General features: G+C 73.0%; 55 protein-coding genes, 1 other RNA gene and 1 riboswitch (2 of these 57 only partly in view). Of the genes, 26 read left to right on the top strand and 30 right to left on the bottom strand.

Annotated features, from left to right (window positions below):
* Positions 1–680, top strand: the 3' portion of a protein-coding gene (gene map / locus OG373_RS27165; protein ID WP_405440899.1) for a type I methionyl aminopeptidase. 178 nt of this gene lie to the left of the window's left edge; the window shows 680 of its 858 coding nt (coding positions 179–858); its start codon lies off the left edge, out of view; the stop codon is at positions 678–680.
* 121 nt (positions 681–801) lie between these two features.
* Here the strand turns inward: map and OG373_RS27160 are convergent, their stop codons facing one another.
* From OG373_RS27160 to OG373_RS27145, 4 genes are all read right to left on the bottom strand, one after another.
* Positions 802–1449, bottom strand: coding sequence for a heme oxygenase (biliverdin-producing) (locus OG373_RS27160; protein ID WP_405440897.1), 648 nt, complete (start codon positions 1447–1449; stop codon positions 802–804).
* 205 nt (positions 1450–1654) lie between these two features.
* On the bottom strand, positions 1655–2314 hold the full coding sequence (locus tag OG373_RS27155) for a PhzF family phenazine biosynthesis protein (RefSeq protein ID WP_405440895.1): 660 nt from the start codon (positions 2312–2314) through the stop codon (positions 1655–1657).
* A 19-nt stretch (positions 2315–2333) separates the two neighbouring features.
* Positions 2334–3782: an HtaA domain-containing protein gene (locus tag OG373_RS27150; RefSeq protein ID WP_405440893.1), complete on the bottom strand. Its 1449-nt coding sequence runs from the start codon at positions 3780–3782 to the stop codon at positions 2334–2336.
* 51 nt (positions 3783–3833) lie between these two features.
* A complete protein-coding gene (locus tag OG373_RS27145; protein ID WP_405440891.1) occupies positions 3834–5291 on the bottom strand; it encodes an HtaA domain-containing protein in 1458 nt (485 codons plus the stop codon).
* 61 nt (positions 5292–5352) lie between these two features.
* Here OG373_RS27145 and OG373_RS27140 point away from each other — a divergent pair, with 61 nt between their 5' ends.
* The 6 genes from OG373_RS27140 (at position 5353) to efeU (ending at position 12219) form a co-directional block, all read left to right on the top strand.
* Positions 5353–6423 carry a hemin ABC transporter substrate-binding protein gene (locus tag OG373_RS27140; RefSeq protein WP_405440889.1) on the top strand — a complete coding sequence of 357 codons (1071 nt, stop codon included), beginning with the start codon at positions 5353–5355 and terminating at the stop codon, positions 6421–6423.
* Between the two features lie 409 nt (positions 6424–6832).
* A complete protein-coding gene (locus OG373_RS27135) occupies positions 6833–7843 on the top strand; it encodes a FecCD family ABC transporter permease (protein WP_405444220.1) in 1011 nt (336 codons plus the stop codon).
* A gap of 17 nt (positions 7844–7860) precedes the next feature.
* On the top strand, positions 7861–8679 hold the full coding sequence (locus OG373_RS27130; protein ID WP_405444218.1) for a heme ABC transporter ATP-binding protein: 819 nt from the start codon (positions 7861–7863) through the stop codon (positions 8677–8679).
* A 188-nt stretch (positions 8680–8867) separates the two neighbouring features.
* Positions 8868–10019, top strand: coding sequence for an iron uptake system protein EfeO (gene efeO / locus OG373_RS27125; RefSeq protein WP_405440887.1), 1152 nt, complete (start codon positions 8868–8870; stop codon positions 10017–10019).
* Positions 10020–10055: 36 nt separating this feature from the next.
* Complete coding sequence (gene efeB / locus OG373_RS27120; RefSeq protein WP_405440885.1) at positions 10056–11327, top strand: iron uptake transporter deferrochelatase/peroxidase subunit; 1272 nt, start codon at positions 10056–10058, stop codon at positions 11325–11327.
* A gap of 25 nt (positions 11328–11352) precedes the next feature.
* Complete coding sequence (efeU, locus tag OG373_RS27115; RefSeq protein ID WP_405440883.1) at positions 11353–12219, top strand: iron uptake transporter permease EfeU; 867 nt, start codon at positions 11353–11355, stop codon at positions 12217–12219.
* A 54-nt stretch (positions 12220–12273) separates the two neighbouring features.
* Here efeU and OG373_RS27110 read toward each other — a convergent pair whose 3' ends face one another.
* From OG373_RS27110 to OG373_RS27100, 3 genes are all read right to left on the bottom strand, one after another.
* On the bottom strand, positions 12274–12837 hold the full coding sequence (locus tag OG373_RS27110) for a GNAT family N-acetyltransferase (protein ID WP_405440881.1): 564 nt from the start codon (positions 12835–12837) through the stop codon (positions 12274–12276).
* 101 nt (positions 12838–12938) lie between these two features.
* Positions 12939–13805, bottom strand: coding sequence for a PhzF family phenazine biosynthesis protein (locus OG373_RS27105; RefSeq protein ID WP_405440879.1), 867 nt, complete (start codon positions 13803–13805; stop codon positions 12939–12941).
* An 89-nt stretch (positions 13806–13894) separates the two neighbouring features.
* On the bottom strand, positions 13895–14656 hold the full coding sequence (locus OG373_RS27100) for an SDR family oxidoreductase (protein ID WP_405440877.1): 762 nt from the start codon (positions 14654–14656) through the stop codon (positions 13895–13897).
* Between the two features lie 108 nt (positions 14657–14764).
* Here OG373_RS27100 and OG373_RS27095 point away from each other — a divergent pair, with 108 nt between their 5' ends.
* Complete coding sequence (locus tag OG373_RS27095) at positions 14765–16087, top strand: Bcr/CflA family multidrug efflux MFS transporter (protein WP_405440875.1); 1323 nt, start codon at positions 14765–14767, stop codon at positions 16085–16087.
* Positions 16088–16170: 83 nt separating this feature from the next.
* Positions 16171–17169, top strand: a complete 999-nt coding sequence (locus OG373_RS27090; RefSeq protein WP_405440874.1) for a small ribosomal subunit Rsm22 family protein — start codon at positions 16171–16173, stop codon at positions 17167–17169.
* A gap of 6 nt (positions 17170–17175) precedes the next feature.
* Here the strand turns inward: OG373_RS27090 and ddaH are convergent, their stop codons facing one another.
* A complete protein-coding gene (gene ddaH, locus OG373_RS27085; RefSeq protein WP_405440873.1) occupies positions 17176–18048 on the bottom strand; it encodes a dimethylargininase in 873 nt (290 codons plus the stop codon).
* Positions 18049–18129: 81 nt separating this feature from the next.
* Between ddaH and OG373_RS27080 the strand changes: the two genes are divergently transcribed.
* Positions 18130–18741, top strand: a complete 612-nt coding sequence (locus tag OG373_RS27080) for a TetR/AcrR family transcriptional regulator (RefSeq protein ID WP_405440871.1) — start codon at positions 18130–18132, stop codon at positions 18739–18741.
* A gap of 170 nt (positions 18742–18911) precedes the next feature.
* Positions 18912–19661: a bifunctional DNA primase/polymerase gene (locus tag OG373_RS27075; protein ID WP_397728485.1), complete on the top strand. Its 750-nt coding sequence runs from the start codon at positions 18912–18914 to the stop codon at positions 19659–19661.
* A gap of 110 nt (positions 19662–19771) precedes the next feature.
* On the opposite strand, the gene yaaA is transcribed toward OG373_RS27075, so the two are convergent.
* Positions 19772–20575, bottom strand: a complete 804-nt coding sequence (yaaA, locus tag OG373_RS27070) for a peroxide stress protein YaaA (protein WP_405440869.1) — start codon at positions 20573–20575, stop codon at positions 19772–19774.
* Between the two features lie 144 nt (positions 20576–20719).
* Between yaaA and OG373_RS27065 the strand changes: the two genes are divergently transcribed.
* Entirely contained in the window at positions 20720–22162 is a 1443-nt protein-coding gene (locus OG373_RS27065; protein ID WP_405440867.1) for an RNB domain-containing ribonuclease, read from the top strand.
* A gap of 6 nt (positions 22163–22168) precedes the next feature.
* Here OG373_RS27065 and OG373_RS27060 read toward each other — a convergent pair whose 3' ends face one another.
* Both OG373_RS27060 and OG373_RS27055 read right to left on the bottom strand, forming a co-directional pair.
* Positions 22169–23005 (bottom strand): hypothetical protein, encoded by an 837-nt coding sequence (locus OG373_RS27060; protein ID WP_405440866.1) that lies wholly within the window; start codon positions 23003–23005, stop codon positions 22169–22171.
* On the bottom strand, positions 23002–23736 hold the full coding sequence (locus OG373_RS27055) for a MerR family transcriptional regulator (protein WP_405440864.1): 735 nt from the start codon (positions 23734–23736) through the stop codon (positions 23002–23004). Before OG373_RS27055 ends, OG373_RS27060 begins: the two co-directional genes overlap by 4 nt.
* Before the next feature lie 77 nt (positions 23737–23813).
* Here OG373_RS27055 and rnpB point away from each other — a divergent pair.
* Together rnpB and OG373_RS27045 are read left to right on the top strand one after the other, a co-directional pair.
* An RNA gene (gene rnpB, locus OG373_RS27050) (RNase P RNA component class A) lies at positions 23814–24215 on the top strand.
* Between the two features lie 166 nt (positions 24216–24381).
* The gene (locus OG373_RS27045) at positions 24382–24729 is read left to right on the top strand and encodes a hypothetical protein (RefSeq protein ID WP_397728494.1); all 348 of its coding nucleotides are present in this window, start codon (positions 24382–24384) and stop codon (positions 24727–24729) included.
* Positions 24730–24823: 94 nt separating this feature from the next.
* On the opposite strand, the gene OG373_RS27040 is transcribed toward OG373_RS27045, so the two are convergent.
* From OG373_RS27040 to OG373_RS27030, 3 genes are read right to left on the bottom strand one after another with little or no spacing between them, the layout of a single operon-like run.
* The gene (locus OG373_RS27040; RefSeq protein WP_405440863.1) at positions 24824–26149 is read right to left on the bottom strand and encodes a bifunctional RNase H/acid phosphatase; all 1326 of its coding nucleotides are present in this window, start codon (positions 26147–26149) and stop codon (positions 24824–24826) included.
* On the bottom strand, positions 26149–26892 hold the full coding sequence (locus OG373_RS27035) for a zinc ribbon domain-containing protein (RefSeq protein WP_405444217.1): 744 nt from the start codon (positions 26890–26892) through the stop codon (positions 26149–26151). The genes OG373_RS27040 and OG373_RS27035 overlap by 1 nt, the downstream gene beginning before the upstream one ends.
* Positions 26889–27749 (bottom strand): Nif3-like dinuclear metal center hexameric protein, encoded by an 861-nt coding sequence (locus tag OG373_RS27030; RefSeq protein WP_397728498.1) that lies wholly within the window; start codon positions 27747–27749, stop codon positions 26889–26891. The genes OG373_RS27035 and OG373_RS27030 overlap by 4 nt, the downstream gene beginning before the upstream one ends.
* Positions 27750–28105: 356 nt before the next feature.
* Here OG373_RS27030 and OG373_RS27025 point away from each other — a divergent pair, with 356 nt between their 5' ends.
* The gene (locus tag OG373_RS27025; RefSeq protein ID WP_405440861.1) at positions 28106–29182 is read left to right on the top strand and encodes a hypothetical protein; all 1077 of its coding nucleotides are present in this window, start codon (positions 28106–28108) and stop codon (positions 29180–29182) included.
* Between the two features lie 24 nt (positions 29183–29206).
* Here the strand turns inward: OG373_RS27025 and OG373_RS27020 are convergent, their stop codons facing one another.
* The 3 genes from OG373_RS27020 to OG373_RS27010 form a co-directional block, all read right to left on the bottom strand.
* Positions 29207–30148 (bottom strand): 3-oxoacyl-ACP reductase, encoded by a 942-nt coding sequence (locus OG373_RS27020; protein WP_405440860.1) that lies wholly within the window; start codon positions 30146–30148, stop codon positions 29207–29209.
* 54 nt (positions 30149–30202) lie between these two features.
* A complete protein-coding gene (locus tag OG373_RS27015; protein ID WP_405440858.1) occupies positions 30203–31279 on the bottom strand; it encodes a Zn-dependent alcohol dehydrogenase in 1077 nt (358 codons plus the stop codon).
* A gap of 72 nt (positions 31280–31351) precedes the next feature.
* Positions 31352–32206: a MaoC/PaaZ C-terminal domain-containing protein gene (locus tag OG373_RS27010; RefSeq protein ID WP_397728507.1), complete on the bottom strand. Its 855-nt coding sequence runs from the start codon at positions 32204–32206 to the stop codon at positions 31352–31354.
* A 285-nt stretch (positions 32207–32491) separates the two neighbouring features.
* On the opposite strand from OG373_RS27010, the gene OG373_RS27005 reads away from it, so the two are divergent.
* From OG373_RS27005 to OG373_RS26995, 3 genes are all read left to right on the top strand, one after another.
* A complete protein-coding gene (locus tag OG373_RS27005) occupies positions 32492–32845 on the top strand; it encodes a DNA-binding response regulator (RefSeq protein ID WP_397729018.1) in 354 nt (117 codons plus the stop codon).
* A 176-nt stretch (positions 32846–33021) separates the two neighbouring features.
* On the top strand, positions 33022–33576 hold the full coding sequence (locus tag OG373_RS27000; protein WP_405440856.1) for an RNA polymerase sigma factor: 555 nt from the start codon (positions 33022–33024) through the stop codon (positions 33574–33576).
* Entirely contained in the window at positions 33563–33850 is a 288-nt protein-coding gene (locus OG373_RS26995) for a hypothetical protein (protein ID WP_405440855.1), read from the top strand. Before OG373_RS27000 ends, OG373_RS26995 begins: the two co-directional genes overlap by 14 nt.
* 53 nt (positions 33851–33903) lie before the next feature.
* On the opposite strand, the gene OG373_RS26990 is transcribed toward OG373_RS26995, so the two are convergent.
* From OG373_RS26990 to OG373_RS26965, 6 genes are all read right to left on the bottom strand, one after another.
* Positions 33904–34419, bottom strand: coding sequence for a hypothetical protein (locus OG373_RS26990; RefSeq protein WP_405440854.1), 516 nt, complete (start codon positions 34417–34419; stop codon positions 33904–33906).
* Between the two features lie 45 nt (positions 34420–34464).
* Positions 34465–35679 carry a lipid-transfer protein gene (locus OG373_RS26985; RefSeq protein WP_405440852.1) on the bottom strand — a complete coding sequence of 405 codons (1215 nt, stop codon included), beginning with the start codon at positions 35677–35679 and terminating at the stop codon, positions 34465–34467.
* Between the two features lie 15 nt (positions 35680–35694).
* Positions 35695–37827: an acyl-CoA dehydrogenase gene (locus OG373_RS26980; protein ID WP_405440850.1), complete on the bottom strand. Its 2133-nt coding sequence runs from the start codon at positions 37825–37827 to the stop codon at positions 35695–35697.
* Positions 37828–37929: 102 nt separating this feature from the next.
* Positions 37930–39621, bottom strand: coding sequence for a serine/threonine-protein kinase (locus OG373_RS26975; RefSeq protein ID WP_405440848.1), 1692 nt, complete (start codon positions 39619–39621; stop codon positions 37930–37932).
* A gap of 36 nt (positions 39622–39657) precedes the next feature.
* Entirely contained in the window at positions 39658–39924 is a 267-nt protein-coding gene (locus OG373_RS26970) for a DUF397 domain-containing protein (RefSeq protein WP_405440846.1), read from the bottom strand.
* Positions 39884–40732, bottom strand: a complete 849-nt coding sequence (locus OG373_RS26965; protein WP_405440845.1) for a helix-turn-helix transcriptional regulator — start codon at positions 40730–40732, stop codon at positions 39884–39886. Before OG373_RS26965 ends, OG373_RS26970 begins: the two co-directional genes overlap by 41 nt.
* A gap of 206 nt (positions 40733–40938) precedes the next feature.
* Here OG373_RS26965 and OG373_RS26960 point away from each other — a divergent pair, with 206 nt between their 5' ends.
* The 4 genes from OG373_RS26960 (at position 40939) to OG373_RS26945 (ending at position 44747) form a co-directional block, all read left to right on the top strand.
* Entirely contained in the window at positions 40939–41580 is a 642-nt protein-coding gene (locus OG373_RS26960) for a class I SAM-dependent methyltransferase (protein ID WP_405440843.1), read from the top strand.
* An 89-nt stretch (positions 41581–41669) separates the two neighbouring features.
* Positions 41670–42668, top strand: a complete 999-nt coding sequence (locus OG373_RS26955; protein WP_405440841.1) for an N-acetylmuramoyl-L-alanine amidase — start codon at positions 41670–41672, stop codon at positions 42666–42668.
* Between the two features lie 151 nt (positions 42669–42819).
* Entirely contained in the window at positions 42820–43638 is an 819-nt protein-coding gene (locus OG373_RS26950; protein ID WP_405440840.1) for a hypothetical protein, read from the top strand.
* Between the two features lie 98 nt (positions 43639–43736).
* Entirely contained in the window at positions 43737–44747 is a 1011-nt protein-coding gene (locus tag OG373_RS26945) for an LLM class F420-dependent oxidoreductase (RefSeq protein WP_405440838.1), read from the top strand.
* A gap of 11 nt (positions 44748–44758) precedes the next feature.
* Here OG373_RS26945 and OG373_RS26940 read toward each other — a convergent pair whose 3' ends face one another.
* Positions 44759–45160 carry a hypothetical protein gene (locus OG373_RS26940; RefSeq protein ID WP_397728535.1) on the bottom strand — a complete coding sequence of 134 codons (402 nt, stop codon included), beginning with the start codon at positions 45158–45160 and terminating at the stop codon, positions 44759–44761.
* 445 nt (positions 45161–45605) lie between these two features.
* Positions 45606–46175, bottom strand: coding sequence for a hypothetical protein (locus OG373_RS26935; RefSeq protein ID WP_405444215.1), 570 nt, complete (start codon positions 46173–46175; stop codon positions 45606–45608).
* 242 nt (positions 46176–46417) lie between these two features.
* On the opposite strand from OG373_RS26935, the gene OG373_RS26930 reads away from it, so the two are divergent.
* A complete protein-coding gene (locus tag OG373_RS26930) occupies positions 46418–46657 on the top strand; it encodes a hypothetical protein (RefSeq protein WP_365484720.1) in 240 nt (79 codons plus the stop codon).
* A 4-nt stretch (positions 46658–46661) separates the two neighbouring features.
* On the opposite strand, the gene OG373_RS26925 is transcribed toward OG373_RS26930, so the two are convergent.
* From OG373_RS26925 to OG373_RS26915, 3 genes are all read right to left on the bottom strand, one after another.
* Positions 46662–47744 (bottom strand): prenyltransferase, encoded by a 1083-nt coding sequence (locus OG373_RS26925; RefSeq protein ID WP_397728538.1) that lies wholly within the window; start codon positions 47742–47744, stop codon positions 46662–46664.
* On the bottom strand, positions 47741–48475 hold the full coding sequence (locus tag OG373_RS26920) for a class I SAM-dependent methyltransferase (protein WP_189963912.1): 735 nt from the start codon (positions 48473–48475) through the stop codon (positions 47741–47743). The genes OG373_RS26925 and OG373_RS26920 overlap by 4 nt, the downstream gene beginning before the upstream one ends.
* Before the next feature lie 65 nt (positions 48476–48540).
* Positions 48541–49860, bottom strand: coding sequence for a glycosyltransferase family 4 protein (locus tag OG373_RS26915; RefSeq protein ID WP_405440836.1), 1320 nt, complete (start codon positions 49858–49860; stop codon positions 48541–48543).
* Between the two features lie 217 nt (positions 49861–50077).
* Between OG373_RS26915 and OG373_RS26910 the strand changes: the two genes are divergently transcribed.
* Positions 50078–50701, top strand: coding sequence for a TetR family transcriptional regulator (locus tag OG373_RS26910; RefSeq protein ID WP_397728544.1), 624 nt, complete (start codon positions 50078–50080; stop codon positions 50699–50701).
* Between the two features lie 249 nt (positions 50702–50950).
* Here the strand turns inward: OG373_RS26910 and OG373_RS26905 are convergent, their stop codons facing one another.
* On the bottom strand, positions 50951–51184 hold the full coding sequence (locus OG373_RS26905; protein WP_397728546.1) for a ferredoxin: 234 nt from the start codon (positions 51182–51184) through the stop codon (positions 50951–50953).
* Positions 51184–52647, bottom strand: a complete 1464-nt coding sequence (locus OG373_RS26900; protein ID WP_405440835.1) for an aldehyde dehydrogenase — start codon at positions 52645–52647, stop codon at positions 51184–51186. Before OG373_RS26900 ends, OG373_RS26905 begins: the two co-directional genes overlap by 1 nt.
* Before the next feature lie 192 nt (positions 52648–52839).
* Between OG373_RS26900 and OG373_RS26895 the strand changes: the two genes are divergently transcribed.
* Both OG373_RS26895 and OG373_RS26890 read left to right on the top strand, forming a co-directional pair.
* Positions 52840–53943, top strand: coding sequence for an MBL fold metallo-hydrolase (locus tag OG373_RS26895; protein WP_405440834.1), 1104 nt, complete (start codon positions 52840–52842; stop codon positions 53941–53943).
* 79 nt (positions 53944–54022) lie between these two features.
* A riboswitch (cobalamin riboswitch) is annotated at positions 54023–54103 on the top strand.
* Positions 54104–54233: 130 nt separating this feature from the next.
* Positions 54234–54972, top strand: the 5' portion of a protein-coding gene (locus OG373_RS26890) for a prenyltransferase/squalene oxidase repeat-containing protein (protein WP_405440833.1). It continues 515 nt past the right edge of the window; 739 of the gene's 1254 nt are visible here — the first part of the coding sequence; its start codon is at positions 54234–54236; the stop codon falls past the right edge of the window.

Raw genomic sequence — 54972 nt, 5'->3', positions numbered from 1 at the left:
CGATGGAGGAGGCCGCCAAGCACATCGCTCCGGGGGTGACCACCGACGAGCTGGACCGGGTCGCGCACGAGTACATGTGCGACCACGGCGCCTACCCGTCGACGCTGGGGTACCGGGGCTTCCCGAAGTCCCTGTGCTCCTCGCTGAACGAGGTCATCTGCCACGGGATCCCCGACTCGACCGTCCTGAAGGACGGCGACATCGTGAACCTCGACGTGACCGCGTACATCGGCGGCGTGCACGGCGACAACAACGCGACCTACCTGTGCGGGGAGGTGGACGAGGAGTCGCGGCTGCTGGTGGAGCGCACCCGCGAGGCGCTGAACCGGGCCGTCAAGGCCGTCCGGCCGGGCCGCCAGATCAACGTCATCGGCCGGGTCATCGAGTCGTACGCGAAGCGCTTCGGCTACGGCGTGGTCCGGGACTTCACCGGCCACGGCATCAACTCGTCCTTCCACTCCGGCCTGATCGTCCCGCACTACGACAGCCCGCACGCCACCACCGTCATCGAGCCCGGGATGACCTTCACCATCGAGCCGATGCTGACGCTGGGCACCCACGAGTACGACATGTGGGAGGACGGCTGGACGGTCGTCACGAAGGACCGCAAGCGCACGGCGCAGTTCGAGCACACGCTGGTCGTGACGGACTCCGGCGCGGAGATCCTGACCCTTCCGTAGCCGTCACCACACCTGCGTCCGGGCCCGGTGCACCTGTGCACCGGGCCCGGACCTGTTCCCGCAGACTCCCCGCGGACTCCCCGCGGACTTCCCGAGGACTCCCCGCGGACTTCCCGAGGGGCTACGCGCTGAGCGGGAACTGCTCGCCCAGCTCGCGGAAGACCGCGCCGTTGAAGTCGAAGGCGCGCTTGCACTCGTCGATGATGCGCTGCTTCTCCAGGTCGTCCGCGGCGATGGCGTCGAGCAGCTCGCGGTAGGTCCGCTTGAAAGCCGCCGGGTTGGAGATGTCCGCGAAGACGTAGAACCGGACGCCGTCGCCCTTGCGCTCGAAGCCCCAGGTGCGTTCGGCCTTGTCGCGGATGATCTGACCGCCGGAGAGGTCGCCCAGGTAGCGGGTGTAGTGGTGGGCGACGTACCCGCCCGGCCACTCTGCCGCGCACTGAGTCACCCGGTCCGCGTACGCACGCGTCGCGGGCAGGGCCACCACGTTCTCGCGCCAGTCCGGGCCCACCAGGTGGGCGAGGTCGCGCTCGATCTCGGCGACGCGCATGAGCTCGGGCCGGATGAAGGGGCCGGCCACCGGGTCGTCCGCCAGGGACCCGGCCGCATCCTCCAGGGCCCGGTACACGAACCACAGCTGCTCGGTGTAGCGCGTGTACGCGTCCACGCCGAGCCGTCCACCCAGCAGATCGCTCATGAAGGTCGACGTCTCGGCCTCGGTGTGCTGCTCGTGCGAGGCGACGCGGATGACCGTAGAGAAGGCGTCCAAGGCGGACCTCCAGGAAGAGGAAACAGGCGCGACGGCATCGCCGTCACGCTCGATCCTCCTACTTAGGCTTGCCTAAGTCAATGAGTTCCCGACGTCCTGTCGGTAAAAAATCCGGGCCCTGCGTCCGCTGCGGCGCGCAGGATTTCGCAGCGGATTTCGCGGGAGGGGGGCGTGGGAGGGGGCGTGGGGGTGGCGGAAGGCCCGGTCAGGCCGGATTCGGGGCGAAGCGGACGCGGCCGCCGATCTCCACCGTGCCGTCCGGGCCGGGGGCGGTGAGGATCTGGGAGCCGGCGCCCTGGGTGATGTTCAGAGCGCGGTTGAGCTGGGCCGTCAGCAGGATCGCCGCCGAGCCGGTCGCCTCGTCCTCCGTGATGATCCCGTCGGGGCGGCGCGGGAAACCCCGGGCGCGCACGCGGCCCGCGGCCTCGTCCTCCCAGGCCCAGGCGTACAGCCAGCCCTCGCCGGGCGGCGGGGCCGGCAGCGCCTCGACCTCGGCGACGGATCCGTACTGCTCGGTGCGCTTGCCCTCGACCCACTCGGGGCGGGCCGTGATCCAGGTGAACTCCCCGTCGTCACGGGCCCATACGGATCCGGCGGGCGGCTGGAGCTCCTCGATGTCCAGCAACCACGCGACCCCGACCAGCGGGTGTCCCGCGAAGGACATCTGCGTGCCGGGGGTGCGGATGTCGACGACCCCGCGCTCGGGGTCGTCGACGAACACCGTCTCGCTGTAGCCCAGTTCGGCGGCCAGGGCCTGCCGCGACTCGTCGTCGGGGCAGGTCCGGCCGTCGCGTACGACACCGAGCAGGTTGCCGAACCGGCCGTCACCCGCGCAGAAGACCTTCAACACGTCGAGATCGTTCACGCGGGAATTGAAGCACGGCTCAGACCTGGGCCGTACGGCGCCTGCGCGCGAAGTACACCGCGCCCGCACCGGCCGCGATCACCACGCCGGAGGTGGTGAGCAGGGCTCCGGCGGGGATCTCGGCGCCGGTGTTCGCGAGGTTGCCGCCGACGGTGGAGGAGCCGCCGCCCACGGTGGAGGAGCCGCCGCCCACGGCGGCGCCCGTACCGCCGGTGGTGCCGCCGGTCGTACCGCCCGTGGTCCCGCCGTTCGAGCCGCCGGTGGTGCCGCCGTTCGAGCCGCCCGTCGTGCCGCCGGTGCTGGGCAGGGTGGCGTCCTTGTCCACCGCCACGGCGAAGGTGAGCGGGTCGATCGGGTCGCCCGCCTTGTACATGGAACCGGTGGTGTCGTTGGCGAAGGCCCCCGCGCCCTCGGCGGTGAAGAACGCCGGGACCGCGTTCAGCGCCAGGACGCCGTTCCTGGTCTTGTAGTCGGTCTTCGACAGGTCGAGCGTGGCGAAGCGAAGGCCCGTCCTGGTACCGGAGCCGTTCTTGACGTCCACGTAGAGGGTGCCGGTCTTGCCGGTGGCCTCGACGCGGGGGTTGCCGAAGGTCATGTCGATGCCGTGGGCGGCGTACTGGAAGCGGAGGTTGCCCTCGAAGGAGGCGTTCAGCTTCTGCTTCTTGACGTCGAGATCGCCCTTGCCGAAGGCGAAGTCGAAGGTGTCGCCGTTCTTGGCGGCGCCGCCGGCCGGGGTGATCGAGCCCGCGCTCAGCACGTACTTGCGGAAGGACTCCTTCACGCCCCAGGTCAGCTTGCCGCTGAGCACCTTCTGCGTGTCGTCGGCCGGAGGCGTCGGGTTCTTGGTGGTGGTGGACGGAGTCGGCTCGGGCGCCGGCTTCTCGAACTCCAGCTTCGCGTTGAGCGGGTCGCCCGGCTTGTCCTTGTAACCCGGCGAACCGAGCGCGTCCGCGGCCTCCTGGGTGAGCGTGGTCGCCAGGTTGGTCATCGACTGGCCGGCGAAGGCCACCGTGGCCATGGGCACGTCCTGGGTGGTCGTACCGCCCTTGGTGACGTCCGCGGTGAGCTTCTTGGTGCCCGTGTCGATACGGATGTCCGAAAGCTTGACCTCGAAGCCGTGGCCGGTCGGCGGGGCGGGCGAGGAGAAGGTGACGCTGCCCTTGAAGGCCGCCTTCACCACGTGCCCGTTGGCCGGCTCGTACGCACCGGTCGGCCGGACGAAGCGCAGGGTGCCGTCCGCGTTCTGCTCGGCGCCGTCCGCGACGGTGATGGTGCCCTTGGCCATGCCGGTCACGTAGGCGCGGTAGCTCGCGAGCACGCCCCAGTCGAGCGTGCCACCGGTGATCTTCATCGGGTCGGTGGGCGGGCCGCCCGCGGCGGTGGCCGGCACGGCGTAGACGGTGGCGCCGAGCGCGGCGGCGGTCAGGACGGCGGCCGCGAGGGAGATCGGGCGTCGGATGGACGACATGGCTGGGTACTCCTGAAGGAACAGAGAAGGGGGAACGGCAGGGGGAGGGGCCTACCGGGGCGCGTCGGTGGGCGCGTCCGCGGGGCTTGCCGCATCCGGGCCGGAGCCTGAGCCTGCGGCCGAGGCCCGGGCCGTACGCCGCTTGCGCACGACCAGGAAGGCGCCGCCGCCGGCGAGGACCAGGACGGCCACGGCGAGGGCGATGAACAGTCCGGTGTCGGAGGACTCCGTGTCCTTCGCGACCGGGGCGGGCTCGGCGGACGGCGATGCGGACGCGGGGGCGGGCGGGGCCGTCGAGCCCAGGTCGGGCAGGGCGGGCAGCTGGGCGGTGGAGTCCAGGGCGACGGCGAGGGAGACGGGGTCCATCTCGGTGCCGGCCTTGTACATGGCGTTGAAGGCCTGGGAGCCGCCCTCGGTGAGGGTGGCCGGAGCTTCTGTCAGCGTCGCCAGTTTGCCCTCGGTCTTCAGACCCTTGGCGTCGAACTCGACGAGCGGGACGGCGTTCTTCGTCTGGCCGCCGCTGGTGACGTCGGCGGCCAGGACGCCCTTGCCGTTCTCCACCTTCACGTTCACCTTGCCGAGCGTGAGGTCCAGGTGGGCGCCGGTGAACTGGACCGTACCGGCGAAGGCCGCGTCAAGAGTGCCCTTCGCGCCGTCGAACGAGCCGTTGCCCCGGGGGAAGCGGAACAGCGCGCCGCCGTCCTGGGCGCCCTCGGCGAGGACCCACTTGCCCTGGCCGATCGAGCCGGTGACGTACTCGCGGAAGGTGCGGCGCACTCCCCAGTCGACGGCGGCGTCGGCGAAGGCCCCCGGCGCCTGCGTGGCTTCGGCACCGGTACCGGCACCGGCACCGGGCTGCGCGGTCGCCGACGGCGAGGGCGCGGCGGCCGGGGCGGCCAGGACGTCGGCGGAGAGCGAGACGGGGTCGAGCCGGGTACCGGCGCCGTAGTAGCCGGCGAAGGCCTTGGCGCCTTCCGCGGTCAGGGTGGCCGGGAGGTTGGTGAGGGTCAGCGGGCCGGCGCCGCCCTTCATGTTGATGCCGCCCACGCCGAGGGAGGCGAAGGCGACCTGCGACTGGCTGGTGACCGCGCCGCTGTCCTTGGCCTTGCTGGAGACGTCCACGTACAGCGTGCCGCTGCCGCCGGAGATCTTGACGGTCGGGCGGCCGATGGTCATGTCCAACTCGTGGACGCCGTCGGGCTTCTGGTGGCCCTGGAAGGTCACCCCGCCCGAGTAGGAGGCCTCGAAGGCGCCGGAGTCCGGGTCGTAGGAGCCGTTCGCGGAGTGGAAGCGAAACAGGCTGCCGCCGACCGTGGCGGCTCCGCTCTTCAGCTTGAAACTGCCTTTTGCCACCGGACCCGTGACATAACTCTGGAAGGACGATTTGATGCCCCAGTCGAGTCGACCCCCCTGTACGGTGCCGGCCTGAGCGGCGGTCGCCGGGAGCAGGGCCCCCAGCAGGGCCGCCAACAGGGCGACGGCGAACGCACGGACGGGTCTCGTGGGCATGAATGCCCCCTCCTGAGGTCTAGCGAGCAAGGTTAGGCTAACCTAAGCTAACCACGGCCGGATGAACACCCCCCGGTCTCCAGAACCTCAGTCGGACGACCAGGACGGTGCCTTCGTGCCTACGCCCGCCGCGTCACACCGCTTTCCCCGTCTCGCCGTTGCCGTGACAGCACTGGCACTCGCGCTGACGGCCTGCGGAGGTACGGCCACCACCCCGGACCGGGCGACCCCCGGCGCGGCCGCCGTCCCGGACCGGGTGGAACCACTCGCTCAGGCGCCACAGCCCGCGCTCCCGGTCACCGTGCCCTCGGTCGACGGCGCCCAGGTCACCGTCACGTCCGCGGACCGGGTCGTTCCGCTGAGCGGCAGCCTCAACGAGATCGTCCACACCCTGGGCCTCGGCAAGCAGGTCGTCGCCCGGGACATCACGGCCACCTTCGAACAGGCAGCCCAGCTACCGGTGGTGACACGTGGCCACGACGTCTCCGCCGAGAGCGTGCTCTCGCTGCGCCCGACGCTGGTGCTCGCGGAGACCACCAGCGGTCCCGGAGAAGCGATTCAGCAGATCCGCGACGCCGGCATCCCGGTGCTCGTCATCGCCCCCGCCAAGGGGCTGGACGACGTCCCGAAGCGGATCGACGCGGTGGCCGCCGCGCTCGGCGTCAAGGAGGCGGGCACGCAGCTGAACCAGCGCACCGCCGACCGGATCGCCACCGTCCGCAAGGACATCCCGGACGCCTCCGGCAAGAAGCCCCGGGTGGCCTTCCTCTACCTCCGCGGCACCGCCTCCGTCTACCTGCTGGGCGGTTCGGACTCCGGCGCCGCCTCCCTGCTGGAGGCCGCCGGCGCGGTCGACACCGGCAAGGACTCCGGACTCGGCAAGGACTTCACGCCGATCACCAGCGAGGCCCTGGCGGCCGCCGCACCCGACGCGATCCTCGTCATGTCCAAGGGCCTCGAGTCGGTCGGCGGCGTCGACGGCCTGGTGAAGATCCCGGGCGTCGCCCAGACCCCGGCCGGCATGGACCGCCGGGTCCTCGCGGTCGACGACGGCGTCCTCCTCAACTACGGCCCGCGCACCGACCAGGTCCTCTCCTCCCTGGTCACCCAGCTCTACAACAAGGGCGCCTGACATGACCCTGCACGACCGCTCCGACGGGGCCGGAAGCCTGCCGGGGCACCCCCCACAGACCGAACGCACCGCCACCACCACCGCACCCGCCGACCGGCCGACCGGTTCCGACGGGGCCAGGAGTGTGTCGGGGCGATCCGAACCCACCGCCACCACCACTGAGCCCGCCGACCGGCCGACCGGTTCCGACGGGGCCGGGAGTGTGTCGGGGCGATCCCCGCAGGGCGCCGAATGCACCGCCGCCGCACCCTCCGACGTCTCGTCACATTCGGCGTCCGAGGAGACGCCCCGGCGCGCGCCCGGCCCCGTCGGAACCCCCGCCACCGCCCCCGCCCCCGCCCCCGCCGAAACCACCCCGCCCAAACCCAAACCCCGCAGCGGCAGCGGCCGCGGCGGCGGCAGACCCGCCCTGCTCACCGTCGCCCTCGTCGCGGCCCTGGCCGTCCTCGCCCTCGTCTCCGCCGGAACCGGCGCCTACGACATCCCCCTCGGGGACGTCCTCACCTCCGTCCAGCACCACCTCGGCCTCGGCGGCGCCCCCCTCGACCGCGTCGGCGAGAGCGTGCTGTGGAACGTCCGCCTCCCCCGCGTCGTGCTCGCCCTGCTCGTCGGCGCCAGCCTCGGCTGCGCGGGCGCGCTCATGCAGGGCGTCTTCGGCAACCCCCTCGCCGAGCCCGGCGTCATCGGCATCTCGGCCGGCGCCGCCGTCGGCGCGGTCGCGGCCATCGGCCTCGGCCTGACCTTCTTCGGCAACTGGACCATCACCGTCTGCGCGTTCATCGCGGGCCTGATCACCGTCGGCTCGGTCTACCTCCTCTCCCGCAACGGCGGGAAGACGGAGGTCGTCACCCTGATCCTCACCGGTATCGCCGTCAACGCCTTCGCCGGCGCCCTCATCGGCCTGTTCGTCTTCTTCGCCGACAGCGGCCAGGTCAACCAGATCACCTTCTGGCAGCTCGGCTCCCTCGCCCAGGCCACCTGGCCCAAGGTCCTCGCCGTCCTCCCCTGCGCCCTCGCCGGTCTGCTCGTCGCACCCCTCTACTCCCGCCGGCTCGACCTGCTCTCACTCGGCGAACGGCCCGCCCGCCACCTGGGCATCGACGTGGAACGGCTGCGCCGCGCCCTCATCCTGGTCGTCGCGCTGCTCACCGCCGCCGCCGTCGCCGTGGCCGGGGTCATCACCTTCATCGGCCTGCTCGTCCCGCACCTGCTGCGCATGGCCAACGGCCCCGGCCACCGGTTCCTGGTCCCCGGCAGCGCCCTCGCCGGCGCCCTGGTCCTGGTCGCGGGCGACCTGGCGGCCCGGACCCTCGCCCAGCCCGCCGAGCTGCCGCTCGGTGTCCTGACCGCCCTGCTCGGCAGCCCGTTCTTCTTCTGGCTGCTGCGCCGCACCCGCCGCAAGCAAGGAGGCTGGGCGTGACCAGCAGGCTGACGGGGCTGCTCACCCGCACGCGAAGGACCGTCCCGGCCCGCCCCGCCCCGGGCGCCGCCGTCGCCGAGGCCGTGGACCTGCACGTCCGGCTCGGGCAGCGCGAGGTCCTCGCCGGTATCGACCTGACCGCCCGGGCCGGTGAGGTGCTGGCGCTCGTCGGCCCGAACGGCGCGGGCAAGTCCACGCTGCTGGGCGCGCTCGCCGCCGACCTGCCCGCCGCTTCCGGGGAGATCCGGATCGACGGCCGCCCGGTGGGCGACTGGAGCGCCCCGGATCTCGCGCTGCGCCGCTCCGTACTCCCCCAGTCGGCCGCGCTGTCCTTCCCCTTCCCCGTGGAGGACGTCGTACGGATGGGCCGCGCGCCCTGGTCCGGCACCCACCTCGCGGAGGCCGACGAGGAGGCGGTGGCCGTCGCCATGGCCGCCACCGAGGTCACGGACTTCGCCGCGCGCCCCTTCTCCGCCCTCTCCGGCGGCGAACGGGCCCGGGTCGCGCTGGCGCGCGTACTGGCCCAGCGGGCCCCGCTGCTGCTGCTCGACGAACCCACCGCCGCCCTCGACCTGCGCCACCAGGAGCTCGTCCTGCGGATCTGCCGGGAGCGGGCCGGGGCGGGGGACGCGGTCGTCGTCGTCCTGCACGACCTGGGGCTCGCCGCCGCCTACGCGGACCGGGCCGCGGTCCTGCACGACGGGCGGATCGCCGCGGACGGACCGCCGGCCGAGGTGTTCGAGGACGAGCTGCTGAGCCGGGTCTACCGGCAGCCGGTGGAGGTCCTCCCGCACCCGCGCACCGGCGCCCCGCTGGTGGTTCCCGTACGGGCTTGACCTCCGCTTGACCGTGCCATGGGGCTGTCATGGAGGGCTCGTGACAGCGCCGTGTCCGGGTCCCGAAGATATGAGCTGAATCACGGTACGCGGGGGTATGGGTGAGGTAAGCCTCGGTTAAGTTAGGTCCGCCTCACCGGCCTCTCCCCTTTGGGACGGCCACTTCGTCCGACGCCAGGAGCCTCCAAATGCGCCCCGCTCGCCTCACTGTCATCGCCGCGGCCTCCGTGGCGGCCGCACTGACCGCCGTCACCGGCTGCTCGCAGAAGAGCGACGCGGGCGGCGACGACGCGATCAAGGTGGCGGCGTCCGACAGCGCCTGCGACGTGTCGAAGACGGAGTTCCCGTCCGGCAAGGTGCAGATCGACGTCGAGAACAAGGGCTCCAAGGTCACCGAGGTCTACGTCCTCTTCCCGGACGCCCGCATCGTGACCGAGCGCGAGAACATCGGCCCCGGCACCAAGGCCTCCATCACCGCCGAGATCAAGGCGGGCGACTACGAGATCGTCTGCAAGCCCGGCATGAAGGGCGACGGCATCTCCCAGAAGGTCAAGGCCACCGGCAAGGGCGGCGGCGAGAAGCGCTCCCCCGAGATGGACGCCGCGGTCGCCGCCTACCGCGCGTACGTGGTCACGCAGGCCGAGGAGACCCTCCCCAAGGCGCAGGCCTTCGCGGACGCGGTGAAGGCCGGTGACGTCGAGGGCGCGAAGAAGCTCTACGCCGCCTCCCGCATCGGCTGGGAGCGCACCGAGCCGGTCGCCGAGTCCTTCGGCGACATCGACCCCAAGGTCGACGTCCGCGAGGACGGCCTGGAGGCCGGCCAGGACCTGGAGAAGGACTGGACCGGCTGGCACCGCCTGGAGAAGGCCCTGTGGGTCGACAACAAGATCGGCGACCGGGAGAAGGAACTCGCGGGTCTCCTGATCACGGACCTGACCGACTGGCAGAAGAAGGTCGGCCAGGCGGAGATCACCCCGACCTCGATCGCCAACGGCGCCAAGGAGCTCCTGGACGAGGTCGCCACCGGCAAGGTCACCGGTGAGGAGGAGCGCTACTCGCACACCGACCTGGTCGACTTCAAGGCCAACGTCGAGGGTGCGCAGAAGGCGTACGAGCTGCTCAAGCCGATCGCTGCGAAGAACGACCCCGAGCTGGTGAAGCAGCTGGACACCCAGTTCGCGGCCCTGACCGTACTGCTGGACAAGTACCGCGCCGACAAGACCTCCTACGAGTTCACCTCGTACGACAAGGTCGGCGAGGCGGAGCGCAAGGAGCTCTCGGACGGCGTGAACGCGCTGGCCGAGCCGCTCTCCAAGCTCGCCGCCGCGGTCACCAAGTAAGCAGGACAGGGAAAGAGGAGCAGGCGGGAGAGGGCGATGACCGAGTCGGATTCGGCTGCGGAGCAGCATGAGCGGGCGGAAGGCGCGCCGTCGCGGCGCGCGGTGCTGGGCTGGGGCGGGGCCGGGTTCGCACTCGGCGCCGCCGCGGCCGGCGGTGCGGTCGCGGCGTTCGGCCCCGGCTCGGACATGGTGTCGGCGGCGTCCACGGGCGCGGCCGTGCCCTTCCACGGCGAGCACCAGGCCGGTATCGCCACCGCGGTCCAGGACCGCCTGCACTTCGCGGCCTTCGACGTGAAGACGAAGGACCGTGCGGAGCTGATCAAGCTCCTCAAGGAGTGGACCGCGGCCGCCCGGCTGATGACGGCCGGTCTGCCGGTCGGCGAGGGCGGCTTCGGCGGCCTCCCGGAGGCCCCGCCGGACGACACGGGCGAGGCACTGGGCCTGAAGGCCTCCCGCCTCACCCTGACCATCGGCTTCGGGCCGGGCCTGTTCGCCAAGGACCGGTTCGGGCTGGAGGGCAAGCGCCCCGAGGCCCTGGTGGACCTGGAGCTGTTCCCCGGCGACAACCTGGACCCGGCCCGCTCCGGCGGCGACCTCTGCGTCCAGGCCTGCGCCGACGACCCCCAGGTCGCCGTGCACGCCATCCGCCAGCTGGCCCGCATCGGCTTCGGCCGCACCGCGATGCGCTGGTCGCAGCTCGGCTTCGGCAAGACCTCGTCGACCACGCCCGACGAGCAGACCCCGCGCAACATGATGGGCTTCAAGGACGGCACCCGGAACATCGCCGGCACCGACGCGGCGGCCCTCGACAAGCACGTGTGGGTCGGCGCGGGCGACGGCAGCGACTGGCTGACCGGCGGCTCGTACCTGGTGGCCCGCCGGATCCGGATGAACATCGAGACCTGGGACCGCACCCCGCTCCAGGAGCAGGAGGACATCTTCGGCCGCGACAAGGGCGAGGGTGCCCCGGTCGGCAAGTCCAGGGAGCGCGACGAGCCCTTCCTGAAGGCGATGAAGCCGGAGGCGCACGTCCGCCTCGCGCACCCGGACACCAACAACGGTGCGACGATCCTGCGCCGCGGCTACTCCTTCACCGACGGCACGGACGGTCTGGGCCGCCTCGACGCGGGCCTGTTCTTCCTCGCCTACCAGCGCGACGTCCGCAAGGGGTTCGTCCCGATCCAGCGCAACCTGGCGAAGTCCGACGTCCTCAACGAATACATCCAGCACGTGGGTTCGGCGATCTTCGCCGTCCCGCCGGGCGTCCGCGACAAGGACGACTGGTGGGGCCGGACGCTGTTCGCGTAGTCCCCGCCGGAGAGGAACAACCGCCGTGTTCGGCAACTATCTGATCGGCCTTCGCGAGGGGCTGGAGGCCAGCCTGGTCGTCTGCATCCTCGTCGCGTACCTGGTGAAGACCGAGCGCCGGGACGCCCTGCGTCCCGTGTGGATGGGCATCGCGATCGCCTGCGCGCTGTCCCTCGCCTTCGGCGCGATGCTCGAATTCGGCACCCAGGAGCTGACCTTCGAGGCGCAGGAACTGCTCGGCGGCACCCTGTCGATCATCTCGGTGGGTCTGGTGACGTGGATGGTCTTCTGGATGAAGCGCACCGCGCGCCATCTGAAGGCCGACCTGCACGGCAGGCTCGACACGGCGCTCGCCATGGGCACCGGCGCGCTGGTCGCGACCGCCTTCCTGGCCGTCGGCCGTGAGGGCCTGGAGACGGCGCTGTTCGTATGGGCGTCGGTACGGGCCAGCGGCGAGGGCTCCTCGGCGCCGCTGATCGGTGTGCTGCTGGGCATCGGCACGGCGATCGTGCTCGGGTACCTCTTCTACCGGGGCACCCTGAAGATCAATCTGGCGAAGTTCTTCCGGTGGACCGGCGCCATGCTGGTGATCGTCGCCGCGGGCGTGCTCGCGTACGGGGTCCACGACCTCCAGGAGGCCCGCTTCCTGGGCGGCCTGGGCGACAGGGCCTTCGACATCAGCGAGACGATCCCGCCGGACAGCTGGTACGGGACCCTGCTCAAGGGCGTCTTCAACTTCCAGCCGGACCCCACCGTCCTCCAGCTCACGGTGTGGGTGCTGTACCTGGTCCCCGTGCTGACGCTGTTCCTCGTGGACCGCGGCCGCCCGGCGGCGCCCCCGCTGAAGGCGCGGCCCGCGGACGCGGGGACGGACTCCACGCCCGCCGGCTGACGGGCGGCAGCAGAATTTCGGCCGACAGGCTGTGGTGAAGGGCTCTCGGGCCCTTCACCACAGCCTGTCGGTGTTTCCGGGGTACAGCGGGACGCGGACTCCCGTGAAGGCGGCGCGGTCCCGGGCCGGTTCGTCCGTGAAGAAGGCCGCCACCGCCACCTTGTCGAAGTCCGGGGCGTCGGTGGCCAGGGGTTCCCCGGGGGTCCCGCCGACCAGCACCGTGCCCGGCAGCACCGGGAAGCCGGCCGCCTCGTAGAACGGCGCCAGGGGCCGGTCGCAGCTGAACAGCGCCAGGTCCACGGCCGGGTCCGCCGCCAGCTCGGCGCGGGCCGCCGCCACCAGCCGGCCGCCGAGGCCGCGGCCCCGCAGTTCCGGCCGGGTGACCACCGAGCTGAGCCCGGCGGCCCGGTACGTCCGCCCCGCGAGCCGGATCTCCTTGAACAGCAGTGCCAGCGAGGCGGCCACGGTGTCGTCCGCGGTCAGCAGGAGCAGGGCCCGCGGGGCCAGGGCCGGGTCGTGCCCGGGCTCGGCCCCCGGCCAGGCCGCGGCCTCCAGCTCCGCGACCTGCCGCGCCGGCCCTGCGGGCAGGTCCGCCTCGGCGTAACGGACCACCCTCACGAATCCAGCCCCTCCAGGGGGTACCTCCCAGCGGTAGCCGGGGGGAGTTCGAGGAGCGGGGTCCGGGGCGGAGCCCCGGGAATCCGGGCCGATGGATTCGCTCACGGGATGCGGACGCCCTCGCCGCCCACCCTGACCCGGGGGTCGCCGGCGCGCAGTTCCACGGTGAGCAGCCCGGGGCGGCCCATGTCCGCGCCCTGGTGGAGGGTGAGCACGGCGTCCGCCGGGACCAGGCCGCGTTCGCGGGCGTACGCGCCGAAGGCGGCCGCGGCGGCTCCCGTGGCGGGGTCCTCGACCACTCCGCCGACCGGGAAGGGGTCCCGTACGTGGAACTCCGCCGGGCCCGCCCGGTGCACCAGCTGGACCGTGGTGAGGTCCAGACGGCGCATCAGGGCCTCCAGCCGGGCGAAGTCGTAGGCGAGGTCCGCGAGCCGGGCCCGGGTGGCGGCGCCGAGCACCAGGTGACGGGCACCGGCATAGGCGATCGCGGGCGGGATCGCCGGGTCCAGGTCGGCCTCGGGCCAGTCCAGGGCGGCCAGTGCTTCGGCGAGGTCCGCCGCGCCGATCTCCTCGGTGTGGGGCTCGACGCTGGTGAGCGTGGCCCGCAGCTGCCCGCCCTCGGAGGTGACGGACACCGGTACGGTGCCGGCCCGGGTGGCGAGGAGGATCTCCCCCGGCCCGATCCGCTCGGCCAGCGCGACGGCCGTGGCCACGGTCGCGTGCCCGCAGAAGGGGACCTCCGCCTTGGGGCTGAAGTAGCGCACGGTGAAGGCCCGGCCCTCCCCCTGCGGACCGCCGAACCCCTCGGGCGGTGCGGTCAGGAAGGCCGTCTCGCTGTAGCCCAGCCCGGCGGCGATCTCCAGCATGGCGCTCTCGTCCAGGCCGGCGGCGTCGAGCACGACCCCGGCGGGGTTGCCGCCGTCCGGGTCGTGGGAGAAGGCGGTGTAACGCAGTACCTCGGTCGTCATGATCGGCTCAACCCCGGCCGCCCGTGCGCCATTCCCGGCGGTCTGCCGGGCCGTCGGTCACACCGTCGGTCACGCCGTCGGTCGCGCCGTCAGCCGCGGCCGATGTACGGCATCGAGGTCGCCATCACCGTCGCGAACTGCACGTTCGCCTCCAGCGGGAGCTCCGCCATGTGCAGGACGGTGCGGGCCACGTCGGCGGCGTCCATCACCGGCTCGACGGCCAGCTGCCCGTTGGCCTGGAGGATGCCGGTCTGCATCCGCTCGGTCATCTCGGTCGCCGCGTTGCCGATGTCGATCTGGCCGCAGGCGATCCGGTACGGCCGCCCGTCCAGCGACAGGGACTTGGTCAGGCCCGTCATGGCGTGCTTGGTCGCGGTGTAGGCGATGGAGTTCGGCCGGGGCACGTGCGCCGAGATGGAGCCGTTGTTGATGATGCGGCCGCCCTGCGGGTCCTGCTGCTTCATCTGCCGGAAGGCGGCCTGCGCGCACAGGAAGGCGCCGGTCAGGTTGACGTCGACGACCGAGCGCCAGGCCTCGTAGCTGATGTCCTCCAGCGGGACCCCGCCGGGGCCGAAGGTACCCGCGTTGTTGAAGAGCAGGTCGAGGCGCCCGTACCGCGCGCGGACCGACTCGAACAGCGCAGTCACCGCGTCCGGGTCGCTCACGTCCGCCCGTACGCACAGCACGTCGGCGCCGTCACCGGCTGCCTTGGCGGTCTCCTCCAGCGGCTCGGCCCGGCGGCCGGCGACGGCCACGGCCCAGCCCGCGGCGGCCAGGGTCAGCGCCACGGAGCGGCCGATCCCGGATCCGGCGCCGGTCACCACGGCGATCTTCTTCGTACTTTCGTCCATGGGGCCGCAGGGTACGTCACACGGCGCCCCGCTCCCCGGACGTTCCGATTGCTGAGAGCATGGCTCGGTCAGGGGTGCGTAGATCAGATGAGAAGACTGGAGTCCCGTATGTCGGAGAGAGGCCCCGCGACGGCCCCCTCGCACGACTCGTCGCCCGATTCGCCCTCTGCCCCCACTCCTCCCACTGCCACGGTGCCCCTGACGGCCGCACGCCGCACGAGCCTTCTGGTCACCTTCATACTCGGCGGGCTCACCGCCCTCCCCCCGCTGTCCATGGACATGTACCTGCCGGCCCTGCCGCAGGTCACCGACGCCCTGCACAGCCCTGCCGCGACCGTCCAGCTCACCCTCACCGCCTGCCTCGCCGGCATGGCCCTGGGTCAGCTCGTCATCGGCCCGATGAGCGACAAGTGGGGCCGCCGCCGGCCCCTGCTCATCGGGATGGTCGTCTACGTCCTGGCCACCGCGATCTGCGCGCTCGCCCCGACCACCGAGCTGCTGATCTCCTTCCGGCTGCTCCAGGGTCTGGCCGGCGCCGCCGCCATCGTCATCGCACGGGCCGTCGTACGCGACCTGTACGACGGCGACGAGATGGCCCGCTTCTTCTCCACCCTGATGCTCATATCCGGGGCCGCCCCGATCATCGCCCCGCTGATCGGCGGCCAGGTGCTCCGGTTCGCCGACTGGCGCGGGGTCTTCCTCGTCCTCACCGTCGTCGGCGCGGTGCTCACCCTGATGGTCTGGCGCGGCCTCGGCGAGACCCTCCCGCCCGAGCGGCGGCACACCGGCGGGGTCGGCTCGGCCCTGCGGACCATGCGCGGGCTGCTCGGCGACCGCGTCTTCGCCGGCTACACCCTGACCGGCGGCTTCTCCTTCGCCGTGCTCTTCTCCTACATATCCGCCTCGCCGTTCGTGGTGCAGGAGATCTACGGGGCCTCGCCCCAGGCCTTCGCCCTGCTCTTCGGGCTCAACTCCGTCGGCCTGATCCTCGTCGGCCAGATCAACGGCAAGCTGCTGGTGGGCCGGGTCCGCCTGGACAAGGTGCTGGCCGTCGGGCTCGCGGTGGTCATGGCCGCCGCGGTGGCGTTGCTGCTGATGTCGACCGGGGTGTTCGGGGAGGTCGGGCTGACCCCGATCGCCGCCGCCCTGTTCGTCCTGATGTCGGCCATGGGTGTGGTGCTGCCGAACACCAACGCGCAGGCCCTGATGCGGACCCCGCACGCGGCCGGATCGGCCTCCGCACTGCTCGGCACGTCCTCGTTCCTGATCGGCGCGATCGCCTCGCCGCTGGTGGGAATCGCGGGCGAGGACACGGCCGTCCCCATGGCCGTGGTCCAGCTGGTGTGCGCCCTCCTCGCCGTGAGCGCCTTCCTGGGCCTGTGCCGCCCCTGGCAGACCGCATCCACCACGTCCAGCCCCGCCGGCGTGTGAGGCGCAGGGTCCGGGGCGCAGCCCGGCCGGTCGGCCTCCGCCCTCGGGCAGGGGCCGACCCGGCCACGGCATAAACTTCGCAGGTGAACGCCTCCGCCCCCACCACCGCCGAGACCCTGCGCAGCACCCTCGGCGAACTGCTCGACGGACTCCCGCAGAAGCAGGCCGCGGCCGCCGTCGAGCGGCTCATCGCCAGCTACCGGGGGCAGACCCCGACCGACGCGCCCGTGCTGCGCGACCGCTCCGACGTGGCGGCGTACGCGGCCTACCGGATGCCCGCCACCTTCGAGGCCGTCCGCAGCGCCCTCGACGGGCTGGCCGACGCGGCCCCCGACTGGGCGCCCGCCTCCCACGTGGACGTGGGCGGCGGTACGGGAGCGGCGACCTGGGCCGTGGACGCCACCTGGGGCGGCCCGCGGGAGACCACGGTGCTGGACTGGGCCGAGCCGGCGCTGGCCCTCGGCCGGGAGCTCGCGGCCGCCTCGACCTCCGAGGTGCTGCGCGGCGCCGCGTGGCGGCGGGCCGTCATCGGCGCGGGGCTGAGCCTCCCCGAGGCCGATCTGGTGACGGTGTCGTACGTACTGGGCGAGCTGACCCCGCAGGCGCGCACGGCCGTCGTCGCCGAGGCGGCGCGGGCCGGGCAGGCCGTGGTGCTGATCGAGCCGGGCACGCCGGAGGGCTACCTGCGCATCCGGGAGGCCCGCGACCAGCTGATCGCGGCCGGGCTGCGGATCGCCGCCCCGTGCCCGCACGACGGGACCTGCCCGATCGAGGTCGGCCAGGACTGGTGCCACTTCTCGGCGCGGGTCAGCCGCTCCTCCCTGCACCGGCAGGTCAAGGGCGGCTCGCTCCCCTACGAGGACGAGAAGTTCAGCTACGTCGCCGCGACCCGTTTCCCGACGGAGCCGGCCACCTCCCGGATCACGCGGAAGCCGCAGATCCGGAAGGGGCTCGTCCTGCTGGAGCTGTGCGGCCCCGAGGAAGCGGGCCTGACGCGGGTCAATGTGACCAAGCGCCAGGGTGACCTCTACAAGGCCGCACGGGACGTCGACTGGGGCCAGGCCTGGCCCCCGGCGCCGTAACGGGCCCTACGGCCGCAGCTCCTGGGTGCAGCACTTCACGCTGCCGCCGCCCTTGAGCAGCTCGCCCAGGTCCATCGGGACCGGCTCGAACCCCCGGTCCCGCAGCGGTGCCAGCAGCCCGGTCGCCGCCTGCGGGAGCAGTACGTGCAGGCCGTCGGAGACGGCGTTCAGGCCGAGGGCCGCCGCGTCCCGGCCGTCGGCGATCAGGGCGTCCGGGAAGAGCCTCCTGAGCACTCCCTGGCTGCCGGGCGAGAAGGCGTCCGGGTAGTACATGATCTCGTCGCCGTCGAGCACGCTGAGCGCCGTGTCCAGGTGGTAGTAGCGCGGATCCACCAGGTCGAGGCCGATGACCGGGCGGCCGAAGAACTCCTGGGCCTCGTCGTGCGAGAGCGGGCTGGAGCGGAAGCCCCGGCCGGCCAGGACGTAGCGGTCGGTGACCGCGAAGTCCCCCTCGCCCTCGTTGACGTGGGACGGCTCGTGGATGTCGGTGTAGCCGTTGGCGCGGAACCAGTCGAGGTGGATCCCGGCCTCGGCGGCCCGTTCCGGGTAGGCGAACCGGGCCCCGAGGACCCGGCCGTCGACGACGAGCGCGCCGTTCGCCGCGAAGACCATGTCGGGCAGCGCGGGGTCGGGTTCGAGGGTCTCGACGATGTGCCCGAGGGCGCGGTAGCGGTCCCTCAGGTCCTCCCACTGGGCCAGTGCGAGGGGCAGGTCCACCGGTTTCGTGGGATCCATCCACGGATTGATGGAGTACGTGACCTTGAAGTGTGCGGGTGGGCACATCAGGTAGCGCCGGGGTGTGGCGTCTCTGCGCAAAGAAGGCTCCTCACGACTTTCACGACTCTGGACGAGTGCTGGAGAGAATCGTCTCTCCTCCACCAGGACAGCACAGTGAACTGATTGGGTGGTTTAAGCAAACCTATGGAAAGACGAGACGTCTCGCTTTGGTAGTTTCGGGCCATGCCCAAGACCCCTGACGCCACCCGCCGCAGCGACCGCTCCCGCCGCGCCATCCTCGACGCCGCGCTCGCCCTCGTCGGGGAGGTCGGTTACAACAAGCTGACCATCGAGGCCATCGCCGCGCGCGCGGGCGTCGGCAAGCAGACCATCTACCGCTGGTGGCCGTCGAAGGCCGCCGTCCTCCTCGACGCCTCGCTGGCCCTGGCCGGGGACGCGGAGACGGAGGCCGAGTGGACCGGCTTCCCCGACACCGGGGACCTCGCGGCCGACCTGAAGCACGTCCTGCGGGCGACGGTCGACGAGTTCAACGACGAGAAGTACGACGCCCCCGCGCGCGCCCTCACGGCGGCCGGGGCCACCGACCCCGAGCTCGGCGCCCGCTTCACCGAGCAGCTGCTGGAACCCCAGCTCGCCCTGTACGAGGCGCGGTTGCGCACCGCCCGGGAGGCCGGCCAGCTCGCAGCCGACACCGACCTGCGACTGACGGTGGAGATGCTGCTGGGGCCGCTCACCTACCGCTGGCTGCTGCGCACCGCGCCCCTCACGCACGCGTACACCGACGCGCTCGTGGACCGGGTTCTGGGCGGGGTGGCCAACGTCACCGCCCGCTGACGGGCCGACGGTCGGGAACCGGCCGGGAAGATTTGGCCTGTTTCTTGGGTTTTATAGGGATTTCAGGCCACCCCTCTCCAACCCCCCAGTCGTCGAGAGCGGTCACCCGGGGCTCAGGATGGTGGGACCATGGGTTGGTCCGCCGGGGATACGGTGAGGTGAGGGGATAGATGGGGTCTGAGTCCGGCCGCGTCAAACGCGGCGAGCAGAGCAGGATTTCCCAGTGGCTGCGCCGGCGGCAGAAACCCATCGCCGAGGACCCCGGAGTCGAGCGCGAGGCGCTCCTCCTGGCCGTCGCCGCCGCGGGCCTGCCGCTCGCCCCCGCCGCCCATCCCGCCGGTTACCGCTGTTCGTGCGACCGCATCGGCTGTCCGACGCCCGCACGGCACCCCGTCTCCTTCGCCTGGCAGACCCAGTCGACCACCGACCGCGCACAGGTCGAGCGCTGGGCGCGCAACGAGCCCCAGGCCAACTTCATCACCGCGACCGGCATGGTCCACGACGTGCTCGACGTCCCGCTGGAGGCCGGCGCCGACGCCCTGGCCCGCCTGCTGGAGGCCGGGATCGAGGTCGGCCCCGTCGCCGAATCGGGCGGCACCGGCGACCAGGCCCGGATGCTCTTCTTCACCGCCACCCGCGGCACCCCCGAGGACGAGGACGAGTGGTGGCCGTGCGCGCTGGACTGCCACCCCGAGACGATGGACGAACACCCGGGCCTGCGCTGGCACTGCCGCGGCAGCTACGTCCTGGTCCCGCCGGCGGCCCTGCCCGGTGACCAGGCGGTGACCTGGATCCGCGGCATCGAACACACTCTGCCGGACCCGCTCACCCTCCTGGAAACCCTGACGGACGCCTGCGCCGCGTACGCGGGTACCGCGAACCTGACCCCGGCCGCGGTCGCCTGGCCCCTGGGCCAGTAGCCCGGGCTCCGCCCGGCCTCGGGGCTCCGCCCCGAACCCCGCGCCTCAAACGCCGGCGAGGCTGAAATCGCGCGGGGGTGCCGGGGGGGCGGAGCCGCCGGTACGGCGCGTCAGTGGTGGATCTGCGTGACCACCACGTCGAGGGACCACGCCTTGCCCGCCTTCGCAGGGGCCTCGGCCTCGACCGTGTAGCCCAGGTCCCGCAGGGCCGTGACCAGTTCGGCGGGCGAAGCCGGAGCGGCCCCGGCCAGCAGCAGGTCCCGTACCAGCCGCCCCTTGGTCGCCTTGTTGAAGTGGCTCACCACCGACCGCTTCTCCACCCCGTCGACCATCTGCGAGTGCAGCACGCGGACGCTCGCGGTCCGCCCCGCCACCTCGCCCTTCGGCTTCCACGCGGCCCCGTACGCCGCCGACCGCAGGTCCAGCACCAGCCCGGCCCCGGCCGCCTCCGGCATGACCTCCGCCATCGGCCCCCGCCAGTACGCGCCGAGCGCACCCAGCCCGGGCAGCTTCACCCCCATCGAGCAGCGGTACGAGGGGATCGCGTCGGTGATCCGGACCGCGCCCCACAGCCCCGAGAAGACGAGCAGCGCGTCCTCCGCCAGGCCCCGCGCCGCCGCCGGCAGGTCGGCCGGGCCGAGTGCGTCGTAGAGCACGCCCGTGTAGATCTCGCCCGCCGGACGGGCGCCCGCCGTGCGCAGTTCCACGTTCTTGGCGACCTCGCCGCGCAGCCCCTCGCTCAGGCCCAGCACCTCGCGCGCCTTCGGTTCGTCCGCCGCGCACAGCTCGACCAGCTCCTCAAGCACCGCCGCACGGGCCGGGGCGAGACCGGGCAGCGACAGCGTCTCCGGCTTCAGGGGTGCGCCGGAGCCGCCGGCGGCCTTTCCTTCGGACGGCGGCAGCAGCACGAGCACGGTGGTTCTCCTTCGGTACGACATCGCAGGGGGTGCGGCCCCCGGGCCAGGGTAGACGTCCGCCGCCCCCGCCCGCCGCGCCGTCCGGGGCCGCGGGCCCCACTTCGCCGCGCCGTACACGCCCGCCGCCCCTACGCTCGACGCATGCCACGCCGTCAGATGCACATGACCGGCGCAGACGGGGCTGCTCTGCGGGCCGCGCTGCGTGAACTGCGGACGAAGCTGGAGGTGCCGGAGGCCTTCCCGGCGGCGGTCCTCGCGGAGGCCGAGCACGCGGCGGCGCACCCCCGGCTCCCGGACCTGGACAGCACCGACATCCCCTTCTTCACGATCGACCCGCCGGACTCCGTCGACCTCGACCAGGCCGTACACCTCGCGAAGCGCCCCGGCGGCGGCTACACGGTCCGCTACGCCATCGCCGACGTCGCCGCCTTCGTCACCCCGGGCGGACCGCTCGACACCGAGGCGCACCGCCGCGTGAGCACCCTCTACTTCCCCGACGGGAGGGTCCCGTTGCACCCGGCCGTCCTCTCCGAGGGCGCGGCCAGCCTGTTGCCCGACCAGGTCCGCCCGGCGCTGGTGTGGCGGTTCGACCTGGACCCCGACGCCCGGGTGGAGACCGTCGACGTCCGCCGCGCACTGATCCGCAGCCGGCACAGACTCGACTACGAGGGCGTCCAGAAGGCCATCGACACCGGCACGGCGGAGGAGCCGCTCGCCCTGCTGAAGGACATCGGCCGGCTCCGCGAGGCCCTGGAACAGGCCCGCGGCGGCATCTCCCTCAACGTGCCCGAGCAGGAGGTCGTCGAGCGCGACGGCAGGTACGCGCTGGCCTACCGCGCCCCGCTGCCCGCCGACGGCTGGAACGCGCAGATCTCCCTGATGACCGGCATGGCCGCGGCCGATCTGATGCTGGCCACCGGCACGGGCATCCTGCGCACCCTGCCCAGCGCCCCCGACGGCGCGGTCGGCAGGCTGCGGCGGACGGCGAAGGCCCTGCGGATCGACTGGCCGCACCACGTCCCGTACGCCGAACTCGTACGCTCCCTCGACCCGCACCGCCCCGCCCACGCCGCCTTCCTCCAGGAGTGCACGGCCCTGCTGCGCGGCGCCGGCTACACCGCGTTCACCGGCGGCGAGAGCCCCGACCCGGCGATCCATTCCGCGGTGGCGGCCCCGTACACGCACTGCACGGCGCCGCTGCGCCGCCTCGTCGACCGGTACGCCGGCGAGCTGTGCGTGGCGGCGGTGGCCGGAACCGAACCGCCGGACTGGGTGATGGCGGCGCTCCCCTCGCTCCCGGACGAGATGGCGCAGGGCACGCGGCTGGCGAACACGGTGGAGCGGGAGTCCGTGGACCTCGTCGAGGCGGCCGTGCTGAAGGACCGGGTCGGGGAGACCTTCGAGGCCACGGTCATCGACGTCAGGGATCGGGAACCGCTGGTGGGCACGGTCCACCTGGAGGACCCGGCGGTGGTCGGCCGCGTCGAGTCCACCGGGTCCGCCCTGCCGCTGGGCGACCGGATCCGGGTCCGGCTGGCGCAGGCCGACCCGGGCACGTCGAAGATCCTCTTCGCTCCGGTCTGAGACGGCCTACGAGGGGGTGGGCTGTCGGCGCAGGGCGGTGACCAGGGCGCGCGGGTCGTCGGCGTGGAAGCGGACGGTCCGTGCCTCGCCCGTGGCACCGAGCGGCCGGGTGAAGGGGAGCGGCCGGTTCAGCTCCACGGTGACGGAGGTCTGGCTGCCGACGATGAGGTCGAGCACCCCGTCCTCGGACAGCGTGACCAGCCGGCCCTCGGGGTAGCGGCGGTCCACCCGTACCGAGGCGACCGCGTCCGGCGGCACGACGAGGTCGAAGAGGGCCCCGTAGCGGATCCGCAGGGACCCGTCGGGGCGGACCACGTGCGGCCGGGTCACGCACGCGGCGTGCAGGGCGAGGACGAGCAGGATGCCGTAGACGTCCAGCACGAGCACCACCCGGTGCACCGCGGGCCAGGGGATGAGCACGGCCAGGGCGACCGTCTCGACCACCGACACGAACAGCAGCCCGTACATCATGGCCGTCTGCGGTCCCGTGTACGCGGCGGCGAGGTCCCCGGGGCGCACCCCGTGCCTCCCGCGCAGCGCCCACCGGGCGAGGGAGGCGATGGCGCGCAGCTCGTGCAGCACCAGCCGCCGCACCTGCACGGGGACCACGGCCCGGACCGCCGCGCGACCGGCGGCCCGCCGGTCGGCGCCGCGGGCCCGCTCGGCGGCGTACAGCCCGTACAGCACCCAAGCCTCCAGCAGCAGCACGCCGACGAGGAGCACCTCGGTGGCGGCGAGCGCCCACCCCGGCAGGCGCACCCCCGCCGCCAGGCACACCACGAGCGCCAGCTCCGCCGGTACGACGGCGGTGACGGCGATCCGCGCCGCCCGTATGCGGGTCATCCCCGCCCCCTCTCGATGAAGGCCTCCATGACGCGGCGGACGACCTCCGCCTGCGCCGGCGCGTACTCGGCGAGCAGCGCCTCCTTGAACCCGGCCACGACCGCCCCGTCGGCGGGGATCGCTGCGAACACCTCGTCCGGGACGGCCGCCACCAGCTGCGCCGCGAGGGGCCCGATCCGCGGGTCGTCCACGGGCGCGTCGGCGAGCTCGTCGAGCCGCTCGTACAGCGCGAGCACGGCCGGATCGGCGGCGAGCGGCCCGAGGGCGGCGTAGATCTCCTGGCCGCCCGCGCCCGCCGCGTCGAGGAGGATCAGGTGTTCGCGGTCCTTCGCCGCGGTCGGGGAATCGGTCGGGGGCGCCTTCGCCAACAGCTCGGCGAGCGCGGGCGAAAGCGGTTCGGCCTCTCCCGGCCCGGCGGCGAGCAGCACCGCGAGCCGCCGCCGGCGCTCCCGGATCTCGGCCTCCTGCCGGGCGAGGTCGGCGTCGAGTTCCGTGAGGACGTCGGCCAGTTCGCGGCCGGCGTCGTCCGCGAGGACGTCGCGCACCTCGTCGAGGCTGAGCCCGAGCTCGGTGAGCCGGCGTACGCGGGCCAGCAGGACGGCGTCACGGAGGCTGTAGGCCCGGTAGCCGTTGGGGCGCCGCTCCGGTTCCGGGAGCAGCCCGACATGGTGGTAGTGCCGGATCGCCCGGGTGGTGACCCCGACGACCGCGGCGATCTCTCCGATCCGCATGCGCCCAGTAGAAACCCTGCCGCTGCGTCAAGGTCAAGCGAGGCCGTCGCCACGGGTAACATGGTCGCCACGGCAGACGAGTCGGCCGGGCGGCCGCGTCGGGATCCTCGGATCCCGCCGAGGAACGTCCGGGCTCCACAGGGCAGGGTGGTGGGTAACGCCCACCCGGGGTGACCCGCGGGACAGTGCCACAGAAAACAGACCGCCAGGGGCTTCGGCCCCCGGTAAGGGTGAAACGGTGGTGTAAGAGACCACCAGCGCCTGAGGTGACTCAGGCGGCTAGGTAAACCCCACCCGGAGCAAGGTCAAGAGGATCCGTCCCCGGACGGGTCTGCGCGAACGCTTGAGGGCTGCCCGCCCGAGTTCGCGGGTAGACCGCACGAGGCCGGTGGCAACACCGGTCCTAGATGGATGGCCGTCTCCCCGGCGACCGCGAGGTCCCCGGGCGACAGAACCCGGCGTACAGGCCGGCTCGTCTGCCTTTTCCACTCGTTCGGGGGCGATTGGCTCCCGCCGCCCCGGCCCCGCCCGGCGGCGGCCCGGCCCGGGCTTTCCCGGCGATCGCGGCCGTCTGCCCCGACACCGGATCCGGCCGTCGGCGCGAACGCCCTTCGGCGGTCCGGCCGATGCGGCACTCTCAGCCACATGAGCGATCACCCTGCCCGCGCGGCCGCGGCTGCCGCGCACATACACGACCTCGCCGAAGCGACCACCGACCCCCGCAACGCCTACGCGAGCCCTGCCGAGATCACTGCCGTGACCGGGAGCCTGCGCGAACTCGCCCGGCATCTCGAAGACGCGCTGCGCCATCTGGAGGTCCACATCGGACGGCGTGACGACGGCGACTGGGCCGCCCGGGACGGAGAACGGCCCCGACCGTACGCGCGGCAGGCGGGCGGCGCCGTCCAGTCCGCCCAGGCCGAGGCGCGGAACATGGCCCGAGCCCTCGACCGGGCGGTGGAGGCCCTCGGTCACATCACGCCCGCGCCCTGACCCGACGCGGACGCGATGCGCGATCCGCATCGGCAATCCGCGATCCGCCCTCGCCGACGGGCTGCCGTCGGCGAGGGCCCGGCACCAGCGGGTCCTACCGCAGGTGCGACGTGTCGTTCAGCAGCCGGACCGAGGCGTTGCCGTCCGCGTAGTAGGCCACCGCCGACAGGGAGGCCGCCGACAGTTCCATGCGGAACAGTGCTTCCGGCGGGGCACCCAGGGCGAGGCGGACCAGGATCTTGACCGGGGTCACGTGGGTGACCAGCAGGACCGTGCGGCCCGCGTACGCGGACAGCAGGCGGTCACGGGTCGCCGAGATCCGGCGGGTGGCGGCCATGAAGCTCTCGCCGCCACCGGTGGGGGCCGCCTTCGGGGAGTCCAGCCACGCCTGGAGGTCGTCCGGGAAGCGCTCCTGCACCTCCGCGAAGGTCAGACCCTCCCACGCCCCGAAGTCCACCTCGCGCAGGCCCTCTTCGACCGTCACGGTGAGCCCGAGGCGGACCGCGACGGCCTGGGCGGTCTCCCGGCAGCGGCGCAGCGGGGAGCTGATGACCGTCTGGACGGTGCCGCGGGCCGCCAGCGCCTCGGCCACCGCGGCGGCCTGCCGCCGGCCCGCCGGGGACAGTTCGGGGTCGCTGCCGCCGCTGCCTGAGAAGCGCTTCTGCGGGGTGAGGGCGGTCTCGCCGTGCCGCAGCAGGACGAAGGTCGCGGGGGCGCCCAAGTCCGGGCCCCAGCCGGCCCCGGTCGTCACCGCCGGGGCCTCGGAGTCGAGGCAGGGCTCGATCGCGTCCGCCAGGGCCTCGGCGTCGGCGAACAGCGTGTCGGCGAGCTCCTGCGCCACCGCGGCCGTGGCACCGGAGGCGGCCGAGGCCGCGGCCAGGGCCGAGCGGACGGCCGCCGCGCCCGCGGCGGCGTCACCGGGCGGGCCCGACGGCGCCGGCGCAGTGGCCAGGGCGCGCGCCGCGCCGTGGTCGAGGGCGGCCGTGGAGGCCGACGGCTGCCACTGCTCGCCGCGCTTGCCCGCGTCCATCGCCTCGTTGGCGAGCCGGTCCGCGTGCTTGTTCCGCTCGCGCGGGATCCACTCGTACGTCACCTGCGCGCGCGGCAGGATCCGTGCGGCCTCGGCCGCGAGCGGCTTCATGTCCGGGTGCTTGATCTTCCAGCGGCCCGACATCTGCTCGACGACCAGCTTCGAGTCCATCCGGACCAGGACCTGTGCGTCGGACGCCAGGTCACGGGCGGCCGCGAGCCCGGCGATCAGGCCCTTGTACTCCGCCACGTTGTTCGTCGCGACGCCGATGTACTCGGCGCGCTCGGCCAGCGTCTCGCCCGTCGCCGGGTCGAGCACCACCGCGCCGTAGCCGGCGGGCCCGGGGTTGCCCCGGGACCCGCCGTCCGCCTCCACGACAAACCGCGGCATCAGATGCCCGAGTCGGCCGTACGGACCAGGATGCGGCCGCAGTTCTCGTGACGGACGACCTGGTCGCGGGCAGCGGCCTTGATCTCGTTGACCTCGGCCATGTCCAGCTCCAGCCGGCAGCCCTCGCAGCGGCGCTGGTAGAGGCGCGCGGCGCCGACCCCGCCCTGCTTGACGCGGATCTTCTCGTACAGCGCCATCAGGTCGGCCGGCATGGACGCGACGATGACCTCGCGGTCCTTGGTGACCTTGGCGGCCTCGGTGTCGATCTCGGTGGTGGCCGCGTCCCGGCGCGCGGTCGCGTCCGCGACCTTGGCCTCCAGGGCGGAGACGCGCTCGGTGAGCCCGGTGACGCGCTCCTGCGCACCCTCCAGGCGCTCCATGACCTCCAGGACCACGTCCTCCAGGTCACCCTGGCGCTTGGCGAGGGAGACGACCTCGCTCTGCAGGTTCGCCAGGTCCCGGGCCGAGATGCCCACGCCCGAGTCGAGCCGCTGCTGGTCGCGGACGGCGCGCTGGCGCACCTGGTCCACGTCCTGCTCCGCCTTGGTCTGCTCGCGCGCGGTGTCGCTCGCCTGGGTCTGGGCGGCGACGAGCAGGTCGCGCTGCTGCGCCAGGTCCTTGGTCAGCGAGTCGAGCTCGGCGTGCTCGGGCAGCGACTTGAGCTTGTGGGCGAGCTGAGACAGCCGGACGTCCAGCGCCTGGACGTCGAGAAGTCGGATCTGGTCGGCGGGCTCGGCGTTCAGTTGGGGGCTCCAGAGATAGAAGGGGGTGTGACGGACGGCGCGTGGGCCGTCCACGGGTCGGTGACCGTGCGCGAGACGTGGGTGCGCAGACCCCAGCCGTGGCGCTCGGAGATGGCGTCGAGCTGCGCGGCGGCCTGTTCGCACCAGGGCCACTCGGTGGCCCAGTGGGCGGCGTCGACGAGAGCGAGCGGGCGGCTCTGCTCGCGGGCCTCGGACACCGGGTGGTGGCGCAGGTCGGCGGTCAGGAAGACGTCCACACCGGCGGCGCGGACCTGCTCGAAGAGGCTGTCTCCGGAGCCGCCGCTGACGGCGACGCGGCGGACCGGCATGTCCGGGTCACCGGCCACGCGGATGCCCTGGGCGGTCGGCGGCAGCCAGGCCGCGGCGCGCGCGGCGAACTCGCGCAGGGTCTCGGGGTGGTCCAGTTCGCAGATCCGGCCGAGGCCGCGGCGGCCCTCGGGGTCGCTGGGGTCGGGCACGAGCGGCCCGGTGATCCGCAGGTCCAGGGCGCCGGCGAGGGCGTCGGAGACTCCGGGGGCGGCGGTGTCGGCGTTGGTGTGGGCGACGTGCAGCGCGATGTCGTTCTTGATCAGCGTGTGCACGACGCGGCCCTTGAAGGTGCCGGCCTCGACGGTGGTGGTGCCCCGCAGGTAGAGGGGGTGGTGGGTGATGATCAGGTCGGCCCCCAGCTTGACCGCCTCGTCGGCGATCTCCTGGACGGGGTCCACGGCGAACAGGACCCGGCTGACCTCGGCGTCCGGGTCGCCGCAGACGGTTCCGACGGCATCCCACTGCTCGGCCCGCGAGGGGGGCCAGAGAGCGTCCAGCGCGGCGATGACTTCAGAGAGACGGGGCACGGGCCAAGGCTACCGTCCGGGGCGACCGTCCCGGTCAGCCCCGTCCGGCCCCTTCTCCCGCCACCTGCCCGGGAAGCCGCGCAGGTCGCCCGGTATCCGGTAGGCGGCGATCACGGCGGGCCCGGGTACCGGGTCCCGTCCGGTACGTCCTCGGCCCGGCCCTGCCGCACGGCCTCCGGGCCCTGCCACGGCGGGTGGCCTCGGCCGATTCCCGCCCGGTCCTGTCCGCCGCAGCACAACCGCCTCGTTCGCCACGCACGAATCGCCGAGCGGACACCCGTATGTGTGAAGCGGTGTTGGTGGTGTTGTTCGCCAGGTTGCCCGAAAACTAGCTTCCACCCCGGAGGTGACCACGGATGACTGTCTGTGCCATCGAAATGACGACCACGGCCGCGTTCACCATCGCCGCCGACGGGTCGTACGCCGCCCGGCTGGCCGGGGCGGGCGAGTCGCTCTACGCGGAGCGCTGGACCCTGGCCGGGCCCGAGGCGTACGCGGTACCGCTGCCGCTCGCGCAGCCCGAGGAGGCGGACAGCGAGGTGCTGCCGCTGGCCGACGGACGGGTCCTGATCCACCGGCGGGTGGCCGAGCGGCACGCCTTCGCGCTGCTGTACCCGACGGGCGCCGCGAGCGGCCCGCGCACCGGGGAGCTCCAACTGGGCGGGGTGGAGGCGCAGGACGGCGTACGGGTGCGCCTGCTGCCGCCGTCCCCGGACGGCTCCTGTGCCTTCGCCCTGGCCGCGGAGGACACCGTGACCACGGTCTGGCAGGTGGCCGGGGCTCCCTTCGGCCCGACGCCCGTCGCCCGGATCGCGGGACGCTGCTCGGGTGGCGTCTGGCTGGACCGGGCGGGCCGGCTGCTGGCCCTGGACCGCGAGCTGGACGGCACCACCAAGGCCGTCGCCGTCGACCTGGCGCTGGGCGAGGTCTCCCCGCTGCTGCAGATCACCGAGGACAGCGACGACCTGTTGCTGCTGGCCGACCCGGACAGCGGGCTGCTGCTGATCCGCTCCGACGCACCGGGCGAAGCACGCCTCGGCTGGGGGGTGCTGGGCAGCTCCCTGCCCGTCCGCTTCCCGGAGTGCCTGGCCCGTCTGGGCGACGCCCGCCCGTTCGCGGTCCAGCCCGGCCAGGCCCTGATGCCGGAGACCTGCGGGGTGGCGCTGCGGCTGCCCGGGGGCGACGTGGGCCTGTGGCGCCCCGCCGACCGGCATGCCTTCCGGACCGGCGCCCCGGCCGGGTGGCTCGGCGGCAGCGGCCTGTGGAGCCCGCAGGGCAGCCTGCACCTCCCGTACGCGACCCCCGAGGTGTCCTGCGGGATGGCCAGCATGAACCTGCCGGCCGCCCCTCCCCCGCCGGTGGTCCTCGATCCGCCCGCGGCGACCGTCCCCCGCCCGGTCCCGCTCCAGCAGGCACCGCTGGCCGGACGGTAGGACGGGACCGCTCGGCGGGGACGCCTAGGCGTGCTTGAGGCCCAGTACCTCGGTCGCGGCGAAGGTCTCGTTCGCCGGGCGGGACGCGTAGTGCGGGGTGAGCAGCTCGTCGAGCTCCTCGTAGGAGAAGGATTCCTTGGCCGTGTCGAACTTGGCGGCCACCTTCGGGCGTTCCATGACGACCACGATCCCGCCGTGCACGACGAACAGCTGGCCGTTGGCCCCGGCCGAGGCGGGCGAGGCCAGGTACCCGACGAGCGGGGAGACGTGCTCGGGGGCGAGGGCGTCCAGCTTGCCGTCCTCCGGCACCTCGAAACCGGCGAAGACGTCCTCGGTCATCCGGGTGCGGGCACGCGGGCAGATGGCATTGGCCGTCACCCCGTACTTGGCGAGCGCGAGCGCGGTCGAGGTGGTCAGGCCCACGATGCCGCCCTTGGCCGCCGCGTAGTTGGGCTGGCCGGCCGAGCCGCCGAGGAAGGCCTCGGAGGAGGTGTTGACGATCCGGCCGTAGACGGGTCCGCCCGCCGCCTTGGACCGCTCGCGCCAGTTCACGGAAGCGAAGTGGGTGGTGTTGAAGTGGCCCTTGAGGTGGACCCGGATCACCGAATCCCACTCCTCCTCCGACATCGAGAAGACCATCCGGTCGCGCAGGATGCCCGCGTTGTTGACCAGGATGTCCAGCTTCCCGAAGCTGGACACCGCCAGGTCGACCAGCTCCCGCGCCTGCTCGAAGTCGGCCACGTCGCCCAGGTGCGCCACCGCCCGGCCGCCCGCGGCACGGATCTCCTCGGCGACCTCCTCCGCCGGGGCGGCCGAGGCCTCCCCGGAGCCGTCCCGGCCCGGCTGGCCGAAGTCGTTGACGACCACGCTCGCGCCGAGCCGCGCGAGCTCGATCGCCTCGGCCCGGCCGAGCCCGCGGCCCGCGCCCGTGACGATGGCGGAGAGCCCCTCAAGTGGGAGTGACATCCGTAGCGTTCCTTTCGCAGTTCTCGGAGCGGGTCGGTGGTGACTGGTCGGCGGTCAGAGCTCGATGCAGGTGCGCAGGGCCACGCCCGTACGCATCTGGTCGAGCGCGTCGTTGATCTCGGCGAGCTGCACCCGGTGCGTGATCAGGCTCGCCAGGTCCACCCGGCCGGCCCGCCACAGCGCGATGGTGCGCTCGTAGGAGCGGAGCACGTCCCCGCCGCCGTACATCGACGGCAGGATCTTCTTCTCGTCGAAGAAGAGCGAGAACATGTCGATCTGGAAGTTGTCGTCCAGCGCGCCCGCGCCGACGATGACCACGCTGCCGCCGCGGCGGGTCATCCTGTACGCCGTCTGCGCGGTGGCGGACTTGCCGACGACCTCGAAGACGTAGTCGAAGCCCTCGCCGCCCGTGATCCGGTTCTTGGCGTCGTCGAAGGCCTCCGGTCCCACGGCCTCGGTGGCCCCGAACCTCAGGGCCGCCTCGCGCCGCGACTCGACCGGGTCGACGGCGATGACCTGGGCCGCGCCCTGGACCTTGGCGCCCTGGATGACGGAGATGCCGACGCCGCCGCAGCCGATGACGGCGACCGAGGAGCCGGCCTCCACCTTGGCCGTGTTGATGGCCGCGCCGAGGCCCGTGGTGACCCCGCAGCCGATGAGCGCGGCGATGTCGAAGGGCACGTCGTCGGGGATCGGGACGGCACACGCGGCGTCGACCACGAGCTCCTCGGCGAAGGTGCCGGTCGCGGCGAAGCCGAAGATGTCCCCGCCCGCGCGGCGGAAGTTGGGGGTGCCCGCGTTGACCAGGCTCGCCAGGCACAGGTGGCCCTGGCCGCGCTTGCAGGACGGACAGTGGCCGCACGGCGGCAGCCAGCAGACGAGGACCCGGTCGCCCTGCTTGAGGGTGGTGACCCCGTCACCGACGTCGGCGATCACCCCGGAGCCCTCGTGGCCCGGGACGAAGGGGGCGGGCTGCGGCAGGACACCGCTCATCGCGGAGAGGTCCGAGTGGCACAGGCCGGTGGCCTTGACCCGGATCCTCACCTTGCCGGGGCCGAGGCCCACGGCCTCCATGTCGTCGACGACCTCCAGCTTGTCCTGGCCGATCTCGCTCTGCAGTGCTGCGCGCACGGTGCGGCTCCTTGGGTCTCGTACGGTCTGTGCTCGTTCTCGGCGCTCGGTGCTCGGTGCTCGTTCGCGTGCCTACGCGTGTTCGACGACGGTGTCGGCGAGGACCGGCGCGTCCTCCCGTTCGACGGCGGTCACCGACACCAGGACGCGGCCGGGCTCCTGCCACATCCGGATGCGCAGCGTCTCGCCCGGGAAGACGATCCCGGCGAAGCGCGTGCGGTAGGCACGGACCCGGGAGACGTCCCCGCCCAGGACCGTGTCCACGACGGCCTTGAGGGTCATCCCGTACGAGCACAGGCCGTGCAGGATCGGCCGGTCGAAGCCGGCCGTCTTGGCGAACTCCGGGTCGGCGTGCAGCGGGTTCCAGTCGCCGGAGAGCCGGTAGAGCAGCGCCTGCTCCTCGCGGATGTGCCGCTCCTCGACGCGGTCGGGGGCGCGCTCGGGCAGTTCCTCCTTGGCGGAGGGGCCGCGCTCGCCGCCGAACCCGCCCTCTCCCCGTACGAAGATCTGCGCGTCGCTGGTCCACAGCGGCCCGTCGGCGTCGGCCACCTCGGTGCGCAGGACGACGACGGCGGCCTTGCCCTTGTCGTAGAGGGCCGCGACCCTGGCGGTGGAGGTGGCACTGCCCTTGACGGGGATGGGCCGGTGCAGCTCGATGGACTGGCCGCCGTGCAGGACGTCGGCGAGGTTGATCTCGATCCCGGGTGCGGCGAGGCCGCCCATCATGGCCATCCCGGCGCCGGCGACGGTCGCGAAGCTGGGCAGGACGTGGAGCTTGGATTCGAGGGTGTAGCGCAGCTCGTCCGGGTCGGTGGCCGGCCGGCCCGCGCCGAGGCCGAGGTGGTAGAGCTGGATGTCCTTGTGGTCCCAGCCGATGTCCCCGTGGCGGGGGTCGGCGGCGAGGGCCTTGGCGGCATCGATCGGCATGGGGATGCTGCTCCCTGTCGTTGGAGAACCGGGGCCGTGGAAGTGCCGGGAAGAGCTGTGGAGGAGCTGTGGAAGACCTCGGTGCGGCCGTCCGCACCGTCGGCCGCACCGAGGTCGCATGCGGGGGCCGGTTCTAGAACGCGTTCTAGCCCCGACCGGTGAGGGAATGTATAACGCACACCCCCGCACTTGGGAAGACTCTTGACTTCACGTCAGATCCGCTGCGTGCGGGGCGTGTTGCCTGCCCGTCGGGGGCCTGGGCCATACCCTGCCCGCGTGGACGAAATGCCTGTTGATCACCGCGCGGCCCGCGCCCTGCGCGTCCTGCTGGAGCCGCCGAATCCGGCCCTGGCGCTCCAGCTCGGCCTCCAGCCGGACATCGAGGTCGTACGGGACCCGATGGCCCGGCCCGCGGTGGCCCTCGTGGAGGAACTCGCGGCCGTGACCGCCCTGCTGGCCGACGACCCGGAGTGCCGGGTACTGGTCCTCACCGGCTCGGCCCACCCCGGCCTGGCGGAAGCCGCCCTCGCCGCGGGCGCCGCGGGACTGGTCCTGCGCGACGGCCGCGTCGAGGAGCTGGCGGACTCCATCCGCCGCGCGTCCATGGGCGAAACCGTGGTGGACCCGGCCCTGGGGTGAACCCCTTGGGATCAGGGTGAATCCTTTTGCGGGGCCCGTGCCTCTTATGCATGTGCCGACGCCGAGTGCGGCACCTGACCCGGAGGTTCTCATGATCGCTGTCGTTGCCGGCGCCGTCGCCGTTCTGCTGCTCTGCACCTGCACCGTCGTCGTGCTGCGCCGTCGGGGCCGCTCCCGTGGCTGAGTCGACCTGGCCCGCCGAGCCGCTGATCCTCGCCGCGCAGGGCGGGGACCTCGAATCGCTGACCGCGCTGGTCTGCGGCTCGCACCCGAACGTACGGAAGTTCGCGTACTCGCTGTGCGCCTCGCCCGAGGACGCCGAGGACGCGGCCCAGGAAGCGCTGATCATCCTCTACCGCAGGATCGGGATGCTGCGCGCGTCCGGCGCCCTGGCCTCGTGGATGTTCCGCATCGTCCGCAACGAGTGCCTGCGCCGCACCCGGCTGGTCCCGCGCGAGCGCGCCCCGCTGCAGGACACGGCCGTGCGGTCGGCCGAGGACGAGGTGCTGCAACGCATGGAGGCGGCCCGGGTGGCGCGGGCGATCTCCGCCCTCCCCGAGGACCAGCGGCGCGTGCTGATCATGCGGGACATCCAGGGCTACAGCGGGCGGATGGCCGCCGACGCCCTCGGGCTCAGCACCGCCGCGATGAAGTCGCGGCTGCACCGGGCCCGCGCGGCCCTCCAGGACTCCCTGCTCGGCGCCCCCGGAGGCAACGATGAAGACCGCTGACGGCCCCGACTTCGCGAGCTCCACCCTGCCCCGGCACCTGGCCCGCGGCGCGGTCGGCCTCGGCAGCCTGATCGGCGCCTTCGCGCTCCTGCCGCTCTACGGCCCGATCACCCTGGCCCTCGCCCCGGTCGGCCTGGTGGCCCTGCGCGGCTGCCCGATGTGCTGGGCGATCGGCCTGGCCCAGACCCTCTCCCGCGGCCGGCTGCAACGGGAGTGCACCGAGAACGGCAGCTGCACACTGCGGACAGCCGGCCCCGGACCCGCCGCCCGCTGAGGGCGTGCAGGCCGGGGCGGGGCGGGGGCGCCGGGGCGGGGCGAGGCGGGGCGCTACGAACCGTCGCCGGCGCGGGCGTGCGCGAAGGCGGCGAGGAGGCCGCTCTCGCCCGGCGCGGTGAAGAGCCGCTTGGGCAGCGCCACGAGACACGTCCGGCGGTGCGAACGCCCCACGAACACGTGCAGCCGGGGCGTCTCGTGGTAGTAGCGCATCTCGTCCCACACGATCCGCTGCGCCTCCCCGCCGCGGAGCACCTCGATGCCCGCGCCGTCCACCACGACCCGCTTCTCCTCGGCGGCCCTGCCCGTACGGAAGCCCCGGGCCACCGCCCACCGCGGCAGGACCACCAGCACGAGGAGGCCGTACGCCGCCGCGATCCCGAGGACGGCGGGCCGCACGCTCAGGCCTTCGGAGGACAGCGTCACGCCCGCCGCGGCGAGGAAGACCGTGCTGAGGGCAGCCACCGCCCGGCCCCTGCGGAACAGCCCCGCCGCCCGGGCGGCCTCGTCGTACTCGTCCCTGGTCAGGCTGCCGGTGGCGCTGAAGGACGCCTCGCGCATCTCACTCACGGGGGCGGAGCCTAACGCCCCGCACCCGCGACCGAAAGTGCTTTCCTATCCCCGCCGCAGGAGGGTCACGACGGCCGCGCCGCCGAGGCCGATGTTGTGGGCGAGGCCGGTACGGGCGCCCTCGACCTGCCGCGCCCCCGCCTCGCCCCGCAGCTGCCAGACCAGCTCCGCCGCCTGCGCCAGCCCCGTCGCCCCGAGCGGATGCCCCTTCGAGATCAGCCCGCCCGACGGATTGACCACCCACCGCCCGCCGTACGTGGTCGCGCCCGACTCCACCAGCTTCCCGGCGGCGCCGTCCGCGCACATGCCCAGCGCCTCGTACGTCAGCAGCTCGTTGATCGAGAAGCAGTCGTGCAGCTCCACCACGTCCACGTCCTCGATGCCGAGCCCGGACGCCTCGTACGCCTGCCGCGCCGCCGCCGCCGTCATCGGCTTGCCCACCACGTCGATGCACGAGCCCGACGCGAAGGAGGCCTCCGTGTCCGTCGTCATCGCCTGGCCGACGATCTCCACCGCCTTGTCGTGCAGCCCGTGCCGCACCACGAACCGCTCCGACACCACCAGCGCGGCCGCCGCGCCGTCCGAGGTCGGCGAGCACTGGAGCTTCGTGAGCGGCGCGTGGATCTCCTTCGCCGCCAGGATCTCCTCCACCGAGTACACGTCCTGGAACTGCGCGTTCGGGTTGTTCGCCGAGTGCCGGTGGTTCTTCGCGCCCACCATCGCGAGCTGCGCGGCCGTGGTCCCGTAGCGCTCCATGTGCTCCCGCGCCGCGTTGCCGAAGATCTGCGCCGTGGGCGGGGACATCTCGAAGCCGTGGCCCGCGGCCATGATCCCGTAGTGGCGGGCCACCGGCGAGGTCGTGCCGAAGTTCTCAGCGGCTCCGCCGCGGGCACCGCCGTCGGCGCCCCCGCCCAGCGCACCGCGCTTCATCTTCTCGAAGCCCAGCGCCAGCACGCAGTCGCTGATCCCGCCCGCCACGAACTGCCGCGCCATCATCAGCGCCGTCGAGCCCGTCGCGCAGTTGTTGTTGACGTTGTAGACCGGCACCCCGCTCAGCCCCAGCTCGTACGCCGCCCGCTGGCCGGCGGTGGAGGCCTGGAAGCAGTAGCCCACCGGGACCTGCTCGACGAGCCCGTAGTCCACGCCCGCGTCCGCGAGCGCCGCCGTCCCGGCCTCCTTCGCCATGTCCCAGTACTGCCAGTCCCGCGACTCCGGCTTCTCGAACTTCGTCATGCCGACGCCCACGATGTACGACTTCATGCCCCTGGTGTCCCTTCAGTCCCTCGGGAGGCCGAGAATCCGCTCGGCGACGACATTGAGCTGGACCTGTGTGGTGCCCCCGGCGATCGTCAGGCAGCGGGACATGAGCATCCCGTGCACCGCCCGCTCCCCCGCCCCCTCCCGCACCGCGCCCGCCGGTCCCAGCAGTTCGAGCGCGAGCTCGGCGGTCCGCTGCTGGTGCGGGGTCTGGACGAGCTTGCGCACGGAGGCGCCCGCGCCCGGCTCCAGCCCCGACACCTGCTGGAGCGTGGTGCGCAGCCCGATGCAGGCCAGGGCGTGCGCCTCGGCGGCCAGCGCGCCGATCCGCCTGCGGTAGGTGCCGTCGAGCTCGGCGGCGTGTGCGAGGAGCGCCTCCAGGCCGGTGTCGAAGGTCATCTGGTCGGCCATGTGGACGCGTTCGTTGCCGAGGGTGTTGCGGGCCACCCTCCACCCGCCGTCCGCGGCGCCGACCAGCGCGTCCGCCGGGAGTTCCACGTCGTCGAAGTACACCTCGTTGAAGAGGGCCTCGCCGGTGATCTCCTTCAGCGGCCGGATGTCGATGCCGGGGGTGTTCTTCATGTCGACGACGAAGTAGCCGAGCCCCTTGTGCTTGGGCACGTCCGGGTCGGTACGGGCGAGCAGGATCCCGTAGTCGGCGCTGTGCGCGGAACTCGTCCACACCTTCTGCCCGTTGACCCTCCAGGAGCCGTCCTCCCGCCGCTCCGCCCGGGTCCGCAGCGAGGCCAGGTCGGAGCCCGCGCCGGGCTCCGAGAAGAGCTGGCACCAGGTGATGTCCCCGCGCAGGGTCGCCGGTACGTAGGACTCCCGCTGCGCCTGCGTCCCGTAGGCGATCAGCGAGGGCACCACCCAGGTGGCGATCCCCAGGTCGGCGACCTTCACCCCGGCCGCGGCCAGCTCCTGCTGGACGACGAGCTGCTCGACGGGCCCCGCGCCGAGCCCGTACGGGGGCGGCAGGTACGGGGCGGCGTAGCCCGTGGGGGCCAGGATCCGGCGGGCGGCCGCCGGGTCGAGCCCGCGCGCGTCCGCGACGGCGGTACGGGCCCTCGCACGGTACGCCTCGGCCTGCGCGGGGAGTTCCAGGCGCAGCTCGCGCCGCGCACCGGCCGCCGCGCACCGCACGGCCCGGACCCGGTGCCCGTCGCCGGGCCCCAGCAGCTGGCGGGCGACGAGCGCCCGCCGCAGGTAGATGTGGGCGTCGTGCTCCCAGGTGAAGCCGATGCCGCCGAGGATCTGGATGCAGTCCTTGGCGCAGGAGTAGGCGGCGTCCAGGGCGGTCCCGGCGGCGAGGGCGGCGACCAGCGAGCGCACCTCGGCGGGTTCGTCCATGGCCTGTGCCGCGTCCCAGGCCAGCGCCCGGGCCTGTTCCAGCCGGACCAGCATGTCGGCGCACAGGTGCTTGACGCCCTGGAACTGCCCGATGGGCCGGCCGAACTGCTCGCGCACCTTCGCGTACGCGGCGGCCGTGTGCAGGGCCCAGGCCGCGGTGCCGCAGGCGTCGGCGGCGAACAGCGTGCAGGCCAGGTCCCGGACCAGCGCCGCGTCCAGTTCCAGCAGCCGGTCCGGGGCGGTGGCGACCCCGCGCGCCCGCACCTCGGCGGTGGGGCGGGTCGGGTCGGCGCTCTCGTGCGTACGGATGTCCAGCGCGCCGGCGTCCACGGCGAACCAGCACGTGCCGTGCGCGGCCTCGGCGGCGAGCAGCACCAGGTCGGCCCCGCCCGCGCCGAGCACGGGCGGGGCGATCCCGTCGAGCAGGTACCCGCCGCCCTCGACGGCCACGGCGGTCAGCGTCCCGGGCCCGAGCGCGACCGCCCCGACCCGCCCCGCGAGGGGCTCGACCCCGGCCCGCTCCAGCAGTACGGAGGCCAGGGCGCTCGGCAGGTACGCCCCGGGCAGCGCGGCCCGGGCCGCCTCCTCGACGACCACGGCCAGGTCGAGCAGGGTCCCGCCGTCCAGGTGCGGCTCCAGCAGCCCCTGCTCGATCATGGCGTCCCAGTACGCGGGCCGCGCCCCGGTCTGCGGCGGGGTGTCGAGCAGCTTGCGGACCTCCTCGGGAGGCACGGCCCGCGCGACCCAGCCGCGCACCGCCTCGGCCAACTCCCGCTGCTCCTGCGTGATTCCGATGCCCATGCGCGGCAGACTAGAACACGTTCCAATCTGACGGAAGGTCAGATGAGCGTGTTCTTCGCTCGCCCGCCGACGCGGCGGCCCGGCCTCGCGCCCGCCGCCCGGTCAGCGCCGTTCGGCGGCCTTCAGCGCGGCCCGGGCCACGTCCTTCGCCTTCGCCTCGCAGGCACCCTTGCTGTACGGCTTCGCCCGCAGGCCCACCCAGGCGGAGAGATTGCCCTCACGCACGGCGAGGACGCAGGTCCATTCGGCACCGGCGGGTCCCCAGTAGGCCTCGGTGCCGAATCCGAGGCGGGGCGCCGGCCGCTGACCGGCCGCCTCCGACAGGAAACGCTGCTTCTGCGTGGCCGCGTTGGCATCCGCGTCCCCACCGAGGCTCAGGTCCCACCGGACCAGGACGGTCGGCGACGCGGCGGTACCGCTACCCCCGTTGCAGCTCGACTGCGCGCCCTCGGCCGTCTCGAACCAGGTGTCCTTGGTGGACGGCTCCAACTCCAGCGGCAGGTCCCGGCGCGCCACCTGACAGCTCGGGACGGCCGCGTAGGCGATGGCAGACGTGACCCGGTCCCGTACGTACAGGGCGACCCCGGTACCGGCCACGAGGAGGACACCGGCCACCACCAGGGCCGCGAGCCGGCGCGGACCGCGCCACGGACTCCGGGAAGCCCCGCCCGGCCCGGTGGGCGGCCCCGCCGGACGCGGAGGGACGGGCTCCGGCGCGTCCCGCGTCGGCGCCGCGACCGGATCCCCCTCCACCTCGGGGGCACGCGCGGGTACGGGCATCGGCTCGGTCCCGTCCGCCGGCTCCGGAGCGGTCGGCTCCGGAGCGGTCGGCTCCGGAGCGGCCGGCTCCGGAGCGGCCGGCTCCGGGGCGGCCGGCTCCGCCTCACCGGCCGGATCGTCCGAGAACAGCCGGTCGATGTCCGCCCGTTGCGCGGCCAGCATCCGGTACACGGCGGGCGGCCACTGCCGACCGGCGGGAGCGACCGGTCCGAGGAGTTCGAGCAGCTGCGCCGGGGTCGGCCGGGCGGCCGGGTCCTTGGCCAGGCACCGCTCCACGATCCCGCGCAGCCCGGCCGGCACCGCGCTCAGGTCGGGCGCGGAGTGCACCACGTCGTAGAGCGTCCGGAGGGTCGAGGTCCCGGCGAAGGGGCTGCTGCCCGTCACCGCCATGACCAGCACGGAACCGAGCGAGAACACATCGCTCGCCGGCGTCAGCGGCTTGCTCTCGGCCTGCTCGGGCGACATGAAGGCGGGCGACCCGATCACCCACCCGGTGCGCGTCAGCCCGGTGTCGCCGTCGGACTCCCCCTCGGTCGCCCGCGCGATCCCCAGGTCGATGACGCGCACCCCGTCCTCTGTGAGGAGCACGTTGTCGGGCTTGAGGTCCCGATGGATCAGCCCCGCCCGGTGGATCTCCACGAGCGCCGACGCCAACCCCGCCGCGAGCCGGTGGACGACGGAGCCGTCCAGCACCCCGTCCGACTTGACCACGGCCCCGAGCGAGGGCCCGGCCACGAACACCGAGGCGAGCCAGGGCGTCGGCGCGTCCGGGTCGGCGTCCATCACGGCCGCCGTATAGGCACCGGAGACCTTGCGCGAGGCCGCCACCTCACGGCGGAACCGGGCCCGGAAGCCCTCGTCGTCGGCGAAGTGCGCGAGCACCTGCTTGACGGCCACGAGCCGCCCGTCGGGCCCGGCACACAGCAGCACCCGCCCCATCCCGCCCCGGCCGAGCACACCGGCCACCTTGAACGGCCCCACATGCGTCGGACCGGCCGGTCCCACGTGCTCCATATCCCCCCGACTCCCTCCCCCTCGGCAGGGAGCGGATCATACAGAGACGGACCTCACGAAAGCCTCGAACGCCGCGGGGCGGACGGCGAAAACGGGACCCTCGGGGTTCTTGGAGTCCCGGACGGCGACGAGGCAGGGCTGAGCGGCGACCTCGACGCAATCACCGCCGGTGTCCCCGCTGTACGAGGACTTGAGCCAGCCGGTGTCACCGAGCGGCGCGCACTCGACGCACTCGCCGCCCGTGTCCCCGCTGTACGAGGACTTACGCCACTGCGCGCCCGTCAGGTTCCGGATGGTGTCCATAACGCTCCTCCATTACGCGGGCGATCCGTGCCACCGAGTCCTCCAGGGACAGGGCGGCTGCCTGCAAATGATCGTATCGGAGCGAACCCTCCCTGAGAGCTTGCGGATTGGCCGTCATATGACCCTGCACGAAGTCCTCGGTATAGACGATGTCGGGGTCGTCCTCGAACCGCAGAAGGTTGAACGAGCCCATCACCCCGGCATGGGCGCCCGCCTCGAACGGCAGGATCTGCACCTTCACCCACTCCCTCCTCTGCAGCTCCAACAAGTGAGCGAGCTGGTTCCGCATGACCTCGCGGCCACCGACCTCCTGGTGCAGCACACCTTCACCCATCACCACCCACATCAGTGGCGGGTCTTCGCGGTCGAGGATCCGCTGCCGCTCCATCCGGGCGGCCACCTTCGCGTCGAGGTCCCCCTCGGTCCGCACGCCGAGCACGGCCCGCGCGTAGGCGGGCGTCTGCAGCAGCCCGTAGACCAACTGCGCCTGGAAGGTCGAGATGTACGAGGCCCGGGCCTCCATCTCCGCGTAGGGCTGGAACCACGTCGGCAGCTGGCACCGCAACACCAGCCCCACCAGTCGCGAGAACACCCCGCCGGTGTTCAGCGCCGCGTCCACCCGCTCGGAGAAATCCCGGGTCGGGACCCGCTTCGTCGTCTCGATCTGGCCGATCAGGGAGCCCGTACAGAAGATGATCTCGCCCAACTGCGCCTGTTTCAGCCCGGCCTGCTCCCTGAGGCGCCGCAGTTCGTAACCGTAGTAGTCCAGCGGCGAGGCGCTGGGATCGAGCTCGCGGATCTTGACCATGAGGCGGTCACCCCCAAGTTCACGCTGTGCGTTCGGCGTTCGTTTCGCCCTGTCGCCGAGCGTAATCAGCCGGGTGCGCTCCGGTACTCCGAACAGGGCAAGCGGTCCCGGTCGGTCGGAAAGCGACGCACCCCACCCCGGCCGTAGCGTCCTACCAGCGGGTAAGGCACCATGGGCCGCCACACACGATCACCGCCGGAGGAACCATGGCCACCCCCAAGCCGGAGACCCTCGCCGCCTTCGAGGCCGCCAAGGGGTTCATGCCCGTACGGGAGGGTCTCGCCCTGCACGAGGCGGCCGCCGCGGCCGGGGAGCTCGGGCTGCCGCTGCTGGAGGTCGGGACGTACTGCGGCCGCTCCACCATCCTGCTCGCCGACGCGGCCCGCGAGGCCGGCGTGGCCGCGATCACCGTCGACCACCACCGGGGCAGCGAGGAGCAGCAGCCGGGCTGGGAGTACCACGACCCGACGGTCGTGGACCCGGAGATCGGGCTGATGGACACGCTGCCGACCTTCCGCCGGACCCTCCACCGGGCCGGGCTGGAGGACCACGTGATCGCGATCGTCGGCCGTTCCCCGCAGGTCGCGGCCACCTGGGGCGGCAGGCTCGGCTTCGTCTTCATCGACGGCGGCCACACCGACGAGCACGCGAGCGGCGACTACGAGGGCTGGGCCCCGCACGTCGCGGTGGGCGGCACGCTCGTCATCCACGACGTCTTCCCGGACCCGGCCGACGGCGGCCAGGCCCCGTACCGGATCTACCTGCGCGCCCTGGCGTCCGGCGCCTTCGAGGAGATCTCCGTCACCGACTCGCTGCGCGTGCTGCGCCGCACGGGCCCGGGTATCTGAGCCGACGAGCGGCAGGCCGACAATCACACCACGCCCCCGGATGGCTCAGGGTCCGGCCGGGCGACCGCGCAGCGGTCTAGCATCGCCGCGTGCGCAATGACGACAGCCCCCCGCCCCCCGAGTCCGGATCCTCCGTCAACCCGGACCGGCCCTGGTTCACCCGACGCTCGACGCTCGTCGTCGGGGTGGCCGCACTCGCGCCGGCCGCTCTGGCGGGCTGGGTACTGACCCAGGCGTTCGCCGGGTCGGGGACGGACGGGGCCCGCCCGGCGCCGCAGCCCGCCTCCCACTCGACCCTGTCGCCGGGCCATCGGGACGCGAAGCCCGGCTCCACGCCGAGCACGAGCGCAAGCGCCGGTGCGAGCCCCGGTGCCGGTGCGAGCACCCCGGCCGCAGCGCCCGCACCCGCCAAGGGGCCGCTCACCGGCAAGACCGTGGTCGTCGACCCCGGCCACAACGCCGGCAACTTCAGCCACACCGACGAGATCGACCAGCAGGTCGACATCGGCACGGCCCGCAAGGAGTGCGACACCACCGGCACCACCACCAACGCCGGCTACAAGGAGGCGGACTTCACCCTCGACGTCTCCCGGCGCCTGCGGACCGCTCTGGAGGCCCAGGGCGCCAAGGTGGTCCTCACCCACCAGGCCGACCGCCCGTGGGGCCCCTGCATCACCGAGCGCGCCCGCATCGGCAACGAGGCGAAGGCCGACGCCGTCGTCTCCGTCCACGCAGACGGGGTCTCGGCGGGCAACCGCGGCTTCCACGTCATTCTTCCGGCCAAGGTCAAGGGCGGTGCCGCCGACACCGCGAAGATCGTCGGGCCGTCCCGGGAACTCGGCGAGCGGATCGCCGGGAACTTCGCCCGGACCACCGGCTCCGCCCCCGCCAACTACCTCGGCAGCGGCACCGGCTTGGTGGTCCGCGACGATCTCGGCGGACTGAACCTGTCAACTCAGCCCAAGGTGTTCATCGAATGCGGCAACATGCGTGACGCCAAGGACGCGGCGCAATTGACGAGTCCGGAGTGGCGGCAGAAGGCGGCCCAGGGCATCGCGGACGGCATCGTCGGCTTCCTGGGCGGGTAGTCCTCCTCGGGGAGCCCGGCGGGACCACCCGCCGACCCGATCATCTCGGCCGCCGGAAACCTCCGTACCATGGTGCCGCCCGCCCCGCTGCAGGCATGCTCTGCGACCGCGGCACCACGAGACGACCGAGACCGAGAAGGACACCTGAGACGTGAACATCCGCTCCCTCACTCGAGGCGACGGCGTGGTGATCGGAGCAGCGGCGCTGCTGTTCATCGCCTCGTTCCTCGATTTCTATTCCGCCACCGGTGTGGACATGCCCAGCGCGTGGAACGCCGACGGCTCCCTGGTGCTCCCCAGCGTCTTCCTGATCGGCTTCATCGCCGCGGGCCTGCTGATCGCCGCCCGCTTCCAGCCGGAGACCCGCAAGGTCCTCGGTCTGCCGCTGTCGGCGTGGGGCACCGTGCTCACCGTGTCGGCCGCCTGGTCCGCGCTGTGGTCACTGATCAAGTGCCCGGACCTGCTCGACCTGGGCGCGGGCTCCATCCTCGCCTTCCTCGCCACGCTGGTCCTGGCCGGTGTGGCCGTGGCCGGCGTGAAGATCCCGGCGCTGGCCGGGCAGCTGGTGCCGGAGCCGAAGCCGGCCGCCGTCCCGCCGTACGCGGGCCAGCCGGGCCAGCCGCAGCCGGGTGCCGGGTACGGCTACCCGGGCGCGCAGCAGACCCCGTACGGGTCCACCCCGCAGCCGGTCCCGGCGTACGGCGGTACGCCGAACCCGACGCCGGGTCCGCAGGACTCCCAGCAGACCCCGGCCCCGGCCCCGGCGGCGGACTTCACGCCGTTCTGGTTCGCGGTCCCGGTGGCCCGTCCGCTCTACGGGGAGGACGGCTCCCCGTCGCCGATCGCCGAGCTCGCGCCCGGCACCTGGTACCTGGCCGTCGAGCAGCGTGGCGCGGCCACCCTGATCGCCCAGACCCAGGACGGACGTCGCGGCGTCCTGAACGACACCTCGGGCATCCAGCGCGGCTGACGCGCCCCGGACCCGGCCGACGGCCCCCCGCCCTTCCGGGCGGGGGGCCGTTGCCCTACAGTCACCTGACGCCTCGTCAGATTCTGAAGGGACCGCAGATGCGCCTCGGACTCGCACTCGGCTACTGGGGCCGCGGGCCCGGCCCCGCCCACCTCGACCTCGCCACCGAGGCCGAGAACCTCGGCTACCACTCGGTGTGGACGGCCGAGGCCTGGGGATCGGACGCCTTCACCCCGCTGACCTGGATCGCCGCGCACACCTCGCGGATCCGCCTCGGTACGGCCATCGCCCAGATGGCCGCCCGCACCCCGACCGCCACCGCCATGCACGCCCTGACCCTGGACCACCTCTCCGGCGGCCGGATGATGCTCGGCCTCGGCCTGTCCGGGCCGCAGGTGGTCGAGGGCTGGTACGGGCGCCCCTTCCCCGCCAGCCCGCTCACGGCCACCCGCGAGTACGTGGACGTCATCCGCCAGGTACTGCGCCGCGAGGCCCCGGTGGAACTGGACGGCCGCTTCCACAGCCACCCGTACCGCGGCGCCGACGGCACCGGCATCGGCAAACCGCTGAAGCCCATCACCCACCCGCTCCGCGCGGACCTGCCGCTCCTCCTCGGCGCGGAGGGCCCGAAGAACATCGCCCAGACCACCCGCATCGCGGACGGCTGGCTGCCCCTGTACTGGTCGCCGACCCGCACGGACGTCTACCGGGCCTCACTCACCGACCTCCCCGACGGCTTCATGATCGCGCCGATGGCCCGCGCGAAGGTCTGCGACGACGTCGCGGAGGGGCTGCTGCCGGTCAAGGCGATGCTCGGCTTCTACATCGGCGGCATGGGCCACGCGGCCCGCAACTTCCACGCCGACCTGATGGCCCGCATGGGGTACGAGGAGGAGGCCCGCCGCATCCAGGAGCTGTTCCTCGCGGGCCGCAAGGAGGAGGCGGTCCTGGCCGTGCCGGACGCGTTCGCCGACGAGATCTCCCTCGTCGGCCCCCGGGAACGCATCGCCGAACGCCTGGAACTCTGGCGCAAGGGCCCGGTGACCGACCTCCTCCTCACCGCCCCGGACCCGCACACGCTGCGCGTCCTGGCGGAACTCAACAGCTAGGGGTCCGCCGTCTACGGGGTGTCCGGCTCCGCCTGCGGCACCGCGGCCAGCAGTTCCCGGACGTCCAGCGGCATGACGGCGATCTCGATGCTGCCGCCGCGGTCGCCGTCGTAGGCGCAGGTGACGATGCGCGAGCCGGGATGGATGGAGATCCCCTCCTTCACGGAGGGCATCCGCACGCCGGTGGCCCGGCCGCCGGGCAACTCCACGGTCTCCCCGCGCTGCGGGACCCACCGGGCCGCGCCGTCCTCGGCGTACACCCGCCCGGGCCGCCATCGGCCCTCGCCGGCCGGGATCCGGACCATGCACGGAATCCCGGGTACGGGCCCGGCCGCCACCCGCGCACGATGCTTGCGCCGCAGCAGCCACCCGGCCCCGACGACGCCGAGCCCGACCACCACGATCTCGATCACCCACCCATTGAACCAGTCCGGGGTGCGGTTCCCCCTCCGGGTGCGGCCCGGTGGCCGCGCCTCAAACGCCGGCGGGGCTGGGTGGTGCCGCCCGGGCGGGGTCGGGTCCGGGGGTGGGGGCGCGGCGCCGCCGGCGGGTGTCTCCTCGGCTCGCGCCTGCGGGGATGTCCCGGCCGTACGGGGTGGTTGCGCGCTCGTCCTGCGGGGACACCCCCCACCGTCGCCACACCCCCACCCCGGCAGACCTACCCAGGGGCCGTGGGGCGGTGACACTCCGGGGGCTCCCCGCAGGACGAGCGCGCAACCCGGGCCGTACGGCAGAACCACCGCCGCAGGCGCGAGCCGAGGAGAGCCCCCGGAGGGGCACCGCCCCACCCGAAGCCAAACCCAGCCCCGCCGGCGATTGAGGCGCGGCCACCGGGCCGCACCCGGGACCCGGGACGCGCTAACCGCCCAGCTGCGACGCGCTCGGGACCTTGTCCGTCACCGTCGCACCCGCGCTCTGGCCCGCTTCCTTCACGCTGTTGATGACGCTGTCGAACGCGTCGATGTCACCGTCACCCGCCTGCCCCTTGCGGAGCTTGCTCCCCAGCCCCTTCAGGGACTCGATGCCCGCCGCGAGCGGGGCCACCGCCTTCGCCAGCAGCGGGTCGCCCTTCGCGTTCTGGGTCGCCGCCTTCAGCCGGTTGTACGCGAACGCACCCGCGAGCCCCGCCTTGATCAGCGCGAAGGTGCGCCCCTTGGCGCCCTTCTTGAACTTGCCCGCGCGGTACGGCTTCACGACCCACTGGTACGTCGCACCGGCCGCCAGGCTCGCGTTGGCGACGAAGCGGGTCTTGGCGAACTTCTGCTTCTCGGCGGACGTGCTGGGCGACGGCGTCACCGCGGCCAGTTCGTCGGCCTCGGCGGCGACGGGCTCCGCCGCCGCCAGGGCGGCCAGCTCCCCCATCGACGCGGCGGAGAGCTCCTCGCGCGGGCCGCTGCCGCCACTGCCGCATGCGGTGGCGCCGACCATCAGCGCGGTGGACAGGACCACCGCCGTGACGGCGCGTCGGAATCGGACGGTCGTGGGTACGGGCACGGTTTCCCTCCGGGGACTGAGGCGTCCTCCGCAGCCTCACCCCCGTCCCCCGGCCCCGCCACCGGGGGAACCCGTTCGGGTTTACGACACGTCAAGGCGGCAACACGCGCCGTATGAGCACTCACACACGAGCACGAACCCGAGGAAGCAGTCAGGCAGGCCGTGCCGTCGCGCTGGTGGCGGACGTGCTCGCCTTCGTCATCGCACTCTGGATCCTGCTCTACTTCCTGGACGCCAACCAGGGCAACTCCCTGGTCGACCTCATCCACGACGTCGCCTCCTGGCTCGCGACCTGGTCCTACGACCTGTTCACCTTCAGCCGTGAATGGGTCCAGGTCGTGATCGGCTACGGCATCGCCGCCGTCACCTACCTCCTCGTCGGCCACGCCATAGCCGGCTGGCTCTACCGCCGCTGACCGCTCAGCCGCAGCAGTCCGGCTCCAGCCCGGCCGGGAGCGAGGCCCCGCCGAACACCTCGGTGGTGGCCTCGTCCCCGCCGAGCGCCGCGACGGCGAGCAGCAGGGACCCCGCGGTCCAGGTGGTCTGCTCGACCGGCCAGACGGCGTCGTCCTGGAACACGTAGCCCGTCCAGTACATGCCGTTGTCCGCGCGCAGGTGCGTGATCGAGCGCAGGATCTCCAGCGCCCGGTCCGACTCCCCCGTCGCCCACAGCGCGAGCGCCAGCTCGCAGGACTCGCCGCCCGTCACCCACGGGTTGGGCAGCACGCAGCGCACGCCCAGGTCCGGGACCACGAACTCGTCCCAGCGCCCGTCGATGCGCGCCTTGGCCTCGGAGCCGGTCAGGGCCCCGCCGAGGACCGGGTAGTACCAGTCCATCGAGTAGTGGTTCTTGTCGAGGAACCGCTCCGGGTGGCGCCGGATGGCGTGCCGCAGCGCGCCCGCCGCGAGCTCCCAGTCGGGCTGCGGCTCCTCGCGGTGCTCGGCGATGGCCAGGGCGCAGCGCAGCGCCTGGTGGATGGAGGAGGAGCCGGTGAGCAGGGCGTCGGTGACGGCCGTGCCGTCCGCCTCCCGCTTCCAGCCGATCTCCCCGCCCGGCTGCTGGAGCGTCAGGACGCACTCCACGGCCGCGTAGACGGCCGGCCACATGCGGTCGAGGAAGGTGTCGTCGCCGGTGGACAGGTAGTGGTGCCACACGCCGACGGCTATGTAGGCGGTGAAGTTGCTCTCGCGGCTCGCGTCCTGCGGCTCGGCGGTGTCCACGCCGTCCGGCCGGTCGGCGTAGGCCGCGTACCAGGAGCCGTCCTGGTTCTGGTGCCGCGCCAGCCACGCGTACGCCCGGTCCGCGGCCTCGTGCTCACCGGCCGCGTCCAGCGCCATCGCGGCCTCGGTGTGGTCCCACGGGTCCAGGTGGTGCCCGCGGAACCACGGTATGGCCCCGTCGGCGCGCTGCGCGGCGAGGATGCCCGCCACCGTCAGGGCGGCCTGCTCGGCCGTCAGTACGCCGTCCAGGACCAGGTGTTCGGTGCGCCCGGGCGAGCTCACTGGGTGGCGCCGACGGGAAGGTGGGGCTTGGTGGCGTAGGCCACGAAGCTCTTGCCGATGAGCGGGTTCAGGGCCTGCTCCGCGAGCCGCGTGGCCATCGGCTTCTTCATGATGTCCCAGACCAGGAGCTTGTGGTACGCCTTGACGGGCAGCGCCTTGTCGTTGTCGACGCCGAAGGCGCACTTGAGCCACCAGTACGGGGAGTGCAGGCCGTGCGCGTGGTGCGTGCCGTACGGCTTGAGGCCCGCGGCCTTCATCTTGCCGAGCAGCTCGTCCGCCTTGTAGATGCGAATGTGGCCGCCCTCGACCTCGTGGTAGGCGTCGGAGAGCGCCCAGCAGATCTTCTCGGGGCCGTAGCGCGGCACGGTGATGGCGATGCGCCCGCCGGGCTTGAGCACGCGGACCATCTCCGCGAGCACGCCCTTGTCGTCGGGGATGTGCTCCATCACCTCGGAGATGATGACGACGTCGAAGGAGTCGTCGGGGAAGGGCAGGGCGAGCGCGTCGCCCTCCATGGCGGTGGCGGTGGCCCCGACCGGGGCCTCACCGGCCTCCTTCATGGCGGCGAACCACTTGGCGACCTCGCGGATCTCCTCGCCGTTGCGGTCGACGGCGACCACCTGGGCGCCTCTCCGGTAGCACTCGAAGGCGTGCCGGCCTGCGCCGCAGCCCAGGTCGAGTACGCGGTCGCCTGCGGCGAGCGGGAACCGGGAGAAATCGACGGTCAGCACGGGGTCCTGCCTTCGCGGTCGCGGGGGTGTTCGGGGGATGGGGAAGAAGCGGGGGAGGCGGAAGGTCAGCGCGCCCGGCGGGTACGGCCGGCGGCGGCCTGCTCGATGGCGGCGCGGTAGTGCGCGACGGTGCCCTCGGCCGCCTTGGCCCAGGTGAACCGGGTCAGGACCCGCTCGCGCCCGGCGGCGCCGAGGCGGGCCCGCAGCTCCGGGTCGCCCAGCAACCGGCCCAGCGCGGCAGCCAGCGCGCCCGCGTCGCCCGGGGGCACCGCGAGGCAGGTCTCGCCGTCGGGTCCGGCGACCTCGGGGATCGCACCGCCGGTGGTGGCGACGAGCGGGGTACCGGTGGCCATGGCTTCGGCCGCCGGGAGCGAGAAGCCTTCGTAGAGGGAGGGCACGCAGGCGATCTGGGCGCTGCGGACGAGGTCGACGAGTTCGGTGTCGGTGATGCCCTTGACGAAGCGGACGGCGTCCTGGAGTCCGTACGTCTCGATGGCGCGGGCGACGGGGCCCTGCTCGGCGCGCTTGCCGACGACGACGAGGTGCGCCTCGGGCTGCTCGGTGCGCAGCTTCGCGAGCGCCTCGACGAGGTACACGAGCCCCTTGAGCGGCACGTCGGCGCTGGAGGTGGTGACGATGCGGCCCGGCACCTCGGCGACGGACGGGTCCGGCGACCAGAGGTCGGTGTCGGCGCCGATGTGCACGACGTGGATGCGCTCGTCGCGGACGCCCAGGTGCTGGGCGATCTCCTGCTGGGAGGACCCGGAGACGGTGAGCACGGACGGCAGGCGGCGGGCCACGCGGCCCTGCATGCGGGTGAAGGCGTACCAGCGGCGCACGGAGGCCCGCTTCACGCGACCGGTCGCGGCGTCGAGGTCGAGCTTGCGGTCGACGGTGATCGGGTGGTGGATCGTGGTGACCAGCGGGGCGCCGAGGTCGGCGAGGAGCCCGTACCCGAGCGTCTGATTGTCGTGGATGACGTCGAAATCACCCGCGCGCGCGGCCAGATGGCGGCGGGCGCGCAGCGAGAAGGTCAGCGGCTCGGGGAAGCCGCCGGTCCACATGGTGGCGACCTCGACGGCGTCGATCCAGTCCCGGTACTCGTCGCGCTTGGGGGTACGGAAGGGGTCGGGGCTGCGGTACAGGTCCAGGCTCGGGAGCTCGGTGAGCGAGGCGCCCGTGTCGAGCACCGGGTAGGGCTGCGCGCCGATGACCTCGACGGAGTGCCCCAGCTGTACGAGCTCGCGCGAGAGGTGGCGGACGTAGACGCCCTGGCCGCCGCAGAACGGGTTCCCCTTATAGGTGAGGAGTGCGATACGCAGCGGGCGATCGCCGTCGGCGGCGGAACCCGCGAAAGGGCTCGTCACCATGGCCTCAGCGGTCACTCTCGGCCCCCTTCTCACTGCAACTTTCGCCGGAGCGTAACCGCTCGGATAATGTAGAACAAGTTTCAGACTTGATCCGTTGAGACCATTGAATCTACCGGCCGGAAACTACACCGTAAGAGGCGGAGCAGGTGATTCGCGCCACGGCTCCGGCGCCTGCGATGCTGACTGCGGACCAGCCCGGATTCAGCCCGCGCAACGACACGGAACGGGACACATGACAGCGGAAGTGAAGGCCGTCACCACACCGGCGTCGCCTCCCCTGACGGAGCGCCAGGAAGCGCGCCGCCGCCGGATCCTGCACGCCAGCGCCCAGCTGGCCAGCCGGGGCGGTTTCGACGCGGTCCAGATGCGCGAGGTCGCGGAGGCGGCGGGCGTGGCGCTGGGCACGCTCTACCGTTACTTCCCGTCCAAGGTGCACCTGCTGGTCGCCACCATGCAGGACCAGCTCCAGCACATGCACACCACGCTGCGCAAACGCCCGCCGGCCGGGGACGACCCGGCGGCCCGGGTCGCGGAGACCCTGATGCGCGCCTTCCGCGCCCTCCAGCGGGAGCCGCAGCTGGCCGACGCGATGGTGCGGGCACTGACATTCGCGGACCGGAGCGTGAGCCCCGAGGTGGACACCGTGTCCCGGCTGACCACGGCGATCATCCTGGACGCGATGGGCCTGGAAAAGCCACCGACGGCGGAACAGCTCTCGGCGGTCCGCGTCATCGAGCACACCTGGCACTCGGCCCTGATCACGTGGCTTTCCGGCCGCGCCTCGATCGCCCAGGTCAAGATCGACATCGAAATGGTGTGCCGCCTGATCGACCTGACGTCCCCGGAAAAGGCCTGAACCAGTTGGTGGGGGGCGGGGCCCGGGGCGACGGAGCCCGGGGCGTCGGGGCCCGGGCGGGCGGAGCCGGATCCCGGGGCGGGTGCTCCGGTGGGCGGGGTCCACTCGGGCGGTAGTCAGGGATGCGTATGGGGGTTTCCCGTCAGTCTCATCGTCTCTCCGTGGACCCCGCCCACCGAAGCCGCCCCGAGCAGGTCGCCCCCGCCCACCAACATCCCGCCGCCCGAAGCCCCCCGCCCCCCTACTCCTCTACTCCTCCGGCGGGAAGACCGGCTCCCCCGTCTCCGCCAGGGTGATGAGGATGGCCTCCACCGGGCAGCCCTCCGCCGCCGTCAGGATCGGTTCGTTCGCGTCCGACTCGGCGGTGCGCGGGTGGGACTGGCGTGCCGTGTCCAGGACGAAGCCGTCCGGGGCGTGGTTGACGCACATGCCCGAGCCGATGCAGACCCCGCGGTCCACCTCGACCTGCCAGCGGTCACCCATCAGGCACCCGCCTCGTAGCCCGCCGGGAGGTGGATCATCTTGTGCTCCAGGTACTCGCTCAGGCCCTCCGGGCCGAACTCCCGCCCCACACCGCTGTTCTTGTAGCCGCCGAACGGCCCCAGCATGTCCAGGCTGAAGGTGTTCACGTTGAAGGTGCCGGTGCGGATCTGCCGGGCGAAGTCGATGCCGTGCTCGACGTCGCCGGTCCAGACGCTGCCGCTGAGGCCGAACTCCGAGTCGTTGGCCACCCGTACCGCCTCCGCCTCGTCCCCGTACGGGATCAGGCAGACGACCGGGCCGAAGATCTCCTCGCGCGCGATCCGCATGGAGTTGTCCACGTCCCCGAAGAGGGTGGGCTCCACGTACCAGCCGCGGTCCAGGCCCGCCGGGCGGCCGCCGCCCGAAAGGACCTTCGCGCCCTCCTCCTGCCCGATCCGGATGTAGTCCAGGGAGCGCTGCTGCTGCCGCTGGGCCACCAGCGGGCCGAGCTGGGTCGCCGGGTCGAGCGGGTCGCCGACCACCAGCGCGCCGGCCGCCGCCGCGAGGGCCTCGGCCACCTCCTCGTACCGGCTGCGGGGGGCGAGGATGCGGGTCTGGGCCACGCACGCCTGGCCGTTGTTCATCCAGGCCGCGGGCACGATCCCGGCGACCGCGGTCGCCACGTCCGCGTCCGGGAGGACCACGGCCGCCGACTTGCCGCCGAGTTCGAGGGTGACGCGGGTGAGGTTGCGCGCGGCGACCTCCATCACGCGCCTGCCGGCCGCGACCGAGCCGGTGAAGGCGACCTTGTCGATGCCGGGGTGGCCGACCAGGTACTCGCTGACCTCCCGGTCGGCGGGCAGGATCGACAGCACGCCCTCGGGGAGTCCGGCCTCGCGCGCGATGTCGGCGAGGATGTAGGAGTCCAGCGGCGCCTCGGGCGACGGCTTGAGGATCACCGTCGAACCCGTCAGGAGCGCCGGCGCCAGCTTGGCCGCCGCCACGAACTGCGGGACGTTCCACGGGATGACGGCGGCGACCACGCCCACCGGCTCCCGGCGCACCAGGATCGGGCCGAGCACGCCCTGGCGGTGCTCCTCGTACGGGTAGGCGCGGGCGACCGTGATCGCGGCGTCGTAGACCATCATCGGGCCGAGCGCCTGGGCGAGGACGCTCCAGGAGTACGGGGAGCCGTTCTGGGAGCTGATGGACCGGGCTATCTCCTCGTGCCGGACGGCGATGGCGTCCTTGATCCGGGAGACGACGGCGATCCGCTCGTCCAGGGTCATCCGCGGCCAGGGCCCCTCGTCGAACGCCTTGCGCGCGACGGCGACGGCGCGGTCGACGTCCGCCTTCGAGGCGTGCGGGACGGAGCCGATGACCTGCTCGGTGTGGGGGGAGACGATCCGGATCGTGTCGGTGCCCAGCGGATCCGTCCACTCCCCGCCGATGAACAGTTTTCCGTGTTCCACGAGCTCGGTCATGGCTGAGGCCTCCTGCGGCTTGCCCTGCGGCTTGGCGTTCCAGAACTGATACCAGTTCTAGTTAGAGGAGTCCACGGCCAGGACGGAACAGCGAAGAAGATCGAACGCCTAGTCAGGAAGCCGGGAAAGTGGTCGACTTGGGCTACTACTGAAACACGTTCTCATCCGAGGGCGGCGACAGGGGGAGGACACATGACGGAGGACACGCCACAGGCCGCGGAGGACACCTCACAGGCCGCGCCACCCACCACCGAGGACACGCCACAGGTCACCGATCACGGCGGAGGCGTGTGGGCCATCAAGGTCCCCATCCCGGACAACCCCCTCGGCCACACCCTCGTCCACGTCCTCGACACCGACCGCGGCCCGGTCCTCATCGACACCGGCTGGGACGACCCCGCCTCCTGGGACACCCTCGTCGCCGGCCTCGCCGCGCTCGGAACCGGCGTCGCCGACGTCCACGGCGTCGTCATCACCCACCACCACCCCGACCACCACGGCCTCTCCGGCCGGGTCCGCGAGGCCTCCGGTGCCTGGATCGCCATGCACGCCGCCGACACCGAGGTCGTCGTACGGACCCGCGCCTCCGAGCCCGGCGTCTGGTTCGACTACATGAGCGACAAGCTCGCCGCCGCCGGAGCCCCCGAGGAACACATCGCCCCGCTGCGCGCCGCCCGCGCGAGCGGCCGCATGCGGACCCTGCCCGGCCTGCGCGCCGCCGTCCCCGACCGGGAGATCGTCCCCGCCGAGCTGCTCCCCCTCGCCGGGCGCCGGCTGCGCGCGATCTGGACCCCCGGCCACACCCCCGGCCACGTCTGCCTGCACCTGGAGGAACAGCACCCGGCGCACCTCCCCGGCAACGGCCGCCTCTTCTCCGGGGACCACCTGCTGCCCGGGATCTCCCCGCACATCGGCCTGTACGAGGCCCCGGAGGACACCCGCGTCACCGACCCCCTCGGCGACTACCTCGACTCCCTCGAACGCATCGGCCGGCTCGGCCCCGCCGAGGTGCTCCCCGCCCACCAGCACGCCTTCACCGACGCACCCGCCCGCGTACGGGAGCTCCTCGACCACCACGAGGAACGCCTCGCCGGGCTCCGGGCGCTGCTGGCCGAGCCGCTGACCCCGTGGGGCCTGGCCGAGCGGATGGAGTGGAACCGGCCCTGGGAGCAGATTCCGTACGGCTCCCGCAATATCGCCGTCTCGGAAGCCGAGGCCCACCTGCGGCGGCTGGTCAAGCAGGGCCATGCCGAGGCGGTGCCGGGCACGGACCCGGTGACGTACCGGGCCCTGTAAGGGGCGCCCGGCCCCTGCGCCCCGGAGCCCGCCGGTTACGGGCCGGTAGAGTGAACCTGTCGTCCACACCTCTGTACGGGGGGAAGCCGGTGCAATTCCGGCGCTGACCCGCAACCGTGACCCACACCCGGCACCGCCCGGGCGGGGAGCCGGAATGCCCCGTACCTGAGGTGCGCGGCTCGTGCCGCCGGAGCCCCCGGCGGCCGGCACCGTCGAGGTAAACGGAGCCGGAGCCCGGTGCCTGTGCGTGCCTGCTGCCGGTTTCCCCGTACGAGAGGCACCCGCTCCCCATGAACGTCCGCCGCAGCGCAGCCGTGCTCGCCGCCTCCGCCGTGCTCTGCGTGGGCGCCGCCCCCGCAGCCCTCGCCGACACCGCGCCGCCCGCCTCCCCCTCCGCGCCGCCGGTCGTCCCCGCCGGTCTCTACGGCAAGAACGACCCCACCTACGACGGCGTGTGGCGGCAGTCCTTCGCGCTGCTCGCCCAGCACACGGTCGGCGTCAAGCCCTCCGTCAAGGCCGTGGTCTGGCTGGCCGCCCAGCAGTGCGACAACGGCGGCTTCGCCTCCTTCCGCCCGAACGCCGCTCTGGCGTGCGATGCGCAGACGATGTACGACACGAACGCCACCGCGGCGGCCGTGCAGGCGATGCAGGCCCTCGGCGGCCAGGACCCGGCCGTCAGGAAGAGCGTGGACTGGCTGAAGTCCGTCCAGAACGAGGACGGCGGCTGGAGCTACGTCCCCGGCTCCCCCAGCGACGCCAACTCCACCGCCGTGGTGATCAGCGCGCTGGCCGTGGCGGGCGAGAAGCCGGCCGAGGTCAAGTCCAAGGCGGGCAAGTCCGCGTACGACGGCCTGCTCCCCTTCCAGCTGGGCTGCACCGCCGAGCCGGCCGCCGACCGCGGCGCCTTCGCCTACCAGCCGGCCGACGGCAAGCTCGTCGCCAACGCCGACGCCACGGCCGCCGCGGCCCTGGCCGGCCTCGGCAAGGGCGCGGCCGTCGTCCCCGCCGCCGAGAACACCCCCGCCGCCC

It is taken from the genome of Streptomyces avidinii, assembly GCF_045161815.1.
GTDB lineage: Bacteria > Actinomycetota > Actinomycetes > Streptomycetales > Streptomycetaceae > Streptomyces > Streptomyces avidinii.
This window is presented reverse-complemented; position numbering and strand designations above follow the sequence as displayed.

Bases quoted from the DNA above. Each gene is read 5' to 3' on its own strand.
- OG373_RS27150 (WP_405440893.1), bottom strand. From the start codon at position 3,782: ATGTCGTCCATCCGACGCCCGATCTCCCTCGCGGCCGCCGTCCTGACC.
- OG373_RS27145 (WP_405440891.1), bottom strand. From the start codon at position 5,291: ATGCCCACGAGACCCGTCCGTGCGTTCGCCGTCGCCCTGTTGGCGGCC.
- OG373_RS27140 (WP_405440889.1), top strand. From the start codon at position 5,353: ATGAACACCCCCCGGTCTCCAGAACCTCAGTCGGACGACCAGGACGGT.
- efeO (WP_405440887.1), top strand. From the start codon at position 8,868: ATGCGCCCCGCTCGCCTCACTGTCATCGCCGCGGCCTCCGTGGCGGCC.
- efeB (WP_405440885.1), top strand. From the start codon at position 10,056: ATGACCGAGTCGGATTCGGCTGCGGAGCAGCATGAGCGGGCGGAAGGC.
- OG373_RS27105 (WP_405440879.1), bottom strand. From the start codon at position 13,805: ATGACGACCGAGGTACTGCGTTACACCGCCTTCTCCCACGACCCGGAC.
- OG373_RS27100 (WP_405440877.1), bottom strand. From the start codon at position 14,656: ATGGACGAAAGTACGAAGAAGATCGCCGTGGTGACCGGCGCCGGATCC.
- OG373_RS27095 (WP_405440875.1), top strand. From the start codon at position 14,765: ATGTCGGAGAGAGGCCCCGCGACGGCCCCCTCGCACGACTCGTCGCCC.
- OG373_RS27080 (WP_405440871.1), top strand. From the start codon at position 18,130: ATGCCCAAGACCCCTGACGCCACCCGCCGCAGCGACCGCTCCCGCCGC.
- OG373_RS27075 (WP_397728485.1), top strand. From the start codon at position 18,912: ATGGGGTCTGAGTCCGGCCGCGTCAAACGCGGCGAGCAGAGCAGGATT.
- OG373_RS27065 (WP_405440867.1), top strand. From the start codon at position 20,720: ATGCCACGCCGTCAGATGCACATGACCGGCGCAGACGGGGCTGCTCTG.
- OG373_RS27060 (WP_405440866.1), bottom strand. From the start codon at position 23,005: ATGACCCGCATACGGGCGGCGCGGATCGCCGTCACCGCCGTCGTACCG.
- OG373_RS27055 (WP_405440864.1), bottom strand. From the start codon at position 23,736: ATGCGGATCGGAGAGATCGCCGCGGTCGTCGGGGTCACCACCCGGGCG.
- OG373_RS27045 (WP_397728494.1), top strand. From the start codon at position 24,382: ATGAGCGATCACCCTGCCCGCGCGGCCGCGGCTGCCGCGCACATACAC.
- OG373_RS27040 (WP_405440863.1), bottom strand. From the start codon at position 26,149: ATGCCGCGGTTTGTCGTGGAGGCGGACGGCGGGTCCCGGGGCAACCCC.
- OG373_RS27025 (WP_405440861.1), top strand. From the start codon at position 28,106: ATGACTGTCTGTGCCATCGAAATGACGACCACGGCCGCGTTCACCATC.
- OG373_RS27020 (WP_405440860.1), bottom strand. From the start codon at position 30,148: ATGTCACTCCCACTTGAGGGGCTCTCCGCCATCGTCACGGGCGCGGGC.
- OG373_RS27010 (WP_397728507.1), bottom strand. From the start codon at position 32,206: ATGCCGATCGATGCCGCCAAGGCCCTCGCCGCCGACCCCCGCCACGGG.
- OG373_RS27005 (WP_397729018.1), top strand. From the start codon at position 32,492: ATGCCTGTTGATCACCGCGCGGCCCGCGCCCTGCGCGTCCTGCTGGAG.
- OG373_RS26995 (WP_405440855.1), top strand. From the start codon at position 33,563: ATGAAGACCGCTGACGGCCCCGACTTCGCGAGCTCCACCCTGCCCCGG.
- OG373_RS26985 (WP_405440852.1), bottom strand. From the start codon at position 35,679: ATGAAGTCGTACATCGTGGGCGTCGGCATGACGAAGTTCGAGAAGCCG.
- OG373_RS26980 (WP_405440850.1), bottom strand. From the start codon at position 37,827: ATGGGCATCGGAATCACGCAGGAGCAGCGGGAGTTGGCCGAGGCGGTG.
- OG373_RS26975 (WP_405440848.1), bottom strand. From the start codon at position 39,621: ATGGAGCACGTGGGACCGGCCGGTCCGACGCATGTGGGGCCGTTCAAG.
- OG373_RS26970 (WP_405440846.1), bottom strand. From the start codon at position 39,924: ATGGACACCATCCGGAACCTGACGGGCGCGCAGTGGCGTAAGTCCTCG.
- OG373_RS26965 (WP_405440845.1), bottom strand. From the start codon at position 40,732: ATGGTCAAGATCCGCGAGCTCGATCCCAGCGCCTCGCCGCTGGACTAC.
- OG373_RS26960 (WP_405440843.1), top strand. From the start codon at position 40,939: ATGGCCACCCCCAAGCCGGAGACCCTCGCCGCCTTCGAGGCCGCCAAG.
- OG373_RS26945 (WP_405440838.1), top strand. From the start codon at position 43,737: ATGCGCCTCGGACTCGCACTCGGCTACTGGGGCCGCGGGCCCGGCCCC.
- OG373_RS26935 (WP_405444215.1), bottom strand. From the start codon at position 46,175: ATGGTCGGCGCCACCGCATGCGGCAGTGGCGGCAGCGGCCCGCGCGAG.
- OG373_RS26910 (WP_397728544.1), top strand. From the start codon at position 50,078: ATGACAGCGGAAGTGAAGGCCGTCACCACACCGGCGTCGCCTCCCCTG.
- OG373_RS26905 (WP_397728546.1), bottom strand. From the start codon at position 51,184: ATGGGTGACCGCTGGCAGGTCGAGGTGGACCGCGGGGTCTGCATCGGC.
- OG373_RS26900 (WP_405440835.1), bottom strand. From the start codon at position 52,647: ATGACCGAGCTCGTGGAACACGGAAAACTGTTCATCGGCGGGGAGTGG.
- OG373_RS26895 (WP_405440834.1), top strand. From the start codon at position 52,840: ATGACGGAGGACACGCCACAGGCCGCGGAGGACACCTCACAGGCCGCG.